The sequence below is a fragment of the Aeromonas sp. 600724 genome (assembly GCF_049175135.1).
In the GTDB taxonomy this organism is placed as follows: domain Bacteria; phylum Pseudomonadota; class Gammaproteobacteria; order Enterobacterales; family Aeromonadaceae; genus Aeromonas; species Aeromonas veronii_A.
Map to the genome: position 1 here is coordinate 114071 of NZ_JAAKUM010000012.1, position 48547 is coordinate 162617.

The following is a 48547-nucleotide window of genomic DNA, read 5'->3' on the forward strand; positions in this document are numbered from 1 at the left end:
GCCAGCCGCTCGGCGACCCGCAGCACCGAGCTGCGCGAACGGGTGTTTTCAGAGACCTCATGATCAGAAGGCTTGAGCGCCTTGCCGACCGACTTCAATTTGCGACCGCCAGCCAGCTGGGCCTCGGTCAAGGGAATGCCGTAGGGCACTTCAGGCCCCTTCTCGTGCTTGCGAATGAAGTGTTTCACCAGCCGGTCTTCCAGCGAGTGGAAGCTGATCACAGACAGACGGCCATGTGGTGCCAGCACGTCCAATGCACCGTTGAGCGCGGTTTCGATCTCGTCCAGCTCGCTGTTGATATAGATGCGGATGGCCTGGAAACTGCGGGTTGCCGCATGCTTGCCCTTCTCCTTGCTCGGATTGACCCGGGCAATCATCTCAGCCAGCTGACGGGTACGCACGTAAGGCTCGGTCACCCGGTCGTGGACGATGGCGCGGGCGATCTTCTTGGCAAAGCGCTCCTCACCGAAGGTCTTCAGCACCCAGGCGATATCATCCACATCGGCCTTGGCAAGCCACTCGGCGGCGCTCTGGCCGGAAGTGGGGTCCATCCGCATATCGAGCGGACCATCTTTCATAAAACTGAATCCGCGCTCGGCATCATCCAGCTGGGGTGAGGAGACCCCCAGATCCAGCAGAAAGCCATCCACCTTGCCAAGCAAACCACGATCGCTCAGATAGCAAGTGATACCGGAGAAGGGGCCATGGACGATCTCGAAGCGGGGATCCTGGATCTTGGCGGCCTCGGCGATCGCCTGGGGATCGCGGTCGATAGCGATCAACCGACCATTGGGGCCAAGATGCTGCAGGATCAGACGAGAATGACCACCACGGCCAAAAGTACCGTCGACATAGACACCGTCCGGCTTGATGGCCAGACCTTCGACGGCTTCGTGCAGCAGCACTGTGATGTGTTCAGCGGCTTGGGTCATTTATAAAGAGAAATCCTGTAGTCGTGGTGAGCTTGCCCAATCGTCCCCGGGCAGACCCAAGATGTCGTCATTGACCTGTTGCTGCCAGCGGGCTTCATCCCACAGCTCGAATTTGTTGAGCTGGCCCACCAACATGATCTTCTTGTCCAGCCCCGCATGGTTACGCAGTGGCTGGCTGAGCAGCAGACGGCCATTGCCATCCAGCTCGCATTCGGTTGCATGACCCAGCAGCAGCCGCTGCAAACGGCGCTCTTGAGGATTCATGCTGGAGAGGGTCTTTAGCTTGCGCTCGACCTCTTCCCACTCGTTCAGGGGATAAAGCAGCAGACAGGGATGGGCAATATCGATGGTGCAGACCAGCTGGCCGTCGCTTTCGTCGCGCAGCCAGTCACGGAATTTGGTCGGAATCGCCAACCGCCCTTTACTGTCCAGGCTGATGGCATGAGCGCCACGCAACAAATTGCTGTCCCTGAAGGTGAATGAGGAGGCTGATTGCCCCTCTAAAAACCACTTTGATCCACTTTTCCCCACCTTGAAGTTTAAGGACGTGCAGGGGGCTTTTCAAGCAAGGAGATGGGGCAGAGGGAACATATTGACGCAGCATTTGCATACCGCAGATTGAGTGGGTTGATTTTCCACAAGTTATTTGGCTTTAGGCTCTGGTGATTAATTGAAATAAGTGAATGAACTGAGAACACACACAATATGCGGGTGCGAACAATCATCCTGGGTTCTATCACCATCTATCGCTGCCATCGTGCCAAATACGAAACTATTCGATTGATTTAAAACATATAATTTCATTCAAAATGACAAGGCCGAAAATATCCTGCCAACGAAGCCATATTTTCTCATGCATAAAAAAGAGCCCCGCGATAAATCGCGGGGCTCTTCGGAATGAGGTCGGAGTCGGCCTGTAAGCCGGGTTCTGTACCGGGTTGCCCCGGGTAGCAATCATTCCTCTAGGCCAGCAATCGCTCGCTGGCTCAAGCAACCTACCCGCCCCCAACGCGGGCCGCGCCAATAGGGGCCTATTTGGTCTTGCTTCGGGTGGAGTTTACCGTGCCACGAACTGTTGCCAGTCGCGCGGTGCGCTCTTACCGCACCCTTTCACCCTTACCTGATCCCTTGCGGGCCATCGGCGGTCTGCTCTCTGTTGCACTGGTCGTAGGCTCGCGCCCCCCAGGCGTTACCTGGCACCCTGCCCTGTGAAGCCCGGACTTTCCTCCCCTCCGCCCGTCTGTCCCGAGGGACACAACGACGAAGCAGCGATTGCCCAGCCAACTCCGAGGCGCGGATTATACCCTTGCGATACGTACGGGGTAAACCGGCAATTCCCGTTTACAGCCATTTATCGCGCTTGGCCCCCGTTTACAGGCTGACTGATTGTCGATACAGGGGATTGCGCAGGTCAAAAAACAGTCTGATGACCTATTGACCGACTCAATAGTGCTCGAGACCGTATTTATAGAGGGCATTCTTCTTCACGCCGTGGATCTCGGCGGTCAGGGCGGCCGCTTTTTTCAGTGGCAGTTCGGTCACCAGCAGACCCAGAGTACGGATCGCCTCGGCGGGCAGATCCTCTTCTTCTTTGGAGGCGCCAGCCACGACCAGCACGATCTCGCCGCGGCAGCGGTTGTCATCCTCACCAAGCCAGGTCAGCATTTCAGAGGCTGGCAGACCGTGGATCGACTCGAAGGTCTTGGTCAGCTCGCGGCACACCACCACCTGACGCTCACCGAGAATGCGAGCAATCGCTTCCACTGTATCCTGCACACGGCGCGGGGATTCGTAGAACACCAGCGAGCGGGTGTCTTCAATAACGGCTTGCAGGCGATCGTCACGCCCCTTGCTCTTGGCGGGCAGGAAGCCCTCAAAGGCAAAGCGATCGGTGGGCAGACCGGCCGCGCTCAGAGCCGTGATGGCAGCACAGGGACCGGGCAGCGGCACCACCTTGACCCCAGCTTCACGACAGCGGGTGACCAAGTGATAACCGGGGTCGCTGATGAGCGGGGTGCCAGCATCGGAGACCAGCGCAACACTCTTGCCCTCTTTGATCCGGCCGATCAGCACATCGGCTTTCTGCTGCTCGTTGTGATCGTGCAGGGCGAAGGTCGGCACCGAGATTTGGTAGTGGCTGAGCAGGATACCGGTATGACGGGTATCTTCGGCTGCCACCAGATCGACACTGCGTAAAATATCCAATGCACGCTGGGTGATGTCCGCCAGATTGCCGATCGGAGTGGGGACTATATACAGGGTTGGGATGTCACTCATGGGATCTCCGAGTGCCCCGACAATTGTGTCGCCATATTGGCCCGTTTACACTATGGGGAACTTCAACACTGGTCGGGGAATGAACTTGAACCGGGTTACAAAGCAGCTAAGTGTATCACGACTCTTCGGCATCATACTCGCGGCAGTACTGCTCGCAGCCTGTGCGTCGGAGCCCAATCAACCGTCAGGGCAGTCAGGCATGCCCTCTGCGTTTTCCAATCTGACCAAGAATGCCCAGTGGTATCTTGAGCAGGTGGACCCCGCCAAGCCGGCCGAAGCCTTTACCTGGCAAATGCTGGCGGCACGCAGCTATCTGGCACTGGGCCAGACCAAACCAGCCTCGGCACTGTTCCAGCAATTGCAGAAGCAGGCCAAGGACCCCGCCCAGAAGGCGCAGTTGCAACTGCTGCAAGCCCATCTGTTGCTGGCGCAAGGCCACGCCAATCAGGCGCTGATCCTGCTGGAAGGCAAACCCGAGGTGCTGCTGGATGCCGATACCCAAAAGGATTGGTATCGCCAGCGCGTAGTGCTGCAACTCGACATCAACAACAAGTTTGGCGCAGCCAAGTCGTTGATTGCACTGGAGCCCTACCTCAATCAGAGCGAGCAGGCGACCAACCATCAGCAAATCTGGTCGTTGCTCAAAAGCATGACCCCCTCCACCCTGCAAGCGCTGGAAGAGGCTCCGGCCCCTGATGTGACCACCGGCTGGTTGCGACTGGCGGCACTGGTCAACGAGTTTGGCGCCCAACCGAACCTGCTGGCCCGCCAGCTGGCAGGCTGGAAGCGCGACTTCCCCAACCATCCAGCCCAGAAGGATATGCCGGCAGGATTGGGCGATCTGGCGGCCACTGCCAGCACCTCGGTGCAACAGATCGCCGTGCTGCTGCCCCTCTCCGGCAATCTGGAGCCGCAGGGCGCCGCCATCCGTAACGGTATGCTGATGTCTTATAAGGAAAATCAGGGGCAATTCACCCTGAACTTCTACGACACCCAGAGCAAGTCGACCGGCGACCTTTATAAGCAGGCGATTCAGGAAGGGGCAGACATGATCATCGGCCCGCTGCTGAAAGACCGGGTCGAGGAGCTGCTAAAGGCAAATCCGACAGTGCCGGTACTGGCGCTCAACGAGCTGGACAAGCCGATCGTCAACGACACCACCTACTACTTCTCCCTCTCTGCCGCCGCAGATGCCGCGCAGGCAGCCCAGTACCTCTACACCCAGGGCTACCGCAAACCGCTGCTGATCGCCGCTCAGGGGCGGATCGGTTACAGCAGTATCAAGGCGTTCGAGCAGAGCTGGGCCACCCTGAGCCAGGATAAGCCGGTGGTTGCCACCTTCGGTGCCCGCAACGAAGTACAGGGGATGGTCAAGAATGCCCTGAGCGGCCGCTCTACCGCCCGTGCTGGCGAAGTAGTGCAACTCTCTGATGCCGCACCGCGCAGCATCGATGCCGTTTATGTGGTGGCCAACAGCCTGGAAACCCGGATGATCAAGCCCTACGTGGATGTCTCGGTCAATCCGATGGGCAGCCTGCCCATCTACACCAGCTCCCGCGGCTACGACAGCGCAGCCACCGAGGTCGCCTCCGAGCTCAACGGCATGCATATCGCCGATATGCCGCTGCTGCTGGGCGGCTACGAGAAACAGCGCGAGCAGATCGCCCTGCTCTGGCCGCAGACCCAGGGTGACCTGCTGCGTCTGTTTGCCATGGGCTACGATGCCGTCAGCCTGGCTGAGAACCTGCAGCAGATGCGCAAGGTGGGTGGCATGCAGCAGGCCGGCATGAGTGGTCAGCTGAGCGTGGATGCCCAGGGCAATATCGTGCGGATGCTGAGCTGGGGTACTTACCAGAACGGCAAACTGGTCGACGAGAACGCCGTTCAGCAACTGGAGGAGCCCTCCAATGAAGGAACTATGGAAACGGATGCGCCAGCAGTTGCCGAGCCTGTTCCCCTCACCAACGAGCAAGGGACAGCACTTTGAACAAGTCGCTGAACGCTGGTTGCAGGCCCAGGGCCTGCAACCGGTAGCTCGCAACTACCGCTGTCGTGGCGGTGAAATAGATCTCATCATGCACCAGGGCCAGACCCTGGTGTTTGTTGAGGTGCGCTACCGGGCCACCGGCAGCCATGGCGGGGCCGCCAGCTCGGTCACCCATAGCAAACAGCGCAAGATCATGCTGGCAGCGCGCCACTATTTGAAGCAACATGCCATCAACGAGGCCAATCAGGCCTGCCGATTCGATGTGATTGCGTTCGAGGGTGACCAGCCAGCCTGGATCCAGAACGCATTTTAAGAGGACCCTATGACTGACCGCATCAAAGAGAACTACACCGAAAGCATCCAGACCAAAATAGCCGCCGCCGAGGCGCTGCCGGATGCCATCCATACTGCAGCCCAGATGATCACCATCTGCCTGCTCAATGGCCACAAGGTGCTGGCATGCGGTAACGGTCCTTCTGCCGCACTGGCGCAACTGTTCATCTCCGAGCTGGTCAACTGCTACGAGACCCAGCGCCCCTCTCTTCCCGGCATGGCTCTGACCCCGGACATGGCGACCATCAGCGCCATCGCCACCGACCATGGTTTTGAAGAGGTCTACGCCAAGCAGATCCGCGCGCTGGGCCAGCCTGGCGACATTCTGGTGGTCATCACCACCACGGGCAACAGCCGAAGCCTGATCAAGGCGGCCGAGGCAGCTCTCTCCCGCGACATGACCATAGTGGTGCTGAGCGGCGGCGACGGTGGCGAAATGGCTGGCTTGCTGGGGCCAAACGATGTGGAGATCCGAGTACCCTCTGCCCGCCGCCCCCGTATTCTTGAGGTCAACCTGTTGACCCTGCACTGTCTGTGTGATCTCATCGACCAGACTCTTTTCCCGCAACAGGAAGATTGAAACCATGAACAAGCAGATACTCATCCTTGGCCTGCTAGCCAGCGCCTTGCTATTGCAGGGCTGTGCTGCCGTGGTGGTTGGCGGAGCAGCTGGTACCGCCAAGGTTTCTGGCGACCGCCGTACCATGAGCGCCCAGTGGGATGACCAGAGCATCGAGCTGAAAGCAGCCAATCTGCTGGCCGACAACAAACCGCTCAGCGCAGCCAGCAAGATCAGCGTCTACAGCAACAATGGCCGCGTGCTGCTGGTCGGTCAGACACCTTCTGACGTTTACAAGCTGGAAGCAGGCAAGATTGTTGGCCGCATCGAGGGGGTCCGCCACGTCTACAACGAGTTACGCCTTGGTCAGCCAGTCAGCCTGACCACACGCAGCAATGACACCTGGCTCACCTCCAAGGTGAAAGCCGACATGTTCGGCACCAAAAACTTCGATAGCGCCAAGGTCAAGGTGGTCACCGAAAACGGCGAAGTATTCCTGATTGGTCTTGTCACCCGTCAGGAGGGAGAGCAGGCGGTCAACATCGCTCGCCACGTTAGCGGTGTGAAGCGAGTCATCAAGGCATTCGAATACGCCCAGAACTGATAATTACGGATATGAAAAACGCAGCCAATTGGCTGCGTTTTTTTATTTGATCACTTTCAGGGTCGGACGACCGCTTGGACGCGGCGGTTCCGGCTCTGGCTCCACCGGTGCTTCGGCCTGCTCCAGCCAGATATCGTAACCAGGCTCGGGGGGGAACAGGGTTCCCACGCCGTTCTCCCTAGCATGGATAGCCAGCACGGCCGCCATCGGGATATAGACCTGTTGGGATACCCCGCCAAAGCGGGCGCTGAAGCTGATTGCCTCATTATCCATGTGAAATTGCATCACGGCACGGGGCGCGATATTCAGCACAATCTGCCCGTCCTGAGCAAACTGCATCGGCACCATCACATGGGGAATGTTGACGTTGACCACCAGATGGGGAGTCAGATCGTTATCCAGCAACCAGTCAAAGAACGCCCGTAACAGGTACGGGCGACTCGGCGTCATTGTCGGTTCCATGCTCATACGCCAGCACGGATCTCGCGTTCGGCTTCGGTCAGGGATGCCTGGAAGGACTCACGCTCGAACAGACGAACCATGTAGGCCTTCAGCTCTTTGGCGCCACGACCGGTCAAGTCGATACCCAGGCTCGGCAGACGCCACAACAACGGAGCCATATAGCAATCTACCAGACCAAACTCTTCGCTCATGAAATAGGGCATTTCACCGAAGATCGGTGCAATGGCGAGCAAGTTGTCACGCAGTTCGTTGCGTGCTGCTTCTGCATCGGTACCGGCCATGATCTTGTCAGCCAGGGAATACCAGTCCAGCTCGATGCGGTGCATCATCAGGCGGCTGTTACCACGCGCAACCGGATAAACAGGCATCAGGGGTGGATGCGGGAAGCGTTCGTCCAGATACTCCATGATGATGCGTGAGGTGTAGAGTGCCAGCTCACGATCAACCAGGGTCGGTACAGAGTTGTACGGGTTCAGCTCGGCCAGCTCATCCGGCAGATTGGCTGGGTCAACCTGACAGATATCCACACTAACACCCTTCTCCGCCAGGACAATACGCACCTGATGGCTGAACATATCGTTGGCACCGGAAAACAGCGTCATTACCGAACGCTTATTGGCAGCTACAGCCATTGAACCCTCCCGTCATAAAAAAGCAGAAACGGCAATGAAGCATCTTGGTCTTCATTGCCGTGCATTATATTACCCGGATCTGGTCGCTTAGTGAACGTCGCGCCAGAATTCCTTCTTCAACAGCACAGTGAAGATGAAGAAGATCACGATGAAACCAAGCACCCAGAAGCCCATGCGTTCACGCTCCTGTTGTACCGGTTCAGCCGAGTAGACCAAGAAGTTTACCAGATCCAGTACCGTCTTATCATACTCTTCGTCATCCATTTCACCGTTGCCGTCAGATTTGATGCTGACAACCTGCTGGGTCTCGACGCCATCGACCATGTGAGTCGCGAACTCGGCACGGGGAGTCCCCTGCAGCGGCTCCAGCACATGGGGCATGCCCACTGACGGGAACACCACGTTATTCACACCAAACGGACGGGTCGGATCCACGTAAAAAGAACGCAGATAAGTGTAAATCCAGTCCGCACCACGTACTCGGGCTACCAGAGTCAGGTCGGGAGGCGGCGCACCAAACCACTTAGCGGCATCCTTCTCGGACATGGCACTCTTCATCAGATCACCCACTTTGGCATCGGTGAAAATGAGGTTCTCCTTCATCAGATCCTCAGGGATCTCCAGATCGGCAGCAACCCGGTTGTAACGTTGGTACTGGGTAGAGTGGCAGCCGGCACAATAATTCATGAAGGTGGCCGCTCCGCGTTGCAGGGATGCCTTGTCACTCAGATCGTAATTGGCCTTGTCCAGTGCAACCGCACCTCCAGCGGCAAACACCAGAGAGGGCAGCAGGGTCAGCACTGCAAATATTATTTTTTTCATTTAAATGTCACCCTCTCCGGCAGCGGCTTGGTGCGTTCGTTTTTGCTGTAGAAGAACAACAGCACGAAGAAACCGAAATAACCCAAGGTACAGATCTGGGCAACCAGCGTCAGAGTCGGCGTCGACGGCAGTACACCCAGCACCCCCAGAATGATGAAGCAGACCACAAACTGGGCGATGTTCAGCTTGTGCAGCTTGCTGCGATAGCGTACTGAACGCACCTTGCAGCGATCCAGCCAGGGCAGCAGGAACAACACCACAATAGAGAGGCCCATCATGATGACGCCAAGCAGCTTGTCAGGTACCGCACGCAGAATCGCGTAGAAGGGGGTGAAGTACCACACAGGCGCGATGTGAGCCGGAGTCTTCAGGCCGTTGGCCACTTCAAAGTTCGGCTTCTCGAGGAAGTAACCCCACATATCCGGCTTGAAGAAGATGATGGCGCAGAAGAAGAACAGGAAGCCGGCCACACCGATCATATCCTTGACGGTGAAGTAAGGGTGGAACGCCACCGCATCCAGCGGCCAGCCGTTCTCGTCCTTGTGCTTCTTGATATCGATGCCATCCGGGTTGTTGGAGCCGACTTCGTGCAGCGCCAGGATATGCATGGCAACCAGCATCACCAAAACCAGCGGCAACGCGATGACGTGCAGCGCGAAGAAGCGGTTCAGGGTCGCACCAGAGATAACGTAGTCACCACGGATCCACAGGGTAAGATCGTCACCGATGACCGGAATGGCACCAAACAGCGAGATGATGACCTGGGCCCCCCAGAATGACATCTGTCCCCAGGGCAGCAAGTAGCCCATAAAGGCTTCCGCCATCAGCACCAGGAAGATCAGCATGCCGAAAATCCACAGCAGCTCGCGCGGCTTCTGGTAAGAGCCGTAAATCATACCTCGGAACATGTGCAGGTAGACCACCACGAAGAAGGCAGAGGCACCGGTAGAGTGCATGTAACGTAGCAGCCAGCCATACTCCACATCCCGCATGATGTACTCGACGGAGGCAAACGCACCTTCCGCAGAGGGGTTGTAGTTCATGGTCAGCCAGATGCCGGTGATGATCTGGTTAACCAGCACCAACATGGCCAGCGAACCGAAGAAATACCAGAAGTTCAGGTTCTTCGGAGCCGGATACTTGGCCATGTGGTCGTTGTACATGGCCGTAAGCGGAAAGCGATCGTCAATCCAGCCCATCAGTTTGCTCAACATGATCAGGCCTCCTTGCCATCGGCACCGACCAGAATGGTGGTGTCGTTAATGAATTGATACGGCGGAATAACCAGGTTCAGTGGTGCAGGCACCCCCTGGAACACACGGCCAGCCATATCGAACTTGGAGCCATGACACGGGCAGAAGAAGCCGGACGCAACCCCCTGCACCTGCTCACCAAAACTGTCAGGCAGATAAGAAGGTGAACACCCGAGATGGGTGCAGATACCGACCGCGACAAAAATTTCGGGCTTGATCGATCTGTACCCGTTATGGGCATAGTCAGGCTGCTGCGGCTCTTCTGATGAGGGATCCCGCAACTTGTCATCATGTGCTGCCAGGGCATCCAGCGTCTGCTTGGTGCGTTTCACCACCCAGACGGGTTTGCCACGCCACTCGACACGGATGAGCTGACCCGGTTCCAACTTACTGATATCGACTTCAACCGGTGCACCGGCTGCTTTGGCCTTGGCACTCGGATTCCATGACTTTATAAACGGCACTGCGGTAAACGCAGCTCCTACCCCACCAACGGCAACCGTTGACCAGGTAAGAAATCTGCGGCGACCGGTATCAACTGGCGCATTGCTCATCCAAAAACTCTCCCATGTGGACTCCGCACATTCTTATAGTGTCCCTGTTCCCCATTTTTCCCGTGACAACAGCGGCGGAAGCTGGATTTACAATTGCCACAGAAAACAGGGGAAATTTTAAAGAAAAGATAACAACTTGACAAGAAAGAGCGGTGAGCAATAAAAACAATAAAGAAACAATTTTTTGTCTTTTGTGACGCGTGGTTAGCATTGATGTCGGTAATATTACTAATAAAAAAAGCCTGGCGGTTGCCAGGCTTTTTTGACACTCGAAAGAGTGAGCACCGAAAGCGAATTAACGCTTGGAGTACTGCGGACGCTTACGAGCTTTGTGCAGACCGACTTTCTTACGCTCAACCTTACGGGCATCGCGAGTAACAAAGCCTGCTTTACGCAGTTCGGAACGCAGGGTTTCATCGTACTGCATCAGAGCACGAGTGATACCGTGGCGGATCGCACCAGCTTGACCGGAGATGCCACCACCGTTAACGGTGATGTACAGATCCAGTTTCTCGGTCATCTCAACCAGTTCCAGCGGCTGACGAACTACCATGCGGGCAGTCGGACGACCGAAGTACTGCTCCAGGGAGCGCTGGTTGATTACGATCTTACCGCTACCCGCTTTGATAAATACGCGAGCAGTGGAGCTTTTGCGACGGCCGGTACCGTAGTATTGATTTTCTGCCATGTTGCCAGTTCCCGATTAGATATCCAGTACTTGAGGTTGCTGAGCAGCGTGAGCGTGCTCGGCGCCTGCGTAAACTTTCAGTTTACGGAACATGGCACGGCCCAGAGGACCTTTCGGCAGCATGCCTTTAACAGCAGCTTCGATTACCATTTCCGGTTTACGCTGAATCAGCTTGTCGAAGCTGATTGACTTGATACCACCCGGGAAACCGGAGTGAGCGTGGTACATTTTGTCGGTAGTTTTCTTACCGGTAACACGTACCTTCTCAGCGTTTACAACGATGATGTAATCACCGGTGTCAACGTGCGGAGTGTATTCAGCTTTGTGCTTACCACGCAGACGAGCAGCGATCTCGGTTGCGATACGACCCAGAGTTTTACCTTCTGCGTCCACAATGTACCAGTCACGTTTTACGGTTTCTGGCTTGGCAACGAAAGTTTTCATTAAGTTAAACCCAATTACCTGTTACAGACCCAATTGTTTATGGGGGCTCTCCCACAAACAACAAACGATGGCCTACCTGTACCCCTTCGAATACAAGTAAAGCTTAAAGTGTTGCTGTCTTATCGACAGCTGTAACGTGGGCCGGGCGATTATAAGTGAAGTTGCCTTAAATATCACCTGCTAATTTCACTGCCATGAAACCAGCAAATGTCGCCCGGCCCTACCTGCCGCAGATGCCCATCCGACTGGCAGGCGCGGTATTGTGACTAAGGAAGGTGCACTCTGGCAAGGTATTCGTGCGATTGCATTTCCTGAAGCCGTGAAAGACAGCGTTTGAATTCGAAATTCAGCAGCCCTTCGCCGTAAAGTTCTGTCATGGGAACCGCCGCCGACATGATGAGTTTGACGTGCCGTTCGTAGAACTCATCGACCATGGCAATGAAGCGGCGAGCCGCGTCATCCGTGCCTGTGCCCATTGGCTGCACATTGGCCAGCAGAACGGTATGGAACAGCCTGGCCAGCTCGATATAGTCGTTCTGGGAGCGGGGAATACAACAAAGTTGCTCAAATTCCATATAGAGCACCCCTTCCCCCATCCCGAGCGACCTCAGCTGACGATGATTGACCTCGAACGTCCCCTCGCAAGCCGTGTGTCCGCCGGTTAATTGCTGAAAATAGTGGTCAAGATTGGCTTTTGCCTGCAAGTCCAGCGGGCAGTGATAAATCTCGGCTTGTTCCAGCGTACGCAGGCGATAGTCGATACCGCCATCCACGTTAAGTACCTCGCAATGGCGCTCGATAAGCTCGATAGCTGGCAGAAAACGGGCTCGCTGCAGCCCGTTGCGATAAAGATCCTGCGGCGGAATATTTGAAGTGGCAACCAGCACGACACCGTGACCAAACAACTCCTGAAACAGCGTGCCCAGCAACATGGCATCGGTGATGTCGGAGACAAAAAATTCGTCGAAACAGATGATGTCTGTCTCACTGGCAAGCTTGCTGGCCACCAGCTTGAGGGGATCGGACTGCCCGTTCAGCCCCTGCAGTTCATCGTGAATGCGGTGCATGAAGCGGTGGAAATGGCTGCGCATCTTGCGCGTCCCAGGCAGGCTGTCGAAAAAAGTATCCATCAGCCAGGTCTTGCCTCGGCCCACTCCGCCCCACATATAGATACCGAGGACGGGCTCCGGCGGCTTGGGCTTTTGCAGCCAACCCAGCAGCCCTCGAGATCTGGTCGGAGTCGGGCGCCGTAGCAAATCCTGATACAGTCGCTCCAGCCTGCTAATGGCCATCCCCTGCGCGGGGTCGGCCACAAAGCCGGGGCGCAGCAGATCCTGCTGGTATTTTTGCTGCGGTGTCATCCTTGAGCGCCTCTCCAAGTCCCTGAATCGAGGACAAAATGGTATCACGGCCTCAGGACGCACGGTATAGTGCCATCAAGGCATGGCGGTTATGACGACCGCATAAACCCACTCTGTTTTAGCTGTAACAAGGAGCATCTATGAGTCTGTTAACTGGGATCCTGCTGGCTGTCGCGGCCTTGATTATCGGTATCGTTCTCGGCCGTTTTTCGGTGCGTAGCCGCGATGCTGGCCGTCTCGAACAGGAACTGAAGAAGGCCCACAAGGAGCTCGAGAGTTATCAGGGCCAGATCAACACCCACTTCGCCGACAGTGCCGCACTGATGGAGCAACTGGCCGAGCAGTATCAGACCCTCTATCGCCACATGGCCGAGCAGAGCAAATTCCTGGCCAAGGCGCAGGAACCGCTGTTCCGCGAGTCATTGGTAGAAGAAGCCCCTGCCAATGTGGCAGAAGAGCCGGGCGTTCCGCCTCGCGACTATGCTGGCGCCTCTTCCGGACTGCTCAAGCAACCAAACTAGTTCCTCGCGGAACTAATTGGCCAGTCCCGTGGTCTGACCTTGACGATTGCAATGCAACTTTTTCTGGGAGCTGTTTTTCATATGCGTAAACCTCTTTCCATGCTCAGTGTGCTAGCCCTCAGTGTCGGTATCGCCATGTCTGCGGCCCCTGCTCAGGCTGCACTGCCTTCCCTGTTAGGTTCAAATCAGGAGATGCCAAGCCTGGCGCCTGTTCTCGAACAGGTCACCCCGGCGGTGGTCAATATCTCGGTTTCTGGCAAAAAAATTACCCGTCAGCGTCTGCCGGAACAGTTCAAGTTCTTCTTCGGCCCCAACATGCCCGATGAACAGGTGAGTGAGCAGCCGTTCCAGGCGCTCGGCTCCGGTGTCATCGTCGATGCCAAGAAGGGTTACGTGATCACCAACGCCCATGTGGTTCACGAGGCGGACGAGATCAAAGTCAATCTGAAGGATGGTCGTGAGTACGCAGCCAAGAAGATCGGTGAAGACAAGCAGTCCGACATCGCCCTGCTGCAAATCAAGGCCGAGGATCTGGTGCAGATCAAGTTCGCCGACTCCGACGAGCTGCGGGTAGGTGACTATGCGCTGGCCATCGGCAACCCGTTTGGTCTGGGCCAGACCGTCACCTCCGGTATTGTCAGTGCGCTGGGTCGCAGCGGCCTCAACATCGAGAATCTGGAGAACTTCATCCAGACCGATGCGGCCATCAACTCCGGTAACTCCGGCGGTGCCCTGCTCAACCTGCGTGGCGAGCTGATCGGTATCAACACCGCGATTCTGGGCCCGAACGGCGGCAACATCGGCATCGGCTTTGCCATCCCTTCCAACATGGTGCGGGACCTGACCGAGCAGATCGTCAAGTACGGTGAAGTGCGTCGCGGCCAGCTGGGTATTACCGGCACCGAGCTTACCTCAGACATAGCCAAAACCTTCGGCTACAACAAGAAGGATGGTGCCTTCGTCAATCAGGTCATGCCTGATTCGGCGGCCGACAAGGCGGGCATCAAGGCCGGCGATATCATCGTCAGCATCGATGGCAAACCGGTTCGCTCCTTCGGTGAGCTGCGCGCCAAGATCGCTACCATGGGCGCTGGCAAGCAGGTCGAACTGGGGCTGATCCGCGATGGCAAGTCGCAAACTGCCAAAGTGACCCTGAAGCAGGCCGATGACAGCGAAGTACGCGCCAGCGCGCTGCATCCGGCACTGGAAGGGGCCAAGCTGAGCACCACTACCGACCCGGTCTCCGGTGTTGCGGTGGCCGACATTGATCCTCGCTCTCCGGCAGCCGCTTCCGGCCTGCAGAAGGGTGACATCATCATCGGGGTCAACCGCCTGCGCATCAACACCCTGGGCGAGCTGACCAAGGCGCTCAAGAACAAGCCTGACGTGCTGGCACTCAACATCCAGCGCGGCGACTCCTCGCTCTATCTGGTGATCCGCTAACACCCGGGTTGTTCGCCACCCCCTCTATCACCCGCGGCCTTCACCGCGGGTGATTTTTATCCATCGATAGTGTTATTCTCTGCGCGCAGCCTGTACGGATGAGAATGACATGAAAATCCCCCCTTTAGTCAGTTACTTGGGCAAGTCTGTCGGTTTCGGATTGACCGTCGCGGCGCTGCTGTTGCTGCTGTTTCCCCATTTTCGCGGTGGTGCCCAACTGCCCGGCATCATCACCAATGCCCGTGAACTGAGTTTCTCCTATGCCGCCCATCGGGCAGGCCCTGCCGTCGTCAACATCTATACCCGCAGCTTTGCCCCCAATCAGGGCAATCAGGGGGAACTGCGCCCGCAAGGGCTGGGTTCTGGCGTCATCATGAATCAGCGCGGCTATGTGCTGACCAACTACCATGTCATCGCCGATGCCGACCAGATCATCGTCGCGTTGCAGGATGGCCGGGTCTTCAGCGCCGAGCTGGTCGGCACCGATCAGCTCACCGACCTCGCCGTGCTCTATATCGAGTCAGACAACCTGCCAGTGATCCCGCAGGATCCGGAGCGACTGCCAGAAGTGGGGGATGTGGTGCTCGCCATCGGCAACCCCTACAACGTCGGTCAGACCATCACCCAGGGCATCATCAGCGCGACCGGCCGTACCGGCCTCTCCAGCATGGGGCCCGACAGCAATGGCCGTCAGGATCTGCTGCAGACCGATGCCGCCATCAACGAGGGCAACTCGGGTGGCGCGCTGGTCAACGGCCGTGGCGATCTGGTGGGTATCAACACTGCCACCTATCACCTCAACGGCAATCAGGAGAGCTACGGCATCAGCTTCGCCATCCCCTACCGGCTGGCCAAACGGATCATGGATGAGCTGATCGCCAACGGCCGGGTGATCCGCGGCTACCTCGGGATCTCCAGCGTCGAGATCAACCCCATAGTCGCGCGGATGATGAACCTCGGCGACCTGCGTGGTCTGGTGGTGGAGAGTCTGGATCCCAACGGCCCGGCGGCCAAAGGTGGTTTGCAGCGAGGGGATGTGCTGCTCAAGATCAACGGAGAGGCCATCAGTGGCGTACGCAGCGCCATGGACAAGATTGTCGAAAGCCGCCCCGGCACCAAGCTGACCATCTCGGTATTCCGCTCCGGCAAGCCGCTGGAAGTGGTGGTCACCATAGAGGAAGATCTGCGCTATCAGCAGAGAACGGCCAGCTCGAGCGCAGCATCGGCCAGCTAGCGTCACTCCTTTTAATGAGAAGGGCGGGAAACCGCCCTTTTCCATATCTGCCCTCTCGGCAACGTCTCTTACCGTGAGATGACTCACAGTTTCCCGCAACGCTTGCCCTGCCCCCGCCCCCCGATTTGTGCGCTACCGATCACAAAAAACCAGCTTCAATAAGCACTCTCCTTACCTTTTTAGTATCCAAACGATCACTTCGGGGCCATTTCCTCAGGAATTTCCGCTTCGAATCGGAAAAACACTGCCTCCTCCACATCGACGCGCAGGCTTAGGGTAACTCCATACCTTCTGCCAGCCTTGGAGAGCAGACATTGCAAACAGAGACTCACGACCAGACCCTGACCCCGAACAGCCCGGAGTTGCTGCGCCAGACCGATCATATCCTCGCGCGCATTTATCCCCTGCTGGCCGAACAGGGCATCATCCCCAACGAGGTGCAACGGCAGATGCTGGCCTCCCATGTCAAAGCCATGGTATGGCGCTCCCACAGTGGCGAGCCCCTGCCGGAGGTTGACCTCAGCCTGTTTGAAGAGATCTCCCCCCTCTCACTGCGTCTCGCCGAACAGGTCGTCAGCTGGCTGGATCAGCTTGCTTATGAGGAGGCACACCTCTTGTCCGTCCATTTTGAAGTCGCCAAAGAAAACGAACTCAGCTCGGTGCAGAACCCGTAACTCAAGGAGAAATCGATATGACAGCCATCAAACTCGTAATCGGAGATCGTCTCGGCAAGGGTCAGAAAGTGGGGGCAGGCGCGGAAGCTGCCGGGGCCAACGTGACCATCATCCCCGGCATGGCCGCTGACATGAAGCTCGGCGACGTGATGAACAAGGAGCAGGCGGATCTCGGCATCTCCTTCTGCGGCAGCGGCGGCGCCGGGGCGATCACCGCCCAGACCAAATACGGCTACAAGTGCCGCTACGGCATGCGCTCTGTTGAAGAGGGCGTCACCGCCATCAACGAAGGGTGCGTGGTGCTAGGCTTCGGTTTCATGGACAAGGAAGAGCTGGGCCAGAAACTGGTCGAAGCCTTCGCCAAGAAACACGGACATGCCTGATGAAAGAGAACTTCACCACCAAGGTCACCGTCAGCGGCAAGGGAACCACCCGTCAGCAGGCATTTGCCTCCGCCCTCAGCCAGGTGCAACCCACACTGCTCAAGGACAATCAGCAGGTACTGCTGCGCATTGAGCCGGTCGATGTACAGGTGCTCAAGGCAGAAGAGTTGGTCCGGGTGGAGAAGTTCCTGTTCTTCTTCCTGCCGCGCCAGCGCCGCGAATACCGCGTCCAGCTGGAGATCAAGGTTCAGGTCACCAGTCTGGATGTAGCCAAGGTGACGTTCACCCAGGTGTGATGCCTGCGCAGGCACAACCCCACAAGAAGGATACGTTGGATGTTTCTAATCATTTTTATCAAGTCACTCATCATTGGCGGCCTGGTTGGCGTCGGGGTGGGGGCCGGCGCGGCGCGGATGTTCCACGCCCCGACCGTACAGGGCATGGGTGCCTTCCGCACCCTGGGCGAACTCAACTCCTGCGAAGGGGATCCCGCTTCTCACTTCTCGTTTGGTCTGGGCTTCTTCTTCAACGCCTGGGCCTCCACCGTGGCGGCAGGCGCCTTCACCCAGGATGTGGATCACCGCATCATCCCGCACTGGGCCACGGCGGCACTGCTGTTCAAAAATCGGGATCTCGCCACCACTCTGCACGACCCGAAAAAGATGGCCATCGCCGGCGGCATCATAGGTGCCATCGTGGTCGCCTTCCTCAACAGTACGGCTGCTGCCGTCCCGGCCGCCCTGCAGGTCACTGCGGTCAAGGTGCTGGTACCGGCTGCCAACCTGCTGGTCAATACCGTCATGCCGGTGATCTTCTGGCTGGCCGCCATTGAGGCGGGCAAGAAGTCCGGTTTCTGGGCCACCATCTTCGGCGGTCTGGCACAGCTCATCATGGGCAACGCGGTACCGGGTCTGGTACTCGGCATCCTGATCGGCAAGGGCGTGGAAGAGAGCGGCTGGAACCACGTCACCAAGGTGATGATGACGGCCATCGTCCTGCTGTTCGTGCTGAGCGGCTTCTTCCGCGGCTTCGATATGAAACTGATTGAATCCTTCCATATGGGTGTCCCCCTGTGGCTGGAAAACGTCCATAACCTGCTGAGCGGCAAATAAGGGGTCACACCATGGATGAGAAACTGAAAAACAACTTCTGGTATGCCGACTGGTCATTCCCCATCTTCGTTGGCCTGCTCTCGGCCGGGGTCTTTGCCGGAACCCACATGTTCTATCTGTACGGGGTCGGTGCCTTCAACGAGGTAGCCTTCGTCGCCATGCTGAAAGCGGGAATGGATACGGGTGCCTACGGCGCGGCAGCCGCGTTCGGTGCCAGCTTCCTGTTCGCCCGCATCATCGAGGGATCCCTGGTGGGGATCCTGGATATCGGCGGCGCCATCCAGACCGGGGTTGGCCTCGGTGTGCCAGCACTTCTGCTGGGGGCCGGCATCGTCTATCCGGTGGAGAACTTCGGCGCCTCGCTGGCAACCGGCATGGGGATTGGTCTGGCCATCGGCTACGTCATCATTCTGGCGCGCAAGTTCACCATCAACCAGAGCAACTCCACCTACGGTGCTGACGTGATGATGGGCGCAGGCAACAGCTCTGGCCGCTTCCTCGGCCCCCTCATCATCCTCTCCGCCATGGGCGCCTCGATCCCCATCGGTATCGGTTCCCTGCTGGGTGCCCTGCTGTTCTACGTGTGGGGCAAGCCCATCACCGGCGGTGCCATCCTGGGAGCCATGCTGCTGGGCACCTTCTTCCCGGTCGCCCTTGTGTAAGTAACAGCCGCCCTGCGGGGCGGCTCGCCAGAGGTTCTCAGCATGTACGACATCATCATCAAAGCGGGGCGCCAGGGAGATGGCCAGCTCGTCGATATCGCCATCAGGGAGGGTAAAATCGCCGCCATCGGCTCCCTGCCGGGGACGGCAACGGCGCGGCAGATCCTGGATCTCGGCGGCCGGGTGCATGTGAGCGCAGGCTGGATCGACGGCCACACCCACTGCTACCCCGCCTCCCCCATCTATCACGATGAGCCGGACAAGGTAGGCGTAGAGTCCGGCGTCACCACCGTCATCGACGCGGGCAGCACCGGAGCCGACAATGTGGATGACTTCCAGCAGATCGCTGCGGGCTGCAAGACCCGGGTGCATGCCCTGCTCAACATCTCCCGCATCGGTCTGCTGCGCCAGAACGAGCTGGCGGATAGCCGGGACCTCGATATGGATCTCGCCTCGGCAGCCATTCGCCGCCACCCCGACTTTATCGTCGGCATCAAGGCGCGGATGAGCGGTAGCGTGGTCGGAGAAAACGGTCTGCAACCGCTGCGCATGGCCAAGGCCCTGCAACAGGCCCACGGCCGGCTACCGCTGATGGTGCACGTGGGTAACACACCGCCGGATCTGGACGAGATCGTTGCCCTGCTGGGGGATGGCGATCTGCTGACCCACTGCTTCAACGGCAAACCGAACCGCATCCTCACTCCGGCTGGCGAGCTGCGGGTCGCGGTGCGCGAGGCGATGAAACGGGGACTGTTGCTCGACATCGGCCACGGCGGCGCTAGCTTCAGCTTCGAGGTGGCGGAGCTGGCTATCCGGCAGGGGATCCTGCCCCGCACCATCAGCTCAGACATCTACTGCAAGAACCGCATCAAGGGGCCGGTCTACAGTCTGGCTCACGTGATGTCGAAGTTTCTCGCCATCGGCATGACGCTGGAGCAGGTGCTCGCCTGCGTTACCCATCAAGCGGCTGATGCCCTGCGCCTTTCCGGCAAGGGGCGGCTCGAGGTGGGCGCCGATGCCGATCTGACCCTGTTCGAGGTCGCCAGCGGCCCGACCCTGTTTATGGATACCGAAGCCCAGTCTCGCCGCGGTGACCAACAACTGCAGCCTATCGCCGTCCTGGTCGGCGGCGAACTGGTTCTGACTCACTATGGGAAATCACACCATGCCTTCTGTTTATGAGAAATATCAGCTCAAACCGGTGATCAACGCCTCCGGGCGCATGACCATTCTCGGCGTCTCCACCCCCGAGCAGGAGGTGGTCGATGCGGTCAATTTGGGCCTGGGCCACTACTTCGAGGTCAAGGATCTGGTCAACAAGACCGGCGCCTATCTGGCTGGTTTATTGGATGTGGAAGATGCGGTGGTGGTCTCCTGTGCCAGCGCCGGCATCGCCCAGTCAGTCGCCGCCATGATAGTACGCGGCGACCCCTACCGCCTCGAGCACCTGCATGCCCATCCACATGAGGTGCCGAGTGAAATCGTGCTGCCCAAGGGGCATAACGTCAACTTCGGCGCCCCGGTCGGCACCATGGTCAATCTGGGTGGCGGCAAAGTAGTGGAAGCCGGTTACGCCAACGAGTGTTCCCCGGCCCAGCTGGCCGCTGCCATCAGTGCCAACACAGCAGCCATCCTCTACATCAAATCCCACCACTGCGTGCAGAAAAGCATTCTGTCGGTGGCAGAGGCCGCCGAGGTCGCCAAGACCCACGGGCTCCCGCTCATCGTCGATGCGGCTGCCGAAGAGGATCTGCGCCTCTACTACAACCAGGGTGCGGATCTGGTCATCTACAGCGGCGCCAAGGCCATCGAAGGGCCCACCAGCGGGCTGGTACTCGGCAAGCGCCAGTACGTGGAGTGGGTCAAGCAGCAGGCCAACGGCATCGGCCGTGCCATGAAGGTGGGCAAGGAGGGGATCCTCGGCCTCACCCATGCCATCGAGCGCTACCTGGCCAAAGAGAAGGAGAGCGGCGCCGCCATGGTCGCCAAGATGACCCCCTTCATCGAACGTCTCAACCAGCTGCCCGGCGTCACCGCCAAAGTGGTGTGGGACAGCGCCGGGCGCGACATCGCCCGCACCGATATCGCCTTCGACCACCAGCAGATCGGCATGACCACAGTGCAGGTCGTCACCCTTCTGCAACAGGGCACGCCTGCCATCTACTGCCGCGGCTACAAGGCCAACGAGGGGCACATCGAGATCGATGTGCGCAGCGTCACCGTGCCCCAGCTCGACCAAATCCACACCGCCATTGCCAACCTCGTTCAGGAGAATCGCTGATGTCCCTTACCCCCAACTACTACCGTGATCGGGTCTGTCTCAACGTATTGGCTGGATCCAAGGAGAATGCCGTCGAGGTGTACGACGCAGCCGAAGGCCACGTGCTGGTCGGTGTGCTCTCCAAAAACTACCCGGATATTCCCTCCGCAGTTGCCGATATGAAGGAGTACGCCAAGCTTATCGACAACGCCCTCTCCATCGGGCTGGGCGCCGGCGATCCGCGCCAATCCGCCATGGTTGCCGAACTGGCCTGCCAGCTGCAGCCCCAGCACGTCAACCAGGTGTTCACTGGTGTTGGCGCCAGCCGGGCGCTGCTCGGCCAATCACAAACGCTGGTGAATGGGCTGATCTCCCCTACCGGCATGCCGGGCATGGTGAAGATCTCCACCGGTCCACTCAGCGCCGGGCAGCCGGATGGCATAGTGCCCATCGATACCGCCATCGCCCTGCTCAAGGACATGGGCGGCAGCTCGGTCAAGTTCTTCCCCATGGGTGGGCTGGCCTGCCGCGACGAGTATCAGGCAGTGGCCGAGGCTTGTGCCCGCCACGGCTTCTGGCTGGAGCCCACCGGCGGCATCGATCTGGAGAACTTCGAGGAGATAGTGCGGATTGCGCTGGACGCCGGAGTCGAGAAGGTGATCCCGCACGTCTACAGCTCCATCATCGACAGCGCGAGCGGGCACACTCGCCCCGAGGATGTGCGGACTCTGCTGGCCATAGTGAAACGACTGTTGGCCTGATGGCAGTCACGGGCGCCGGTTCAATCACTGACCGGTGCCTGGCTTGTTGATGACCCACTTGTTAACATCGACCCTTTATCTCGCAACAGGAGTCTTGCATACCCCCTATGATCAAGCTGCCACACCCCAGGCTCCATCAACTGCTGATCCAGCTCCATGCCGAACCACTGCCACAGGAGGAGCTGGCTCGTCGCCTTAATGTCTCCACCCGCACGGTGCGCACCGATGTGGCGACCCTCAACGAACTGATTGCCACGCACGGCGCTCACCTGATCCACCAGCGTGGCAGTGGCTACCAGCTGAAGATCTACAATCAGACGCTGTTTGAGGCATTGCTGGCAGCGCAGGGACAGGAGAGTACCTTGCCGCGTACCAGTCGCGAGCGGGTGCTGCACCTGCAGATCCTGCTATTGACGGCAGAGCAGGGGATCAAGCTCGATGAGCTGGCTGATACATGGTATCTGAGCCGGGCGGCACTGCAGGGGGATATGGCGGAAGTCCGTGAGCAACTCAGCCACTTCAGGCTCAGCGTCGAGAGCAAACCCCGCCTGGGGATGCGCATTCAGGGGGAGGAGACGGCGATCCGGGCCTGTCTGACCCAGCTGCTCTATCAGGAGTTGCTGCACAACAACCAGTTGCAAACCTTGCTGCCCAACCTCTGCCCCAGCAAGACGATGGAGGTAGTGGGCAATCACATCCATGCCCAGCTTGCCCGACATCAGCTGCGTCTCGCTGACGAGAGCTTGCAGCAGCTCGCCATCTACTGCGCCGTTGCCCTGCTGCGTCAGGCATCCGGTCACGAGTTGCGCCACTTCGCCAGCGAGGATCTGACTCTGCCGCTGCTGGCAGTATCTCGCGATATATATGCGGTATTGCCCACCCTGACGCCCCCCGTAGAGGACGAGATCGCCGGTCTCGCCATCCAGATCCAGGCGCGCCTGATTGCCGATACTCCCCAGCTCAGCCCGGCGATGGCCGCCGAGAGCGAACAGCTGGTGGAGCATCTGCTGACCTACATTCATCAACACTACCCTTACGACCTGCGAGGCGACCAACAGCTGCGGGCCGACCTGCAAACCCATATCAGCACCATGCTGCTACGGGTCAAATACCAGATAGGCAACCACAACCCGCTGGCCGATCACATCAAGCAGTACTACCCCCTCGCCTACGACATCACGCTGGCGGCCATTTCGGAGTGGATCAAGCAGACCCCCTACCGATTGACCCACCACGAGATCGGCTATCTGGTGATCCACATCGGGGTCGGGTTGGAGCGCCATTACGACATCGGCTATACCCGCCGCCCGCAGGCGCTATTGCTTTGCGATGCAGGCAACGCCACCTTCCGGGTGCTGGAAGCACGTATCAAGCGGGAGTATCCCCAGTTACAGCTGACCACGCTGGAGTCGGTGCGGGATTACGAAGGGCTGGCGCAGATCGCGCAGGACTTTGTCATCAGTACCGTCAAGGTGAACGAAAAAAACGCTCCCGTGGTACTCGTTGCCCCCTTCCCGACCCAATACCAGCTGGAGCAGCTTGGCAAGCTGGTGCTGATCGACCGCACCCGCCCCTACATGCTCGACAAATATTTCGATGCCGACCACTTCATGGTGGTCAAAGAGCCTCTCACCCAGGCCGAACTGTTTGCCCGTATCTGTGATCAGCTGGAGGCGGAAGATCTGGTGGAGAGCGGCTTCAGAGCCTCACTACAAGAGCGGGAGCGGATCGTCTCCACCATGCTGGGGGAAGGGATCGCCCTGCCCCACTCTCTCGGGCTGCTGGCGCGCCGCACTCTGGTGTACACCGTACTGGCACCGCAGGGGATTGACTGGGGGAATGGTGAAATCGCGACGCTCATCTTCGTGCTGGCCATCAGCAAGGCCGATTACGAGGAGGCGATGGGTCTCTACGACCTGTTTCTGGCACTGATGAACGAAAAAGCCAGCAGGAACCTGCTGGCTTGTCGCGATTTTGCCAGCTTCAAAGCGCTGGCGCGCACCGGTTCATAACATAAAACGAGGAGTGACTACTCCTCGTTAAAGCCGGAGGTGAACAGCTCCACCACGGCGGCCAGGGCCTCGACCTCTTCGGGGCCCTCAACCTGTACTTCCACCTGCCGCCCTTGCGCGGAATCCAGCATCAGCAGGCCGATGATACTGTCAGCATCGGCCTCCACACCATCTTCATTGCGCAGCAGCACGTGGGCATCGAAACCCTGCACCAGCTCGAACAGCATCATGGCTGGTCTGGCATGAATACCCAGCTTGTTTTTCACTTCAACCGAGGCGGAAACAGTCATCGGGTCGTCCTATTGGTCCGTCAGGATTGGGAGGCACTCTTGTCGAGAGTGCGGTGGCGGATCTGCACGTTCTTGCCAAGCAAACGGAATGCACTGGCCAGCCGCTCTGCAATAAAGACCGAGCGGTGCTGACCACCGGTGCAACCGATGCCGACCGTGAGGTAGCTGCGATTGTTGCGCTCCAGATGGGGCAACCAGGTCACCAGCATGTTCTCGATCTGCTGGGTAAACAGCATCACGTCAGCCTGCGCCGAGAGGTAGTTGGCGACCGGCTCATCCTTGCCGGTAAACGGCTTGAGCTCGGGGATCCAGTGCGGATTGGGCAGGAAGCGGGCATCGAACACGAAGTCGGCATCCTTGGGAATGCCGTACTTGAAGCCGAACGACTCGAACACCAGCACCAGCTCGTTCTCTTTCTTGCCGAGTACCCGGGTCTTGATGAGCTCGCTCAGGTCATGAATGCTGAGGGTGGTGGTGTCGATGCGCAGGTCAGCGGTCGAGGAGATGGGCGCCAGCAGGTGGGTCTCCTCCCGAATCGCCTCATCCAGCGACAGCTTGTTGCGTGAGAGGGGGTGCAAACGGCGGCTCTCGCCATAGCGCTTGAGCAGGGTGCCATTGTCGGCGTCGAAGAAAAAGCTGGAGAACTCTACCCGCCCCTCATTGCGCACCTGTGCCAGCAGATTTTCCAGTTTCTCCGGATCGCTCGGCAGGTTGCGCACGTCGATGCTGACCGCCAGCTTGTCATACTGGCTCTCCACCGAGACAATCAGCTGGGGCAGCAGATTGACCGGCAGGTTGTCCACACAGTAGTAACCCAGATCTTCCAGCACTCGCAGGGCTACCGTTTTACCGGAGCCCGAACGTCCACTTACCACGATTAACTGCATCTTGTTCCCTCACGCCAAAACGGGTGTCTCATCCTTGGCCTGCTGTCAGGCCGAGGTCATGATCTGATAGAGCTCTTCGTCGCTGGTTGCCTGACGCAACTGGCGGCAAACCGCCTTGTCACCCAGCTTGGAAGCCATCAGAGAAAGGGTCTTGAGATGCTGCTTGCACTCGCTTTCCGGCACCAGCAAGGCAAACAGCAGGTCAACCGGTTGATTGTCGATGGAGTCGAAAGGAATAGGGTCGGCAAAGGTCATCAGGATCGCGGTTGGCGGGAACTCATCGTCAATGCGACCGTGGGGGATCGCAATACCGGCACCGATCCCGGTACTACCCATTTTTTCGCGGGCCAGCAAGCATTCAAACAGCGCCTGACGGGAGGTGCCGAGGCGTTCGGCGGCCAGCTCGCTGATGATTTCGAGGGCGCGTTTCTTGCTGGTACAAGGGACTGCACTCTTGGTGCAGTCCCGACTCAGTATGTGTTCAAGTTGCATGGTTATTTTTTATTTAACTTATCTTTGTGCTTGATGATCTGCCTGTCCAGCTTGTCGAGCAAGGTGTCTATCGCAGCATACATATCGGCATGTTCAGAGTTGGCAAACACTTCGCCACCGCTGACGTGCAATTTGGCTTCCGCTATCTGGTTCAGTTTTTCCACGCTAAGCACCACATGAACATTGTTGATGTGGTCGAAGTGACGCTCGAGTTTGGCAAATTTGTTATTCACATAATCACGCAGAGCTTCGGTGATCTCGACATGGTGTCCGGTCAGGTTAATTTGCATAACATCATCCTTTTGTTTGCCTAAACCAGGCGTTTGCGCTGATTGGAAGGTGGGATAAACAAGGATTCGCGATACTTAGCGATCGTGCGTCTCGCCACCATAATACCCTGTTCGGCCAGCAAATCCGCGATCTTGCTATCACTTAACGGCTTGGCAGGATTCTCTGCCGTGACCAGCTTCTTGATGAGCGCGCGAATTGCGGTCGATGAGCACTCTCCTCCTCCTTCGGTGTTCACATGGCTGGAGAAAAAAAACTTCAATTCGAAGATACCACGGGGGGTATGCATGTACTTCTGGGTCGTCACCCGGGAGATGGTCGACTCATGCATCTCTACCGCTTCGGCGATGTCATTGAGCACCATCGGCTTCATCGCCTCTTCACCATACTCGAAAAAGCCCTGTTGCTGCTCGACAATGCAACTGGCCACTTTCAGCAGGGTGTCATTGCGACTTTCCAGGCTCTTGATGAACCACTTGGCTTCCTGCAAATGGGAGCGGATAAACTGGGTGTCGGTGCTGCTGCGGGCGTTGCGGGCCATGGCGGCATAGGTCTCGTTGACCCGGATGCGGGGGGCAGAGTCGGGATTGAGCTCGACCACCCACTTGCTGCCCTTCTTGACCACGGAGACGTCGGGGATCACGTACTGGGAGTCGCTCTGGATGATGCCATTGCCGGGGCGCGGCTCCAGCAGCTGGATCAAATCCAGCACCTCCTTGAGGTCGCTCTCCTTGAGTTTTGTCTTGCGGGCGAGGGTGCGGTAATCCCGGTTGCCGAGCAGCTCCATGTGCTCGAGGATCACCTCCTTGGCCTCGTTGAGCCAGGGGGTCTGCGGGTCATACTGATCCAGCTGGATCAGCAAACACTCCTGCACAGAACGGGCAGCAATACCGACCGGATCGAAGTGCTGCACCCGCTTGAGTACCGCCTCGACCTCATCGAGCTCCACCTCTACGTCATCGCTGGTGACGGCAGCCTGGATATCCTCCAGCGCAACGGTCAGATAACCTGATTCGTCGATGGCATCGATGATGGCGAGCGCGATGGCGGCATCCACATCGCTAAACGGTGTGAGTCGCATCTGCCACAGCAGATAATCCTGCAGGTTTTCGGTGGTTTCACCCTGATAGACGCTATCTTCCCCATCGTGGATGGGGCCCGCGCTCTGGGCGGTGCCGGCAGAGTAAACCTCGTCCCAGGTGGTATCCACCGGCAACTCATCCGGCATCTGCTCTTGGGCCATGGCATCGCTGGAATCCAGCTGGCTGGCATCGACCGGCGCTTCCGGACTGGTCTCTTGCGCCTCGCTCTCTTCCTGCTCCAGCAGAGGGTTGTTTTCGAGCGCTTGCTGAATTTCCTGCTGAAGTTCCAGAGTGGAGAGCTGGAGCAGACGAATCGCTTGTTGTAATTGCGGCGTCATGGTCAGGGACTGACCGAGACGCAACTGTAATGTCGGCTTCATCTACGTCGGGATATCCTTATGTTCAGCGAGGCACTCGTCAAAGGAAATGAAGGCATGCCCCCTTACTATAGACTGAATTGATCGCCCAAATAGACGCGCTTGACCTGCTCATCGGCAAGGATGTCAGCCGGTGCACCTTCGGCAATCATCTTGCCGTGGCTGACGATATAGGCCTTCTCACATACGTCCAGAGTCTCTCTGACGTTGTGGTCGGTAATCAAGACGCCAAGGCCTCTATCTTTCAGATGCTGAATGATCTTCTTGATGTCTATCACAGAAATCGGGTCAACCCCTGCAAAGGGTTCATCCAGCAGAATAAAACGCGGCTCGGCCGCCAGTGCACGGGCAATTTCGACCCGACGGCGTTCACCGCCGGAGAGGCTCTGACCCAGGTTGTCGCGAATGTGGGTGATGTTGAACTCTTCCAGCAGTTGCTGAACCTTGTCCTCACGCTCCTCGCGACTCAACCCCTTGCGGGTCTGCATCACTCCCATCAGGTTGTCGAACACCGACAGGCGACGGAAGATGGAGGCCTCCTGCGGCAGGTAACCGATGCCGTTACGCGCCCGCACATGCATGGGCTGCAGGCTGATGTCCTGATCGTCGATGGTGATGAGACCGGCATCGCGCTGTACCAGCCCCACGATCATGTAGAAGGAGGTGGTCTTGCCCGCCCCGTTGGGGCCGAGCAGGCCGACAATCTGGCCGGTGCCCACTTCAAGGCTGACGTCACTCACCACCATGCGGCGCTTGTAGCTCTTCTGCAGACCCACTGCTTTCAACACTGCCATGGCTTATTTTCCCTGCTTCTTCTGGTCGGCGGGCTTGTCGAAATTCTCTACCTGATCAGGCAGGAACACGGTTTTGACCCGCTGGCTCGGGCTCTTGCTCTCGGCAATCATCTTCTGTTTGACGATGTCGTAGCGGATCAGATCGCCATTGACCTGGCTATCTTCCTGCTTGAGCTGACCGTTGCCGGTGATGGTCACCAGCCGGTTCTTCAGCTCGTAGCGGATGGTATTGCCGTGGGCATTGACCGGCTTGCCGTTATCCAGGATCTGGAAGAAGGTGGCGGGCTTACCGTAGGCAGTCATCACCTCGGCTCCTTTCTCGCCGGAACGGGTCACTACCACCTTGTCAGCCTTGATCCGGATGGTGCCCTGATTGATGGTCACGTCCTCTTCGAAGGTGATGCGGTTGTCCTGCATCTCGGCCACCTGTTTGACGGCATCGACGTAGACCTTCTCGGCAAAGTCGGACTCTTTGGCGGTCACCGCACCACACAGCAACAGGGCTGCGAGGGCCAGATTAGCGTTTTTCATTGAAATAGATGGCATGGCCTTGATCCAGTAACTCAAAATATTTGCGGTCCAGATGGCCCTTGAGGCCAACCCCTTGGGTCTGGAAATCCCGACCCAGAATGTTCACTTCCCGGTTGCTGCGCACATCCTGTGTCACCAGATCCAGCTCCAGATAGGATGTATCCAGTGTGGAGATGAAAGAGGAAGGTAGCAGACCATCCAGATGCACCTTGTCCCGCAGGATGACGTTGTCGCCGGTGTTGAGCACGCCGGTTTCGGCGGTCACCTTCCACTCGGCGGCACCCTGATCGTCATACATGTAGACCACCGGCTTGTCGAAGGTGGCCTGCTCGAGGATTTGATAATACTCGGCGTAGGTCGACTCCAGCCGCTCGGTGCGCTTGCCGTTGATATCAAAACGGGTGGTCACCAGATCTTTGGCGACAAAATCCGGCTGATAGTTTTCGATTTTGACGGCGCTCTCAGGCACCAGCTCAACCTTGCCCAACTGCCAGGCAACCAGCGCGACCAGAAACAGCAGGGCAAACAACAGGGTTTGTCTGCTCATACCGAGGCCTCGGGCTGATAATCGTCGTGGCCCTGCGCCTGCAAAATGAGGTCACACACCTCACGCACCGCGCCCATGCCACCGCCAAGCCGGGTCACCATATCGGCACGACTCAGCACCAGCGGATGGGCATCGGCCACCGCGATACCCAGGCCGCAGGCGGCCATCACCGGCAGATCGATGGTGTCATCGCCCATATAGGCGGCCTGTTCCGGGGTCAGCCCCAGCTTAGCCAGCAGCGCTTCGAAGTGAGGCAGCTTTTTATCAGCCCCCTGCACCACATGGGCCACACCCAGACTTTTCATCCGATCACTGACGATTCGGGAGTTGCGCCCGGTGATGATGGCGATCTCGATCCCGGCATTGAGCAGTGCTCGCATGCCCGCACCATCACGGGTGCAGAAGGTTTTCAGCTCTTCGCCGTTGTTTCCCATGTAGATGAGGCCGTTGGAGAGCACCCCGTCCACATCGCACACCAGCAGGCGGATTTGCGCCGCCTTGTCGAACTGGCTGCGCGTCACCGGACCATAGAGGGTCGGTACGTTTTGCATCAAATGACTCCGGCTTTCAGCAGGTCGTGCATGTTGAAGGCGCCGAGCGGGCGTTTCTCTTCATCCACGACCAGTAATCCGTTGATTTTTCTCGTTTCCATCAGCTTGACGGCTTCTGCAGCCATCATCTCTGGACCTACGGTAACACAGTTGGCCGTCATCACACGGCTGATGGGGGTGTGATGGATATCGATCTGCTGGTCAAGAATGCGGCGCAGGTCGCCATCGGTAAAGAGCCCGGCCAGCAGGCCATTGCCATCGACCACAGCCGTCATACCGAGCCCCTTGCGGCTCACTTCCAGCAGCGCCTGGCTGATGGTGGCATCTATCCCCACCCGGGGCAACAGATCGCCACTGTGCATCAGGTCGCCGACCCGCAGCAACAGACGCTTGCCAAGGGAACCGCCCGGGTGAGAGAGGGCGAAGTCATCGGCGGTAAAACCGCGCGCTTCCAGCAGGGCGACCGCCAGGGCATCGCCCATCACCAGGGTTGCCGTGGTGCTGGAAGTGGGTGCCAGACCCAGCGGGCAGGCCTCTTTCTCCACCTTGATGCACAGATGCACGTTGGCCTCTTTGGCCATGGTGGAGGCGGGATTACCGGTCATGCAGATGAGCGGAATGCCGCGGCGCTTGAGTACCGGCAGCAGGGCCAGGATTTCGTCACTCTCGCCGGAGTTGGAAATGGCGATGATAAGGTCGCCACTGGAGATCATCCCCAGATCGCCGTGACTCGCTTCTCCCGGGTGAAGGAAGAAGGCCGGGGTGCCGGTGCTGGCGAGGGTGGCGGCGATCTTGCTGCCGATATGGCCCGATTTGCCCATGCCGGTGACCACTATCTTGCCACCGCAGCGCAGCACCATTTCGCACGCCTTGTCGAAGGCGTCGTTCAGATACTGATAGAGTCCATCAATGGCTTGCTTTTCTGTGTCCAGCACCGCGCGGGCACTGCGACGAAAATCGAACAGTTCAGACACTTTCTCAGGCTTTACAGACATAAAGACACAGCTCCGGGCCGAAATTAGCTGCGGGATTATAAAAAAGTCTGCCCGGATAAGCGAATCGGATGGCAAGTCCCGCTCTCAATGACGCACTTTGTTACAGAAAACTGTCGTGCAAATGGGCTTGCAGCCTGTTCAATAGTTGTTCCTTGCTGTTGCTTAGACCTAGACTACCCCATAAAATTCGCACCTCATTTACACCGGATGGACAATTGTTTGAACAATGACCTGATCACCATCTCCGACCTGACCTTCAGTCACGGAGATCGGCTGTTGTATGACGGGATCAACCTGACCATTCCTCGTGGCAAGGTGACCGCCGTCATGGGCCCGAGCGGCATCGGTAAAACCACCCTGCTGCGGCTGATCGGTGGCCAGCTCAAGCCGGAGTCCGGTCACATTCTGTTTGACGGGGAAGATATCCCCACCCTATCCCGTTCGCGCCTCTATGAAGTGCGCAAACGGATGAGCATGCTGTTCCAGAGCGGCGCCCTGTTTACCGGCATGACGGTCTACGACAACGTGGCCTTCCCGCTACGGGAACACTCCGGCCTGCCGGAGGAGCTGATCCACACCATCGTCATGATGAAGCTGCAGGCGGTGGGCTTGCGCGGAGCGGCGAAACTGATGCCCTCCGAGCTCTCCGGCGGCATGGCGCGCCGGGCGGCCCTGGCACGGGCAATTGCGCTCGATCCTGACCTCATCATGTATGACGAGCCGTTCGTCGGGCAGGACCCCATCACCATGGCGGTGCTGGTCAAGCTGATCAAGGAGCTGAACGATGCCCTCGGCATCACCTCCGTCATCGTCACCCACGACGTGAAAGAGGTGCTGAGCATCGCCGATTACGCCTACATCATTGCCAATCGCAAGGTGGTGGCACACGGCACGCCGGACCAACTGCGCGAGGAGCACAATCCCGAAGTCGAGCAATTCCTCAAAGGATTGCCCGATGGTCCTGTTCCGTTTCATTTTCCGGCAGGCGATCTGCTACAGGATCTCTGATGTTGATAAGTCAAATAAGCAAGCTGGGGCGGGTCGGAGTGCGGTTTATCAGCTCCGTCGGTCGCGCCACCATCATGTTGTTCCATGCGCTGGCGGGCAAACCCGAGCCGCGCAAGCACTTCCCGCTGCTTGTCCAGCAGTTGTATGTGGTGGGCGTACAGTCGGTAGCCATCATTCTGGTCTCCGGCCTGTTCATCGGCATGGTGCTCTCGCTGCAGGGTTACAACGTATTGAAGGATTTCGGCGCCGAGCAGAGCCTGGGGCCGCTGGTCTCCCTCTCCCTGCTGCGGGAGCTGGGTCCTGTGGTCACTGCGCTGCTGTTTGCCGGCCGTGCCGGTTCGGCCCTGACCGCTGAAATCGGCCTGATGAAGGCCACCGAGCAACTTTCAAGCCTAGAGATGATGGCGGTCGACCCACTGCGCCGGGTGGTTGCCCCCCGCTTCTGGGCTGGCGTCATCAGCATGCCGCTGCTGGCCTTCATGTTCAGCCTGATCGGTATCTTCGGCGGCAAGCTGGTCGGTGTGGACTGGCTCGGCGTGGACGAAGGGGGCTTCTGGTCTGCCATGCAGGCCTCCGTCGACTGGCATGAAGACATCATGCAGGGCGCCATCAAGAGCCTGATTTTCGCCCTAGTGGTCACCTGGATTGCGCTCTTTAACGGCTATGATGCCAAGCCGACCTCGGCAGGGATCAGTCAGGCCACGACCCGAACCGTGGTCCACTCATCCCTCGCCGTGCTCGGCCTGGATTTTATACTCACTGCAGTCATGTTTGGATAAGGTAAAGATGAAGTTCAGCAAAGTAGAATTCCTGGTCGGCACCTTCATGCTGGCTGGCATCGGTGCCATTCTGGCACTGGCCCTGCAAGTGGCCGGTTTGAGCTTCAAACCGGAAGGAGAAACCTATACCCTGCGCGCGCATTTCGATAATATCGGCGGCCTGAAAGTCCGGTCGCCGGTCAAGGTCGGCGGCGTGGTGGTCGGTCGGGTCAGCGACATCGTACTGGACCCGAAAACCCAGGTGCCCGAAGTCACCCTGATGATGCAAAAGAGCGCTGGCGAGTTTGCCGATACCAGCTCCCTCTCCATCCTCACCTCCGGTCTGCTCGGCGAGCAGTACATCGGTCTGGCCCCCGGCTTCAGCGATGAGGAGATGGGCACCGAGATGCTCAAGGATGGCGACCTGATTGAAGACACCAAATCCGCCATCGTGCTGGAAGATCTGATTGGCAAGTTCCTCTACAGCCAATCCTCCGACAGCAAATCAGACAGCAAGAAGGAGTAATCATGTTCAAGAAAATCGCCCTGCTGCTGGGCCTGATGACCAGCATGCTCTTTTCCCTGTCTGCCCAGGCCGCTGTCGATGCCACCGACCCCAATGCGCTGGTGGATCAGGCTGCCAAGCAGACCTTTGCCCGCCTGAAAGCCGATCAGGCCCAGGTGAAAAGCAATCCGGATCACCTGCGGGTGATCATCCGCGAAGAGCTGCTGCCCTATGTGGACAACCGCTTCGCCGCCTACAAGGTGCTTGGCAACCAGATTAAAGAGACCACCGAAGCGCAGCGCAATGCCTTCGTCGAGGTGTTCACCGAGTACATGGTGAGCTCCTACGCCGATGCGCTGGCCCATTTTGACAAGCAGACCGTCAAGGTCGAGCCGGGCAAGGCTCCCAGCGGCAATATCACCGCCGTCAACGTCAGCGTGAAAGAGGCCGGCAAGCCGGACATCTTCCTCGAGTTCAAGCTGCGCAAGAACAACAAGACCGGCGAGTGGAAAGCCTTCGACATGGTGGCAGAGGGGATCAGCCTGCTCTCCGCCAAGCAGAGCGAGCTGGGCGGTTTGATCCGCCAGAACGGCATCGATGCGGTGATCGCCCAGTTGCGCGAGCACAACGCCAAGCCGCTGGTACTCAAACCATGACTCTCAGCGGTGAGCTGCAGGCGCCACAGGTCAATGACCTGTGGCAACGCCGCGCCGAATGGTGGCAGGACGACCAGCTCGAGCTCGGCGGCGTCACCACCCTCGACTCTGCCGGACTGGCCCTGCTGGTCAAATGGGCCAAAGCCGTATTAGCGCGAGGCGCCACACCGCAACTGGTGGGCGCCTCCAGTGATTTCTATACCCTGGCCAACCTCTACGGGGTGGCCGGGCTGTTTCAGTCAACCCCGCTCACAACTGAGGACGCATAATGCAAGTCTCTGAAATTGAAGCGATACTCCTTGAGGCTCTGCCATTGTCCGAAGTCCATGTCAAAGGGGACGGTAGTCACTACCAAGTGATCGCCGTCGGTGACATGTTTGACGGCATGAGCCGGGTCAAGAAGCAACAGGCCATCTATGCCCCGCTGATGGACAAGATCGCCAGCAACGCCATTCACGCCCTCTCCATCAAAGCGTTCACCGACGCCGAGTGGAAACGCGAACGTAAATTCCTATTGCCCTCCTGATTTGGTAACGAAGTAAAAATGGACAAATTCAAAATCGATGGTCGTTGTACTCTCAACGGCGAAGTGACCATCTCCGGCGCCAAAAACGCCGCGCTGCCGATCCTGTTCGCGACCCTGCTCTGTGATGAAGAGGTACACCTCTCCAACGTGCCGCGCCTGAAAGATGTGGGCACCACCATCAAGCTGCTGGAGATGCTGGGCGCGACCACCAAGGTCAACGGCAACGTCACCGTGCTGACCGGTGCGGTGAACAACCACGTCGCCCCCTACGAGCTGGTGAAGACCATGCGCGCCTCCATTCTGGCGCTGGGCCCGCTGGCTGCCCGTTTCGGCGCTGCCGACGTCTCCCTGCCCGGCGGTTGCGCCATCGGTGCCCGTCCGGTCAACCTGCACGTCCACGGCCTGGAGCTGATGGGTGCCAAGATCACCATCGAAGATGGTTACATCAAGGCCCGTGTCGATGGCCGCCTGAAAGGCGCCCACATCCTGATGGATATGGTCTCCGTGACCGGTACCGAAAACCTGATGATGGCTGCGACCCTGGCTGATGGTCGCACCGTGATCGAAAACGCCGCACGTGAGCCGGAAGTGGTCGATCTGGCCAACTTCCTCAATACCCTGGGCGCCAAGATCCAGGGGGCGGGCACCGACACCCTGACCATCGACGGTGTCGAGCGTCTGCACGGCGGCAACTACAGCGTGCAGCCTGATCGCATCGAAACCGGTACCTTCCTGGTGGGTGCAGCGGTCACCGGCGGCAAGATCACCTGCCGCAAGACCGACCCGACTCTGCTGGAAGCGGTACTGGTCAAGCTGGAAGAGGCTGGCGCCCTGATTGAGAAGGGTGAAGACTGGATCACCCTCGACATGACTGGCCGCACCCTCAAGCCGGTCACCATCAAGACTGCCCCCTACCCGGCCTTCCCGACCGACATGCAGGCACAGTTCACTGTGCTGAACGCCGTCGCCAAAGGCACCGGCATGGTCACCGAGACCATCTTCGAGAACCGCTTCATGCACGTTCCCGAACTGGTACGGATGGGTGCAGACATCGAACTGCAGGGCAATGTGGCGATCTGCCGTGACACCGAGCAGCTCAAGGGTGCCCAGGTGATGGCGACCGATCTGCGCGCCTCCGCCAGTCTGGTGCTGGCCGGCTTCGTGGCCGAAGGCTCCACCATCGTCGACCGTATCTATCACATCGACCGTGGCTACGAAGACATCGAGCAGAAGCTGCAGGGTCTGGGCGGCCGCATCGAGCGCATCAAGGGCTGATAGCCCACTGATCGCAGGCCGATAAAAAGGCCCCCTCGCTAATGCAAGGGGGCCTTTTTACATTCATCTGGGCTGCCGAGATTCAATGCGGTCGAGAGTGGTCCATATCGTGTCAGGCTATTTACCAGCCCCCTGGCGGCCAACGTTCATTGGCTCGAGACTCGCCAAAGAACCAAAAAAGTGGGGTGACATGTCCATGTCACCCCCTCGCAAATAGCATGTTCCATATTGGAGTCCGGCCACGCCAGGTCTCTGTTTCACTTTCCGATAGTTCGCGACCCATCTTAAGTGCGCGCCAATTGCAGCAATGCAACCGGCCAGCTACCCGTTACAACCTTCGTCCACACGGCAGACAAGCCGCCGTGTTTGTCCTTGCAACTGAAATATTACGCATAAAAACAAAATAAAAAACGTTTTTATGCTAATTCCATTCACATCAGAGTACAAAAAACAGCCTCATCATCACCACTAAATTGTTATAAAACAGCAAGATAGATTCATGCATGGTTATTCACCCGCAAAGGGCATCAGCAATGGCTTACAAGGCTTTGCGAGATCTCGCACAAAAAATGGCTGCCTTACAGCCAACGGCGCAGGGGCAACCAGTCACTCAGACGGGCTATCAGTCGCCTTGGCCACCCCTCGGGTTTGCGCGGCAATCCACCGGCCTGCTCCTGCCAGCGAGCCAGCCACGTTCGCAGCGCCTCGCAGATCGGCGGGCAGTGCAGATGCAGCATCAGTTCGGTATTGAGAAACAGTGAGCGAGGATCGAGGTTGAGGCTGCCGAACAGCGCCCGCTCCTCCCCCAGCAGGATCAACTTGGCGTGCAGGCTGCCGTGGCCATGGTCAAACTCGGCGACCCGGATCCCTTGGCGCAGCAACCAGCCGAGATAACGCTGATAGGCACCATAGACCAGTGGCACATCGGTGCTGGCCAGCGAGTTGGTGAGAATGTCGATGGCGATCCCCTGTTGGCGCAGCCGCGCCAGACGGTGCCGGAACCCGCGGGTCAGGATGAGGTAAGGGGTCACCAACCCCAGCGAGCCGGGATTGTCAGCCAGCTGGCGCCAGAGCTGACGGGCAGTGGTGGGACGGGAGATAAGCCCCTTGCCGGGACGGTCGAACCACACCTCGGCCCGCCCCTCATGCCATTGCAGCGGCACATCGCGCTCGTCAAACAGCGCCGCGGGCAGATCGTAGACCGTCGCTACCGCCGGATCCGTCATGGTGAACAGGAAGTCGTTGACCACCTCTATTTCGGCGGGCAGCAGCTCGCGGCGCAACAGATGGCGGATGGGGTGACTCCAGCGGCTGTGCCAGAACTGCTCGAACCCCTGCACCATCTGCTGGCACAGTCCCCCCTGACAGGCGAGATCGAGATCCACGAAGGGGGCTTGCGGATCCAGACCGAAGTAGCGATCACCGATGTTGCGCCCGCCGATCAGCGCCAGCTTGCCATCCACCAGCAGCAGTTTGTTATGCATCCGGTGGTTGATGCGGCGAAAGCTGAGCAGTCCCTCCAGCAGCAGTGCCAGCGGGCGCCAGCCCCGCAGCCAGAAGGGGTTGAACAGCCGTACCTCGATCCCCGGGTAGTGAGCCACCATCTCCAGAAAGCGGTTGTCACCGGCATAGAGATCATCCACCAGCAGCTGTACCTTGACGCCACGCCGGGCGGCGTGAAGCAGCTCGCTCAGCAGCAGCTTGCCGCTGCTGTCCTCCTCCCAGCTGTAGTACTGCGCCTGGATCCGCTCGCGGGCATGGCGGATCCAGTGACAACGCACCTTGAGCGCCAGCTGGGGATCGTCGATCAGGACAAAGGATCCGGGGATCATGGTGTCATCCTGCTGTCATGGCCGGGTGTCATAACGCTGGCGAGCCTCTTCACATATTCAAAAGGAGTTGCTGATGGAACTGCATGATACCCCAATGTTGCGCTATCTGGGCCAGCTCAGCCAGCCAGATCTCATCCCGGCCACCGGCCCTGCTCACTGGTTTTTGCAACACAGGGACGGTGGCTGGCAATTGCCGACCGTGCAGGCGACCCTGCCGGTCAACCGGCTCAGGGCTGAGCCGCTTCGATAGCGGCAGCCTTGCCCTCGATCTGGGGCAGGCTGAAACGATAGGCCACGTAGTACTTGTAGATGGTGCCGACATAGTTGATCGGCCCCTGTCCGACTTCGTTGGCCACCAGCTGATCCACGTTACCGAACCAGACGTTGGGATCGAGTCCCAGTTTCTCCGCCTTGCCTCGCAGCGCCTGCACCCGGTTCGGCCCAGCGTTGTAGGCGGCGAGGGCAAACAGGTGGCGGTTGAGCCGATCCAGCTTGGGATCATTGAAGTAGGTATCGAGGATCAACCGCATGTAGCGGCAGGCGGCCTCCACATTTCCCTCCAGCGTGGTGAGTCTGGCGCCGTTGATGCCGACTTCCCGCCCCGTACTGGGCAGCAACTGCATGAGGCCCACGGCCCCCTTGGGCGAGCGCGCCTTGGGATTGAGGCCGGACTCCTTGTAGCCAAGCGCCGCCAGCATCAGCCAGTCGAGATCGTATTGATTGGCGTACTTCTCCAGCACCTTGCGAATGGTCGCGAGGCGCCCCATAGGATCCGGCGCCAGGATATTGCTCATCTGATCGCTGCGAACCAGCAAGCGGCGCAGGGTCATGTCGCTGTAGAGGCTGTTGCGGCTGACGCTCGCCAGATAGCCATTGACCGCTTTCAGCAGCTCGGGGCTGTTCTTGCGCAGCGCCCAGCCACTGGTGCCGTTGCTGCGCAGGGGGATCAACTTGTGAGCCTTGAGACCGGAGATCATGCCACTCAGCCAGATCCGCCCCTTGTAGCTGTCGGTCACCGTCAGGGGAATAATGCCGGCGGCCACCATCTCCAGCAGATCGCCATCCTGTAGATATTCGGGCACCGTCTCGATATAGACGGGGGGCAGCCCCAACTCGCGAAACAACCAGTTGAGCTGGCGCAAGCTCTCGTAGTAGCTGGAGCTGGCCCGCACCCAGACCCGCCTGCCGGAGAGCTGGGTAATGCGGCTGAAGGCGGGCAGGCTGTTCTGGCTAACCACCCACTCCTCGATGGAAGAGATGAGCGGCCGGGAGAAGGCCACCTGTTCACGCCGGGTCGGGGTCACCGTCATGGTCGCCGCCACCAGATCACCACGCCCCTCGGTCAGATAGTCCAGCAGCTTGTCCTGCCGCACCGGGATGTAGACCACCTTGAGTTTGACCTTCTCTTTAGCGAGATAGGTGTTGTTCAGCCAGCGCTCGAATCCTTGCAGCTGATTGACCAGAATGCCGTACTGGGTGCCGCGATCGAGAAAATAGAAACCGCGCTCATAGACCACCAGAGCCCTGAGTTCGCGCTTTTGCAGAATGCTTTCGAGGTCCCCGGGTTGGGGCAAACGCACCGGCTTGAGCTCAGCCGCCAGCAGGGAAAAACAGCAGAGGGCCAGCAGAGCCCAAATCCAGCGTCGCATCACGATGGCTGCCCCTGTGCTGAGGTCACGCCTGCTGCCTGTTGGCAGCACGGATCACGATAGAGGGTGGGATTGGGGGCAGAGATCCATCGCTGCGTCATGATATTTACGCCTTCTGTTGGCCGACTCGCGCCGGGCAAAACGTCTGTGGGATAGAGTAACTATAGAACGCCGACCCACAGCAGAAGGGTCAACACGGCAGGCAAACCTGCCGCGTTATCAGACAACTCAGATAGAGCGGGCCCGCATTTCGAAAATCAGTTTTTCGGCGGTGCAGGTGAATTGCAGGCGGGCTTTCAGGATCACGCCGTTGGCGCCCTGGGTCAGTTCGCTGCTCACTTGAGCTTCGGCGGTGACCTGTTTGGCCAGTACTTCATAGGCAGCCAGCTTGGCGCGGGCATCCGCCTCGGCCGCGGCTTCAATAACCAGCTCCATCACATCGTCGCCTTCGCCGATGATGGTGCCGATCTCGGCAAAACAGCCGCAGCTGTCACAGGTTTCGTTCAGTTCAACTTTCTCGTCTACAGACATTTTCTACTCCTACTGCTTATTTCGGATGATTTGCGTCGTCACGCATCGCCTTGCGAAAATCTTTGATGGCGGTCCCCAGATCCTCACCTGCACTGGCAAGACGCTTGCTGCCGAAGACCAGCACAACGACCAGCAAGAGGATCAGCATATGCCAGATATGAATTCCACCGAGTCCCATAGGGATACTCCCTCACAAAGAGATATCTGTTACTTGTATCAAAATAGAGCGCAGGGATTGTTGGGCAAAATCAAGGCAGGTGCAAGTGAGCAAATAAATCATAGCCAAAAAATAGGGCGACCCTGAGGTCGCCATATTGATTGTGCTACATGTCCCCTCAACCGCTACATCCTGTACCAGTGGTTCATGCGAACCTGAGACCATTCGAGGATAAGATCGCCAAGATATGAAAACAAATGGTATAAATTCATCTTAGAATTGAAGAGGATTCATATCATGCTGCTGGAACAACTGGGTCGCATCGACCTCAATTTGCTGATTATCCTGCAGGTATTGCTGGAAGAGCGCAACGGCAGCAAGGCGGCACGCCGCCTTCATCTGAGCCAGTCCGCGGTCAGTAAAGCCCTCGGCCGTCTGCGCGATACCTTCAATGATCCCCTCTTCATCCGATCTGCCTACGGGCTGGAACCCACCGGCCGTGCCCTTGCACTGCAGCAGCAGTTGCAACCCATCCTGCTGTCGCTGGATAACCTGATCCAGCCGCCCGAGTTTGACCCCGCCAGCTCGGAGCGGGAATTCGTCATCGCCAGCATGGACAGCGCCTTTACCCTGTTTGCCCCGCTCTACCTGAGCGAGCTGAAGCGGCAGGCACCAAGGATCCGCTTGCGTTACGAGGAGTGGACCGAGAACAGTCTGACCGAGATGAGTCAGGGACAGGTGGACATCGCCTTCGCGGTGCGAGAGAACTGCATCAGCTCCGATTATCGGCTCGATACCCTGCCCGACAGCATCTGTCAGCGAGTGCTGGCGGTCGATGATCTCACCTGTCTGGTGCAGCAGCACCACCCCGCGCTGCGGGAGCCCAACTGGAATCTGGAGCACTACCTCAGCTATCCCCATGTACAGACTTACTGCGAGGGGCGGGACCGCTGGATGCTGGATCACAAGCTGGCAGAGCAGGATCTCTACCGGCGTATCGAGGCAACCGTGCCCTCCTTCGAGGCGGCGCTGCGGATGGGGATGCACTCCGACATGATAGTAACGCTCTCCCGGCTCTACGCCCGCCACGCCACCCAGGTCTATCCGCTGTTACAGCTGCCGCTGCCCATCGGGTTGGACAGCATCTCCCATCTGCTGATCTGGCATCAGCGTCACAGCGAGGATCCGGGCCACCGCTGGCTGCGGGAGCTGCTGCTGTCCCTCATCATGAGCAAACTGGAACCTGCAGCGACCACTCACGGATGACGGCACGCCTTCTCGGCGGCACAAAAAACGGGGCTCTGCGTAGCCCCGTTTCATTCACTTCAAGATGTAAACCACTCAGCCCTGGCCGGTCACCGCCAGATAGTGATGTACCCCGTCCAGCAGCATCTGGACCGAGATCATCACCAACAGCATACCCATCAACCGTTCCACCGCAGTGAGTCCCCGCTCACCCAGCAGCTTGTTGAATACCTCGTAGAACATCAGGATCACCGCGCTGGCGGCCCAGGCCATAAAGAGCGCCAGCGACCAGTCCACCATCCGGGTCGGCTCCTGATTGGCCAGCAGCATCAAAGAGGCGAGGATCGAGGGGCCGGCAATCATCGGGATCGCCATCGGCACCAGGAAGGGCTCCTCGCCCGCCGCCAGCCCGGTCACGCCCCCCTCACTCGGAAAGATCATCTTGATGGCGATCAGGAACAGGATGATCCCCCCCGCAATGCTGACCGCCTCCTGCCGCAGGTTGAGGAAGCCGAGGATCTGCTGACCGACGAACAGGAACAGCATCATGATGGCCAGCGAGAAGAGCAGCTCGCGCACCATCACCTTGCGACGTCGCTTGGGATCAATATGACGCAGGATAGAGAGGAAGACCGGCAGGTTACCCAGCGGGTCCATGATCAGAAACAGCATGACTGCGGCAGAGAAAGTATCCATACAACGCCCGGGCTACGCCCTGAATAGGGAAAAGAGAGGGGGCGAAATATAGCAAAGGGCGAAGAATTGAGCGAGCGCCATGATGCGCTCGCAGCGGGATTAACCGTGGTTACAGATCTTGTCTGCGCGGGTCTGGAAACCCTCAGCCGAGTCGATGAATTTGCCACGAGCGGCCAGGAAATCGATCAGCGCTTCCGCATCCATCTCGCTGGCACTGCAGGTATGAAAACGGGCCTCGGCACCGAACCGTTCGGCCATCGCCTGTTTCAGGCTGGCACGGGTAAATTGCCCCCCTTGTGCCAACATCATCTCCATCACTTCGTGACCATGAACCGATTGCGACATCTCTCACCTCAATAATGAACATATTTAATGCCAATTAAATATCTCCCCGCCCGGAGGGATCTTGATATAGGCCAATAAATTGCGCATTACCTGGTCAGGGGAGTGGTCACCGCCACCGCTTTGTCGATAATGTGGCAACCCGCGTCAGGGATCGCTACACTGGCGCCCCTTTTTGGCCATCGCAGACAATGTATAAGGATATTGGCGTCATGCTGTTCCATGGAGAGGCTCTCAAGCCCTGGCAGATCTGGACCCGCCGACCACTCTGGCTCAAGACCCTGATCGGCATGCTGACAGGGGTGGGTCTGGGCGTCAGCTTTGAAGAGCAAGCCCTGTTGCTCAAGCCCCTTGGCGTCTTGTTCGTCAACACCATCCAGATGCTGATGGTGCCTCTCATTTTCTGTTCGGTCATCGCCGGTCTCACCTCGCTGCTCAAGGGCAAGGCCCTCGATCGCATCGGCAGCAAGGCGATCTGCCTCTACTTCTGCTCCACCGCCATCGCCATCTGCATCGGCCTGATGATGGGCTGGCTGCTGGAACCCGGCATGGGTGCCGACATGGGCCCCTATGAGCGGGTCGGTATGTCGGAACCACCCACCCTGGCCAGCGTGCTGAGCCATCTGGTGCCGAGTAACCCGGTACAGGCGATGGTGGATGGCAAGATCCTGCAAGTGATCGTCTTTGCGGTGGCGCTGGCGGTCGCCCTCAATGCCAGCGGTCGCCGTGGCCGCCCCGCCATCCTCTTCTTCACCTCGCTGGCCGAGGGGATGTTCAAGCTGACCCAGATGGTGATGGCGCTCGCGCCTTACGGTGTCTGCGCTCTGATGGCCTGGATGACCGGCAAGTACGGTCTCGACCTGCTGCTGCCGCTGCTCAAGGTGATCGGCGCCGTCTACCTCGGCTGCCTGCTGCACGTGCTCGGGGTCTACAGCACCCTGCTGCTCCTGCTGGCACGGCTCAATCCGCTGCACTACTTCAAGAGCATCGTTGATGCCCAGGCGGTTGCGTTTACCAGCAGTTCCAGCAACTCCACCCTGCCCATCAGTCTGGCCTGCGCCGAGAAGCGGCTGGGAGTCTCTCCCGCCATCACCGCCAAGGTGCTGCCCATCGGCGCCACCATCAACATGGATGGCACCGCCCTCTATCAGGGAGTGACAGCGCTGTTCGTAGCTCAGGCATTCGGGGTGGATCTGCACATGGTCGATTATCTGACCATCATCAGCATCGCCACCCTGGCCAGTATCGGTACGGCAGGTACCCCTGGCACCGGGTTGATGCTGCTGACCCTGACCCTGACAGCGGTGGGCTTGCCGCTGGAAGGGGTGGCACTGATTGCAGGCATTGACCGGATCCTCGACATGGCGCGCACCACGGTCAACGTATCGGGGGATATTCTGGTGTCGGTGCTGATCGCCCGCAGCGAAAACGAGCTGGATCTGGCGACCTATCACGATGCCAGCGCAGGGGAAGATATCGAGTTCCCGCCGCGCTAGCGGAAGAGAGATCAGCTGTCGTGGGGATCGTGATGACAGCGCCAGCAGACGTCGAAGTTGGCGCCGTTCTCCTCCCCGCACTGGCCGCACAGCCAGCCGTTACCCTGACGCTGCTGGTAACGCTCGATGACCCGTCCTGCCTTGCTGCGATCCTCGGCCCGCACCATCAGGGTCACCTGCAACATGTCGACCGGCAGTTCGCCAAGGGCGCCAGACAGCCCCTCGCCATTGAGGCGCACCAGCACCCCTTCCGCCTCCAGCGCCCCTTTCAACGCGTGCGCCTCCAGGGTGTGTGAGGCGCGATAGAGATTGATCCAGTTATCCATAGCTCCCCCTTACAACAACTTGTCGATGCCAAACTCAGCGCCGTTCTCAATCATGAAATCGATGAATGCCCGCAACTTGCGCGGCATCAGTTGCCGCTCCGGAAACAGCAAATAAATTGGCACCCTGGGTTGCTGCCACTCTGGCAGCAGGATCACCAATTCGCCGCTGGCCAGCTCATCCTGACAGAGCATAGCGGGTAACGAAGCCAACCCCAGCCCCGCCTTCGCTGCCTCCCGGGCACAGGTAATATTATTGACCCGAAAACGGGATGGGGGGTCAACCAGCACCTCTCTGCCATCCAGCTCGAAACACCAGTGAGAGGCGAGAAACCCGCTGCTCACCGTCACCCGCTCGTGGTTGGCCAGATCCTCCGGCCGCTCGATGACCGGGCTGCGGGCCAGATAGTCCGGGCTGGCACAGAGCAGCCTTCCGGTGCTCCAGAGTCGGCGCGCCGCCAGATTGGAGTCGCTCATGTCGCCAATCCGCACCACCGCATCCAGCCCTTCACTGATGGGGTCCACCACCCGGTTGGTCAGCTCCAGCTCCACCTGCAGGGCGGGATAGGCCTGCAAAAACTTGGCGACCAAGCGCCCAACCACCAGTTGCCCCGTTTCGATGGGCACCGCCAGTTTGAGGGTGCCGGTTACCTCCTGCTGGCTGGCGCTCAGCATCAGCTCGGCTTCGGTCAGGGCATCGACCGCCTTGCTGCAGTGCAGGTAGTACTTCTCCCCTTCCTCGGTCAAAGTGAGCTGACGAGTGGAGCGATAGAGCAGACGCACACCGAGCCGCTGTTCCAGCTCGGCGATCCGGCGGCTGACCATCGCCTTGGTCATCCCCAGCTCGCGGGCGGCCGCCGTAAACGAGCCCTTGTCGACGATACGCACCAGAATTAACGCGGCATTGAGATCCATTGTTGCACCAGTGAAACTGTATATCTCGTGAACCAATACTAATCGAAACAGTTGACCAGTGTTAGCCTGCGCCCCTTAAGTTCAGGAATCACAAAAATGAGTCAACACAAAAAAATTCCCCTGCTGGCAGCCATGATATTGGCGCTGCTCGGTCTGCTGTTCGCCGGTTACTGGTATCTTCACGGCCGCTATTTTGAAAGCACCGACAACGCCTATCTGCAAAGTGAAGTGACCGGGATCAGCTCCAAGCTGCCCGGCTATATCCGCGAAGTGCTGGTCACCGACAACCAGCCGGTCAAAGCGGGCCAACTGATCGCTCGTCTCGATGATCGCGAATACAAAACCAGGGTCGCGGAGGCCGAAGCCGACCTGCGCCTCAATCAGGCGACGGCCGAAAATTTGGCCGCCACCCGCACCCAACAACTGAGCCTGATCCAGCAGGCCGAGGCCAAGGTCGCCTCCGCCAATGCTGAACAGCTGCGCGCCAGCCAGCAGGTCAACCGGATCAGTCAGCTCAACCAGCGCCACTACAGCTCGCAAGACAGTCTGGACGAGGTGCGAGCAGGCCTGCAGGTCAATCAGGCGCAAGCCCGGGAGGCCCAAGCCGCCCTGCAAGCGGCCCGTGAGCGACTGCTGGTACTGGATGCCGAACGCAAACAGAATCTGGCCAAGCTGGCATTGAGCGAAGCGCAACTGGAGCAGGCCAAGCTGGAGCTCGGCTACACCGAGCTGCGGGCGCCTGCTGACGGCATCATTGGCAAGCGCAGCCTGCGGGAAGGGCTCTACGTCCAGTCCGGCATGCAGGTCGCCAGCCTGGTACCGCTGCAGCAGGTGTGGGTCGAAGCCAACTTCAAGGAGACCCAGCTCGCCCATATGCAGCCGGGCCAGAAGGTCGAAGTGGTGCTCGATGCCTACCCGGATCAACCGGTCGAGGGGATCATCGACAGCCTGGCCCCGGCGACCGGCGCCAAGTTCGCCCTGCTGCCGCCGGAGAATGCCACTGGTAACTTCACCAAAATCGTGCAGCGGGTGCCGGTAAAGATCCGCATCCCCGAGCCAGGTCCGCTGGCAGGCAAGCTGCTGCCGGGTCTCTCCACCGAAGTGATCGTGGATACCCGCACTCCTGAGCCCGTGGTGGCTGCCAACTGATGGAACCCATTCCACGTCGCAACTGGATCGCGGTCATGGGGGGCCTTATCGGCGCCTTCATGGCCATCCTCGATATCCAGATCACCAATGCCTCCCTGAAGGATATTCAGGGGGCCCTGTCGGCCACCCTGAGCGAGAGCTCCTGGATCTCCACCTCCTATCTGGTGGCGGAGATGATCGCCATCCCCCTGAGCGGCTGGTTGAGCCGGGGGTTGAGTGTGCGCCGTTACCTGCTCTGGACCACCGGTGCGTTTATCGCCGCCTCCGTGCTCTGCTCGTTCAGCTGGAACCTCACCAGCATGATCGTCTTCCGGGCGCTGCAGGGCTTCACTGGCGGGGCGCTGATCCCGATGGCCTTCTCCCTCATCGTCACCCTGTTGCCGTTACAGAAGCGGGCCACCGGCATGGCGCTGTTTGGCCTCTGCGCCACCTTCGCCCCCGCCATCGGCCCAACCCTCGGTGGCTGGCTCACCGAGCAGATGTCGTGGCACTACATCTTCTATCTCAACGTGCCGCCGGGACTGCTGGTGATGGCCATGCTGGCCCACGGGCTTGATAAAAAACCGGTGGACTGGGCCGTGATCAAGCGGGTAGACCTCATCGGCATCGTCACCATGGCGCTTGGCCTCGGCCTGCTGGAGGTGGTACTGGAAGAGGGCAACCGGGAAGACTGGTTCGGCTCAAGCTTCATCGTGCGACTGGCAGTCATTTCGGCGGTGGCGCTGGTGTTCTTCGTCATCAGCCAGCTGATCCGCCGTCACCCGCTGGTCAATCTGCGGCTGCTGCACAACCCGCGCTTCGCGCTGGCCTGCTTCGCCTATCTGATCCTCGGCATGGCGCTGATGGGATCTATCTATGTGCTGCCGCTCTACATGACCCAGATCCACAACTACAACGCGCTGGAAATCGGCGAAGTCCTGATGTGGATGGGACTACCGCAACTGCTGGTGCTACCGCTGGTACCCAGGCTGACCCACAAGATAGACCCGCGCTATCTGGTGAGCTTCGGCTTCCTGATCTTCGCCGTCAGCTGCTTTATGAACGTCAACATGAGTGCCGACTACGCCGGGCCGCAGCTGATCCAGTCCCTCATCGTGCGGGCGCTGGGGCAGCCCTTCATCATGGTGCCGCTCTCCCTGGTCGCCACCGCCAGCCTGAGCCACGACGAGATCCCCTCCTCCTCGACCCTGCTCAACGTGCTGCGCAACCTCGGTGGTGCGTTCGGTATCGCCATCATCGCGACCCTGCTCGACAACGATACCCGCACCCATGTGCTGCAGATTGGCAGCACTCTGGCCGCCAGCAGTATCGAGGGGCAGAGCTATCTGCTGCAACTGGCCCAGAGCATGATGGCGCAGGGTTCAGGCCCCGAGATTGCCCAGCAGCAAGCCCACGCCATGCTGGCCAATACCATCAACCGGGAAGCGGCCATCATGGCCTACAACCAGGTGTTCTACATCATGGGGATCTTCCTGCTGATCGCCAGCGCACTGATGCTGTTGCTCAAATCCCCCGCCCCACGGGCTGCGGATGCCGAACCGCTAGAGGCGTGAAAAACGCCGGGCATAAAACGAAAAACGGGCCAATGCCCGTTTTTCGTTATCTGTTACCTGCACTCAACCAGAAGGCGTTATCCCGCCAGCGACCCCGCGATCAGGAATTGCGCTGCGAAGTAGCTACTCATCACCCAGGCGCGGGCGTGGGGAAAGGGGTGGCGGAAGCGATCGAGCGCCAGCATGCTGTCGGAGAAGAGGAACATCAGCGCCCCCACCAGAGCGGCGGCCGAACCGGCAGTGAGAGAGGCGTGCCAGGCACCGGCGGCCACCCAGGCCATGCCGATGATCACCAGCATGTAGCAGAAGACCGGGATCCGCATCTCCCCCAGCTTGCCCCACAGCAGGCCGAATACCATGCCGGCGATCAGCAACAGCAGCAAACCATCCACCAGATTGAGCAGCAATGGCCCCTGGGCAAAACCGACGATATAGCAGAGATGCGCGACAAGAAATGCCGCCAACCCCTGAATGAAGCGATCGCTTGGCAACATCAGCAGCACATCGCCCGCCAGCGAGAGACAAAGGCCGAGCAGGATCCAAGCGTGTGAACCATCGTGGTCATAACTCTGGTAGCCGAACGCCAACGCGATGATAAGCAGCATGGTAAGCGGCTTGCTGATATAGAACTGGCGGCAGTCTGAACCGTAGGCAGCACGGATGTGCCACCAACCTGAAGCGATGATCAAGAAACTCAATAACATGCCCTGCTCCTCACCTGTTGCTCGCAGTCATACGGCAACCGTTTTTATCATGGTGCAGGGTAACAAATTCCCTACCCCAGTGGCAGGGGTGCTGATCAAATGGACAAACTAAGCCTAAAGTCTAATTGCCGCACCGAGTGGTTCAGGGCATAAGTGACGGGTCTGGAGGATCACCATGGAAGAAGCTATGAAAAACTATCTGCCCGCCATCGATATCATGATGTGCCATCTGGGGATCAGCTTTGAGCAGGCCTGCGAACAACTGGGTCTCAGCCAGCAGGAGCAACAGGCACTGGATCAATTGCAGCAACAGCAGAGCCAAGCCAACTAAGCCCTCCCGTTATTGGATATCATGATGTGCCATCTGGGGATCAGCTTTGAGCAGGCCTGCGAACAACTGGGTCTCAGCCAGCAGGAGCAACA

Annotated in this window: 59 protein-coding genes and 1 other RNA gene (1 of these 60 only partly in view); 29 read left to right on the forward strand and 31 right to left on the reverse strand. The window is 58.8% G+C overall.

Annotation, left to right across the window (positions count from 1 at the left end; genetic code table 11):
* The 4 genes from rsmH to rsmI all read right to left on the reverse strand — a co-directional run.
* Positions 1–932, reverse strand: the 5' portion of a protein-coding gene (rsmH, locus tag G5168_RS12745) for a 16S rRNA (cytosine(1402)-N(4))-methyltransferase RsmH (RefSeq protein WP_421252301.1). The gene continues 7 nt to the left of window position 1, outside the view; the window shows 932 of its 939 coding nt (coding positions 1–932); its start codon is at positions 930–932; its stop codon lies beyond the left edge, outside the window.
* The gene (gene mraZ, locus G5168_RS12750) at positions 933–1391 is read right to left on the reverse strand and encodes a division/cell wall cluster transcriptional repressor MraZ (protein ID WP_013723406.1); all 459 of its coding nucleotides are present in this window, start codon (positions 1389–1391) and stop codon (positions 933–935) included.
* Between the two features lie 442 nt (positions 1392–1833).
* Positions 1834–2220: RNase P RNA component class A (gene rnpB / locus G5168_RS12755), an RNA gene on the reverse strand.
* Between the two features lie 155 nt (positions 2221–2375).
* A complete protein-coding gene (gene rsmI, locus G5168_RS12760; protein ID WP_047438714.1) occupies positions 2376–3209 on the reverse strand; it encodes a 16S rRNA (cytidine(1402)-2'-O)-methyltransferase in 834 nt (277 codons plus the stop codon).
* Positions 3210–3408: 199 nt separating this feature from the next.
* On the opposite strand from rsmI, the gene G5168_RS12765 reads away from it, so the two are divergent.
* From G5168_RS12765 to dolP, 4 genes are read left to right on the forward strand one after another with little or no spacing between them, the layout of a single operon-like run.
* Positions 3409–5196, forward strand: coding sequence for a penicillin-binding protein activator (locus G5168_RS12765; protein WP_421231508.1), 1788 nt, complete (start codon positions 3409–3411; stop codon positions 5194–5196).
* On the forward strand, positions 5138–5509 hold the full coding sequence (locus G5168_RS12770) for a YraN family protein (protein WP_322112865.1): 372 nt from the start codon (positions 5138–5140) through the stop codon (positions 5507–5509). The genes G5168_RS12765 and G5168_RS12770 overlap by 59 nt, the downstream gene beginning before the upstream one ends.
* A gap of 9 nt (positions 5510–5518) precedes the next feature.
* On the forward strand, positions 5519–6109 hold the full coding sequence (locus G5168_RS12775; RefSeq protein WP_005341724.1) for a D-sedoheptulose-7-phosphate isomerase: 591 nt from the start codon (positions 5519–5521) through the stop codon (positions 6107–6109).
* Positions 6110–6113: 4 nt separating this feature from the next.
* Positions 6114–6692 carry a division/outer membrane stress-associated lipid-binding lipoprotein gene (dolP, locus tag G5168_RS12780; RefSeq protein ID WP_227341815.1) on the forward strand — a complete coding sequence of 193 codons (579 nt, stop codon included), beginning with the start codon at positions 6114–6116 and terminating at the stop codon, positions 6690–6692.
* 42 nt (positions 6693–6734) lie between these two features.
* Here the strand turns inward: dolP and G5168_RS12785 are convergent, their stop codons facing one another.
* The 8 genes from G5168_RS12785 to zapE form a co-directional block, all read right to left on the reverse strand.
* Entirely contained in the window at positions 6735–7160 is a 426-nt protein-coding gene (locus G5168_RS12785; RefSeq protein WP_041234002.1) for a ClpXP protease specificity-enhancing factor, read from the reverse strand.
* On the reverse strand, positions 7157–7786 hold the full coding sequence (gene sspA / locus G5168_RS12790; protein ID WP_005336279.1) for a stringent starvation protein SspA: 630 nt from the start codon (positions 7784–7786) through the stop codon (positions 7157–7159). Before sspA ends, G5168_RS12785 begins: the two co-directional genes overlap by 4 nt.
* Positions 7787–7873: 87 nt before the next feature.
* Positions 7874–8608, reverse strand: coding sequence for a cytochrome c1 (locus G5168_RS12795; protein ID WP_201938939.1), 735 nt, complete (start codon positions 8606–8608; stop codon positions 7874–7876).
* Positions 8605–9822 (reverse strand): cytochrome b, encoded by a 1218-nt coding sequence (locus tag G5168_RS12800; protein WP_005341735.1) that lies wholly within the window; start codon positions 9820–9822, stop codon positions 8605–8607. Before G5168_RS12800 ends, G5168_RS12795 begins: the two co-directional genes overlap by 4 nt.
* Before the next feature lie 2 nt (positions 9823–9824).
* A complete protein-coding gene (gene petA, locus G5168_RS12805; RefSeq protein ID WP_216952217.1) occupies positions 9825–10415 on the reverse strand; it encodes a ubiquinol-cytochrome c reductase iron-sulfur subunit in 591 nt (196 codons plus the stop codon).
* Between the two features lie 295 nt (positions 10416–10710).
* Positions 10711–11103, reverse strand: coding sequence for a 30S ribosomal protein S9 (rpsI, locus tag G5168_RS12810; protein WP_005336286.1), 393 nt, complete (start codon positions 11101–11103; stop codon positions 10711–10713).
* A 15-nt stretch (positions 11104–11118) separates the two neighbouring features.
* Positions 11119–11547 (reverse strand): 50S ribosomal protein L13, encoded by a 429-nt coding sequence (rplM, locus tag G5168_RS12815; protein WP_005341737.1) that lies wholly within the window; start codon positions 11545–11547, stop codon positions 11119–11121.
* A 266-nt stretch (positions 11548–11813) separates the two neighbouring features.
* Complete coding sequence (gene zapE, locus G5168_RS12820; protein ID WP_421252302.1) at positions 11814–12908, reverse strand: cell division protein ZapE; 1095 nt, start codon at positions 12906–12908, stop codon at positions 11814–11816.
* 140 nt (positions 12909–13048) lie between these two features.
* Here zapE and G5168_RS12825 point away from each other — a divergent pair, with 140 nt between their 5' ends.
* The 12 genes from G5168_RS12825 (at position 13049) to G5168_RS12880 (ending at position 23970) form a co-directional block, all read left to right on the forward strand.
* Positions 13049–13429 (forward strand): YhcB family protein, encoded by a 381-nt coding sequence (locus G5168_RS12825; RefSeq protein WP_005356646.1) that lies wholly within the window; start codon positions 13049–13051, stop codon positions 13427–13429.
* A gap of 81 nt (positions 13430–13510) precedes the next feature.
* Positions 13511–14872: a Do family serine endopeptidase gene (locus G5168_RS12830; protein ID WP_005336295.1), complete on the forward strand. Its 1362-nt coding sequence runs from the start codon at positions 13511–13513 to the stop codon at positions 14870–14872.
* Positions 14873–14981: 109 nt separating this feature from the next.
* Positions 14982–16106, forward strand: coding sequence for an outer membrane-stress sensor serine endopeptidase DegS (gene degS / locus G5168_RS12835; RefSeq protein WP_005336297.1), 1125 nt, complete (start codon positions 14982–14984; stop codon positions 16104–16106).
* 314 nt (positions 16107–16420) lie between these two features.
* On the forward strand, positions 16421–16780 hold the full coding sequence (locus tag G5168_RS12840) for a transcriptional regulator (RefSeq protein WP_005355140.1): 360 nt from the start codon (positions 16421–16423) through the stop codon (positions 16778–16780).
* 17 nt (positions 16781–16797) lie between these two features.
* Entirely contained in the window at positions 16798–17163 is a 366-nt protein-coding gene (locus G5168_RS12845) for an SFCGS family glycine-rich protein (protein WP_040068835.1), read from the forward strand.
* Complete coding sequence (locus G5168_RS12850; RefSeq protein ID WP_421252303.1) at positions 17163–17459, forward strand: DUF4312 family protein; 297 nt, start codon at positions 17163–17165, stop codon at positions 17457–17459. The genes G5168_RS12845 and G5168_RS12850 overlap by 1 nt, the downstream gene beginning before the upstream one ends.
* 39 nt (positions 17460–17498) lie before the next feature.
* Positions 17499–18275: a DUF4311 domain-containing protein gene (locus G5168_RS12855; RefSeq protein ID WP_100646903.1), complete on the forward strand. Its 777-nt coding sequence runs from the start codon at positions 17499–17501 to the stop codon at positions 18273–18275.
* Between the two features lie 11 nt (positions 18276–18286).
* Positions 18287–18937 carry a DUF4310 family protein gene (locus G5168_RS12860; protein WP_421252304.1) on the forward strand — a complete coding sequence of 217 codons (651 nt, stop codon included), beginning with the start codon at positions 18287–18289 and terminating at the stop codon, positions 18935–18937.
* A gap of 42 nt (positions 18938–18979) precedes the next feature.
* Positions 18980–20119 (forward strand): amidohydrolase/deacetylase family metallohydrolase, encoded by a 1140-nt coding sequence (locus G5168_RS12865; protein ID WP_421252305.1) that lies wholly within the window; start codon positions 18980–18982, stop codon positions 20117–20119.
* Complete coding sequence (locus tag G5168_RS12870; protein ID WP_421252306.1) at positions 20103–21218, forward strand: DgaE family pyridoxal phosphate-dependent ammonia lyase; 1116 nt, start codon at positions 20103–20105, stop codon at positions 21216–21218. The genes G5168_RS12865 and G5168_RS12870 overlap by 17 nt, the downstream gene beginning before the upstream one ends.
* Positions 21218–21958: a 2-dehydro-3-deoxy-phosphogluconate aldolase gene (gene dagF / locus G5168_RS12875; RefSeq protein ID WP_181269563.1), complete on the forward strand. Its 741-nt coding sequence runs from the start codon at positions 21218–21220 to the stop codon at positions 21956–21958. Before G5168_RS12870 ends, dagF begins: the two co-directional genes overlap by 1 nt.
* Before the next feature lie 107 nt (positions 21959–22065).
* The gene (locus G5168_RS12880) at positions 22066–23970 is read left to right on the forward strand and encodes a BglG family transcription antiterminator (protein ID WP_421252307.1); all 1905 of its coding nucleotides are present in this window, start codon (positions 22066–22068) and stop codon (positions 23968–23970) included.
* A 17-nt stretch (positions 23971–23987) separates the two neighbouring features.
* Here G5168_RS12880 and npr read toward each other — a convergent pair whose 3' ends face one another.
* From npr to G5168_RS12930, 10 genes are all read right to left on the reverse strand, one after another.
* Positions 23988–24260: a PTS phosphocarrier protein NPr gene (gene npr, locus G5168_RS12885; protein WP_005336318.1), complete on the reverse strand. Its 273-nt coding sequence runs from the start codon at positions 24258–24260 to the stop codon at positions 23988–23990.
* A gap of 20 nt (positions 24261–24280) precedes the next feature.
* A complete protein-coding gene (gene rapZ, locus G5168_RS12890) occupies positions 24281–25147 on the reverse strand; it encodes an RNase adapter RapZ (protein WP_263085239.1) in 867 nt (288 codons plus the stop codon).
* A gap of 45 nt (positions 25148–25192) precedes the next feature.
* Entirely contained in the window at positions 25193–25639 is a 447-nt protein-coding gene (ptsN, locus tag G5168_RS12895) for a PTS IIA-like nitrogen regulatory protein PtsN (RefSeq protein ID WP_005336322.1), read from the reverse strand.
* A gap of 2 nt (positions 25640–25641) precedes the next feature.
* Entirely contained in the window at positions 25642–25929 is a 288-nt protein-coding gene (gene hpf, locus G5168_RS12900; RefSeq protein ID WP_005336323.1) for a ribosome hibernation promoting factor, read from the reverse strand.
* Positions 25930–25949: 20 nt separating this feature from the next.
* A complete protein-coding gene (locus G5168_RS12905) occupies positions 25950–27389 on the reverse strand; it encodes an RNA polymerase factor sigma-54 (protein WP_005336331.1) in 1440 nt (479 codons plus the stop codon).
* A 65-nt stretch (positions 27390–27454) separates the two neighbouring features.
* Positions 27455–28180 carry an LPS export ABC transporter ATP-binding protein gene (lptB, locus tag G5168_RS12910; protein ID WP_005336333.1) on the reverse strand — a complete coding sequence of 242 codons (726 nt, stop codon included), beginning with the start codon at positions 28178–28180 and terminating at the stop codon, positions 27455–27457.
* A gap of 3 nt (positions 28181–28183) precedes the next feature.
* Positions 28184–28711, reverse strand: a complete 528-nt coding sequence (gene lptA / locus G5168_RS12915) for a lipopolysaccharide transport periplasmic protein LptA (RefSeq protein ID WP_040068817.1) — start codon at positions 28709–28711, stop codon at positions 28184–28186.
* Complete coding sequence (gene lptC / locus G5168_RS12920) at positions 28698–29258, reverse strand: LPS export ABC transporter periplasmic protein LptC (protein WP_227341813.1); 561 nt, start codon at positions 29256–29258, stop codon at positions 28698–28700. Before lptC ends, lptA begins: the two co-directional genes overlap by 14 nt.
* Entirely contained in the window at positions 29255–29809 is a 555-nt protein-coding gene (kdsC, locus tag G5168_RS12925; protein ID WP_088868289.1) for a 3-deoxy-manno-octulosonate-8-phosphatase KdsC, read from the reverse strand. The genes lptC and kdsC overlap by 4 nt, the downstream gene beginning before the upstream one ends.
* Complete coding sequence (locus G5168_RS12930) at positions 29809–30804, reverse strand: KpsF/GutQ family sugar-phosphate isomerase (RefSeq protein ID WP_005336342.1); 996 nt, start codon at positions 30802–30804, stop codon at positions 29809–29811. The genes kdsC and G5168_RS12930 overlap by 1 nt, the downstream gene beginning before the upstream one ends.
* A gap of 207 nt (positions 30805–31011) precedes the next feature.
* Here G5168_RS12930 and mlaF point away from each other — a divergent pair, with 207 nt between their 5' ends.
* Genes mlaF through murA form a run of 7 tightly spaced genes read left to right on the forward strand, consistent with a single transcriptional unit; the run spans position 31012 to position 35532 of the window.
* Complete coding sequence (mlaF, locus tag G5168_RS12935; RefSeq protein ID WP_005336343.1) at positions 31012–31812, forward strand: phospholipid ABC transporter ATP-binding protein MlaF; 801 nt, start codon at positions 31012–31014, stop codon at positions 31810–31812.
* Positions 31812–32591: a lipid asymmetry maintenance ABC transporter permease subunit MlaE gene (mlaE, locus tag G5168_RS12940; protein ID WP_005336345.1), complete on the forward strand. Its 780-nt coding sequence runs from the start codon at positions 31812–31814 to the stop codon at positions 32589–32591. Before mlaF ends, mlaE begins: the two co-directional genes overlap by 1 nt.
* 7 nt (positions 32592–32598) lie before the next feature.
* Positions 32599–33096, forward strand: coding sequence for an outer membrane lipid asymmetry maintenance protein MlaD (gene mlaD, locus G5168_RS12945; RefSeq protein ID WP_005336348.1), 498 nt, complete (start codon positions 32599–32601; stop codon positions 33094–33096).
* 2 nt (positions 33097–33098) lie between these two features.
* Positions 33099–33731 carry an MlaC/ttg2D family ABC transporter substrate-binding protein gene (locus tag G5168_RS12950; RefSeq protein ID WP_005336350.1) on the forward strand — a complete coding sequence of 211 codons (633 nt, stop codon included), beginning with the start codon at positions 33099–33101 and terminating at the stop codon, positions 33729–33731.
* Positions 33728–34000: an STAS domain-containing protein gene (locus tag G5168_RS12955; RefSeq protein WP_005336352.1), complete on the forward strand. Its 273-nt coding sequence runs from the start codon at positions 33728–33730 to the stop codon at positions 33998–34000. Before G5168_RS12950 ends, G5168_RS12955 begins: the two co-directional genes overlap by 4 nt.
* Positions 34000–34257: a BolA family iron metabolism protein IbaG gene (ibaG, locus tag G5168_RS12960; protein ID WP_005306001.1), complete on the forward strand. Its 258-nt coding sequence runs from the start codon at positions 34000–34002 to the stop codon at positions 34255–34257. Before G5168_RS12955 ends, ibaG begins: the two co-directional genes overlap by 1 nt.
* A gap of 18 nt (positions 34258–34275) precedes the next feature.
* Positions 34276–35532, forward strand: coding sequence for a UDP-N-acetylglucosamine 1-carboxyvinyltransferase (murA, locus tag G5168_RS12965; RefSeq protein WP_005336355.1), 1257 nt, complete (start codon positions 34276–34278; stop codon positions 35530–35532).
* A 578-nt stretch (positions 35533–36110) separates the two neighbouring features.
* On the opposite strand, the gene G5168_RS12970 is transcribed toward murA, so the two are convergent.
* Positions 36111–37364: a phospholipase D-like domain-containing protein gene (locus G5168_RS12970; RefSeq protein ID WP_421252308.1), complete on the reverse strand. Its 1254-nt coding sequence runs from the start codon at positions 37362–37364 to the stop codon at positions 36111–36113.
* Positions 37365–37437: 73 nt separating this feature from the next.
* On the opposite strand from G5168_RS12970, the gene G5168_RS12975 reads away from it, so the two are divergent.
* Positions 37438–37614, forward strand: coding sequence for a hypothetical protein (locus G5168_RS12975; RefSeq protein ID WP_005339947.1), 177 nt, complete (start codon positions 37438–37440; stop codon positions 37612–37614).
* Here G5168_RS12975 and G5168_RS12980 read toward each other — a convergent pair.
* The 3 genes from G5168_RS12980 to tatA all read right to left on the reverse strand — a co-directional run bounded on the left by G5168_RS12980 (position 37592) and on the right by tatA (position 39722).
* Positions 37592–39013 (reverse strand): transglycosylase SLT domain-containing protein, encoded by a 1422-nt coding sequence (locus tag G5168_RS12980; RefSeq protein ID WP_227341810.1) that lies wholly within the window; start codon positions 39011–39013, stop codon positions 37592–37594. The genes G5168_RS12975 and G5168_RS12980 overlap by 23 nt on opposite strands.
* Before the next feature lie 228 nt (positions 39014–39241).
* On the reverse strand, positions 39242–39544 hold the full coding sequence (locus G5168_RS12985) for a YfcZ/YiiS family protein (RefSeq protein WP_227341809.1): 303 nt from the start codon (positions 39542–39544) through the stop codon (positions 39242–39244).
* Positions 39545–39560: 16 nt separating this feature from the next.
* The gene (tatA, locus tag G5168_RS12990; protein ID WP_005339944.1) at positions 39561–39722 is read right to left on the reverse strand and encodes a twin-arginine translocase TatA/TatE family subunit; all 162 of its coding nucleotides are present in this window, start codon (positions 39720–39722) and stop codon (positions 39561–39563) included.
* A 276-nt stretch (positions 39723–39998) separates the two neighbouring features.
* Here tatA and G5168_RS12995 point away from each other — a divergent pair, with 276 nt between their 5' ends.
* Positions 39999–40967 carry a LysR family transcriptional regulator gene (locus tag G5168_RS12995; RefSeq protein ID WP_005357635.1) on the forward strand — a complete coding sequence of 323 codons (969 nt, stop codon included), beginning with the start codon at positions 39999–40001 and terminating at the stop codon, positions 40965–40967.
* A gap of 75 nt (positions 40968–41042) precedes the next feature.
* Here the strand turns inward: G5168_RS12995 and G5168_RS13000 are convergent, their stop codons facing one another.
* Positions 41043–41642 (reverse strand): YhgN family NAAT transporter, encoded by a 600-nt coding sequence (locus tag G5168_RS13000; RefSeq protein ID WP_041234986.1) that lies wholly within the window; start codon positions 41640–41642, stop codon positions 41043–41045.
* A gap of 99 nt (positions 41643–41741) precedes the next feature.
* Entirely contained in the window at positions 41742–41987 is a 246-nt protein-coding gene (locus G5168_RS13005; protein WP_005357633.1) for a YecH family metal-binding protein, read from the reverse strand.
* A 209-nt stretch (positions 41988–42196) separates the two neighbouring features.
* Between G5168_RS13005 and G5168_RS13010 the strand changes: the two genes are divergently transcribed.
* Positions 42197–43480: a dicarboxylate/amino acid:cation symporter gene (locus G5168_RS13010; protein ID WP_203119382.1), complete on the forward strand. Its 1284-nt coding sequence runs from the start codon at positions 42197–42199 to the stop codon at positions 43478–43480.
* A gap of 11 nt (positions 43481–43491) precedes the next feature.
* Here G5168_RS13010 and G5168_RS13015 read toward each other — a convergent pair whose 3' ends face one another.
* Complete coding sequence (locus G5168_RS13015) at positions 43492–43806, reverse strand: DUF2007 domain-containing protein (RefSeq protein WP_005339933.1); 315 nt, start codon at positions 43804–43806, stop codon at positions 43492–43494.
* A 9-nt stretch (positions 43807–43815) separates the two neighbouring features.
* Positions 43816–44718 (reverse strand): LysR family transcriptional regulator, encoded by a 903-nt coding sequence (locus tag G5168_RS13020; RefSeq protein ID WP_139433146.1) that lies wholly within the window; start codon positions 44716–44718, stop codon positions 43816–43818.
* Positions 44719–44814: 96 nt separating this feature from the next.
* Between G5168_RS13020 and G5168_RS13025 the strand changes: the two genes are divergently transcribed.
* Together G5168_RS13025 and G5168_RS13030 are read left to right on the forward strand one after the other, a co-directional pair.
* The gene (locus tag G5168_RS13025) at positions 44815–45867 is read left to right on the forward strand and encodes an HlyD family secretion protein (RefSeq protein ID WP_021231553.1); all 1053 of its coding nucleotides are present in this window, start codon (positions 44815–44817) and stop codon (positions 45865–45867) included.
* Positions 45867–47420: a DHA2 family efflux MFS transporter permease subunit gene (locus G5168_RS13030; RefSeq protein WP_227341808.1), complete on the forward strand. Its 1554-nt coding sequence runs from the start codon at positions 45867–45869 to the stop codon at positions 47418–47420. The genes G5168_RS13025 and G5168_RS13030 overlap by 1 nt, the downstream gene beginning before the upstream one ends.
* Positions 47421–47497: 77 nt before the next feature.
* On the opposite strand, the gene G5168_RS13035 is transcribed toward G5168_RS13030, so the two are convergent.
* Complete coding sequence (locus G5168_RS13035) at positions 47498–48124, reverse strand: lysoplasmalogenase (RefSeq protein WP_113740353.1); 627 nt, start codon at positions 48122–48124, stop codon at positions 47498–47500.
* Between the two features lie 187 nt (positions 48125–48311).
* On the opposite strand from G5168_RS13035, the gene G5168_RS13040 reads away from it, so the two are divergent.
* Entirely contained in the window at positions 48312–48455 is a 144-nt protein-coding gene (locus G5168_RS13040) for a hypothetical protein (RefSeq protein WP_162182404.1), read from the forward strand.
* The last annotated feature ends 92 nt before the right edge of the window (positions 48456–48547 follow it).

Excerpts from the sequence above, each read along its gene's own strand:
- rsmI (WP_047438714.1), bottom strand. The coding sequence starts at position 3,209 with ATGAGTGACATCCCAACCCTGTATATAGTCCCCACTCCGATCGGCAAT.
- G5168_RS12765 (WP_421231508.1), top strand. The coding sequence starts at position 3,409 with ATGCCCTCTGCGTTTTCCAATCTGACCAAGAATGCCCAGTGGTATCTT.
- G5168_RS12770 (WP_322112865.1), top strand. The coding sequence starts at position 5,138 with ATGCGCCAGCAGTTGCCGAGCCTGTTCCCCTCACCAACGAGCAAGGGA.
- G5168_RS12775 (WP_005341724.1), top strand. The coding sequence starts at position 5,519 with ATGACTGACCGCATCAAAGAGAACTACACCGAAAGCATCCAGACCAAA.
- dolP (WP_227341815.1), top strand. The coding sequence starts at position 6,114 with ATGAACAAGCAGATACTCATCCTTGGCCTGCTAGCCAGCGCCTTGCTA.
- G5168_RS12785 (WP_041234002.1), bottom strand. The coding sequence starts at position 7,160 with ATGAGCATGGAACCGACAATGACGCCGAGTCGCCCGTACCTGTTACGG.
- sspA (WP_005336279.1), bottom strand. The coding sequence starts at position 7,786 with ATGGCTGTAGCTGCCAATAAGCGTTCGGTAATGACGCTGTTTTCCGGT.
- G5168_RS12795 (WP_201938939.1), bottom strand. The coding sequence starts at position 8,608 with ATGAAAAAAATAATATTTGCAGTGCTGACCCTGCTGCCCTCTCTGGTG.
- G5168_RS12800 (WP_005341735.1), bottom strand. The coding sequence starts at position 9,822 with ATGTTGAGCAAACTGATGGGCTGGATTGACGATCGCTTTCCGCTTACG.
- petA (WP_216952217.1), bottom strand. The coding sequence starts at position 10,415 with ATGAGCAATGCGCCAGTTGATACCGGTCGCCGCAGATTTCTTACCTGG.
- rpsI (WP_005336286.1), bottom strand. The coding sequence starts at position 11,103 with ATGGCAGAAAATCAATACTACGGTACCGGCCGTCGCAAAAGCTCCACT.
- rplM (WP_005341737.1), bottom strand. The coding sequence starts at position 11,547 with ATGAAAACTTTCGTTGCCAAGCCAGAAACCGTAAAACGTGACTGGTAC.
- zapE (WP_421252302.1), bottom strand. The coding sequence starts at position 12,908 with ATGACACCGCAGCAAAAATACCAGCAGGATCTGCTGCGCCCCGGCTTT.
- G5168_RS12825 (WP_005356646.1), top strand. The coding sequence starts at position 13,049 with ATGAGTCTGTTAACTGGGATCCTGCTGGCTGTCGCGGCCTTGATTATC.
- G5168_RS12830 (WP_005336295.1), top strand. The coding sequence starts at position 13,511 with ATGCGTAAACCTCTTTCCATGCTCAGTGTGCTAGCCCTCAGTGTCGGT.
- degS (WP_005336297.1), top strand. The coding sequence starts at position 14,982 with ATGAAAATCCCCCCTTTAGTCAGTTACTTGGGCAAGTCTGTCGGTTTC.
- G5168_RS12845 (WP_040068835.1), top strand. The coding sequence starts at position 16,798 with ATGACAGCCATCAAACTCGTAATCGGAGATCGTCTCGGCAAGGGTCAG.
- G5168_RS12850 (WP_421252303.1), top strand. The coding sequence starts at position 17,163 with ATGAAAGAGAACTTCACCACCAAGGTCACCGTCAGCGGCAAGGGAACC.
- G5168_RS12855 (WP_100646903.1), top strand. The coding sequence starts at position 17,499 with ATGTTTCTAATCATTTTTATCAAGTCACTCATCATTGGCGGCCTGGTT.
- G5168_RS12860 (WP_421252304.1), top strand. The coding sequence starts at position 18,287 with ATGGATGAGAAACTGAAAAACAACTTCTGGTATGCCGACTGGTCATTC.
- G5168_RS12865 (WP_421252305.1), top strand. The coding sequence starts at position 18,980 with ATGTACGACATCATCATCAAAGCGGGGCGCCAGGGAGATGGCCAGCTC.
- G5168_RS12870 (WP_421252306.1), top strand. The coding sequence starts at position 20,103 with ATGCCTTCTGTTTATGAGAAATATCAGCTCAAACCGGTGATCAACGCC.
- dagF (WP_181269563.1), top strand. The coding sequence starts at position 21,218 with ATGTCCCTTACCCCCAACTACTACCGTGATCGGGTCTGTCTCAACGTA.
- G5168_RS12880 (WP_421252307.1), top strand. The coding sequence starts at position 22,066 with ATGATCAAGCTGCCACACCCCAGGCTCCATCAACTGCTGATCCAGCTC.
- npr (WP_005336318.1), bottom strand. The coding sequence starts at position 24,260 with ATGACTGTTTCCGCCTCGGTTGAAGTGAAAAACAAGCTGGGTATTCAT.
- rapZ (WP_263085239.1), bottom strand. The coding sequence starts at position 25,147 with ATGCAGTTAATCGTGGTAAGTGGACGTTCGGGCTCCGGTAAAACGGTA.
- ptsN (WP_005336322.1), bottom strand. The coding sequence starts at position 25,639 with ATGCAACTTGAACACATACTGAGTCGGGACTGCACCAAGAGTGCAGTC.
- hpf (WP_005336323.1), bottom strand. The coding sequence starts at position 25,929 with ATGCAAATTAACCTGACCGGACACCATGTCGAGATCACCGAAGCTCTG.
- G5168_RS12905 (WP_005336331.1), bottom strand. The coding sequence starts at position 27,389 with ATGAAGCCGACATTACAGTTGCGTCTCGGTCAGTCCCTGACCATGACG.
- lptB (WP_005336333.1), bottom strand. The coding sequence starts at position 28,180 with ATGGCAGTGTTGAAAGCAGTGGGTCTGCAGAAGAGCTACAAGCGCCGC.
- lptA (WP_040068817.1), bottom strand. The coding sequence starts at position 28,711 with ATGAAAAACGCTAATCTGGCCCTCGCAGCCCTGTTGCTGTGTGGTGCG.
- lptC (WP_227341813.1), bottom strand. The coding sequence starts at position 29,258 with ATGAGCAGACAAACCCTGTTGTTTGCCCTGCTGTTTCTGGTCGCGCTG.
- kdsC (WP_088868289.1), bottom strand. The coding sequence starts at position 29,809 with ATGCAAAACGTACCGACCCTCTATGGTCCGGTGACGCGCAGCCAGTTC.
- G5168_RS12930 (WP_005336342.1), bottom strand. The coding sequence starts at position 30,804 with ATGTCTGTAAAGCCTGAGAAAGTGTCTGAACTGTTCGATTTTCGTCGC.
- mlaF (WP_005336343.1), top strand. The coding sequence starts at position 31,012 with ATGGACAATTGTTTGAACAATGACCTGATCACCATCTCCGACCTGACC.
- mlaE (WP_005336345.1), top strand. The coding sequence starts at position 31,812 with ATGTTGATAAGTCAAATAAGCAAGCTGGGGCGGGTCGGAGTGCGGTTT.
- mlaD (WP_005336348.1), top strand. The coding sequence starts at position 32,599 with ATGAAGTTCAGCAAAGTAGAATTCCTGGTCGGCACCTTCATGCTGGCT.
- G5168_RS12950 (WP_005336350.1), top strand. The coding sequence starts at position 33,099 with ATGTTCAAGAAAATCGCCCTGCTGCTGGGCCTGATGACCAGCATGCTC.
- G5168_RS12955 (WP_005336352.1), top strand. The coding sequence starts at position 33,728 with ATGACTCTCAGCGGTGAGCTGCAGGCGCCACAGGTCAATGACCTGTGG.
- ibaG (WP_005306001.1), top strand. The coding sequence starts at position 34,000 with ATGCAAGTCTCTGAAATTGAAGCGATACTCCTTGAGGCTCTGCCATTG.
- murA (WP_005336355.1), top strand. The coding sequence starts at position 34,276 with ATGGACAAATTCAAAATCGATGGTCGTTGTACTCTCAACGGCGAAGTG.
- G5168_RS12970 (WP_421252308.1), bottom strand. The coding sequence starts at position 37,364 with ATGATCCCCGGATCCTTTGTCCTGATCGACGATCCCCAGCTGGCGCTC.
- G5168_RS12975 (WP_005339947.1), top strand. The coding sequence starts at position 37,438 with ATGGAACTGCATGATACCCCAATGTTGCGCTATCTGGGCCAGCTCAGC.
- G5168_RS12980 (WP_227341810.1), bottom strand. The coding sequence starts at position 39,013 with ATGCGACGCTGGATTTGGGCTCTGCTGGCCCTCTGCTGTTTTTCCCTG.
- G5168_RS12985 (WP_227341809.1), bottom strand. The coding sequence starts at position 39,544 with ATGTCTGTAGACGAGAAAGTTGAACTGAACGAAACCTGTGACAGCTGC.
- tatA (WP_005339944.1), bottom strand. The coding sequence starts at position 39,722 with ATGGGACTCGGTGGAATTCATATCTGGCATATGCTGATCCTCTTGCTG.
- G5168_RS12995 (WP_005357635.1), top strand. The coding sequence starts at position 39,999 with ATGCTGCTGGAACAACTGGGTCGCATCGACCTCAATTTGCTGATTATC.
- G5168_RS13000 (WP_041234986.1), bottom strand. The coding sequence starts at position 41,642 with ATGGATACTTTCTCTGCCGCAGTCATGCTGTTTCTGATCATGGACCCG.
- G5168_RS13005 (WP_005357633.1), bottom strand. The coding sequence starts at position 41,987 with ATGTCGCAATCGGTTCATGGTCACGAAGTGATGGAGATGATGTTGGCA.
- G5168_RS13010 (WP_203119382.1), top strand. The coding sequence starts at position 42,197 with ATGCTGTTCCATGGAGAGGCTCTCAAGCCCTGGCAGATCTGGACCCGC.
- G5168_RS13015 (WP_005339933.1), bottom strand. The coding sequence starts at position 43,806 with ATGGATAACTGGATCAATCTCTATCGCGCCTCACACACCCTGGAGGCG.
- G5168_RS13020 (WP_139433146.1), bottom strand. The coding sequence starts at position 44,718 with ATGGATCTCAATGCCGCGTTAATTCTGGTGCGTATCGTCGACAAGGGC.
- G5168_RS13025 (WP_021231553.1), top strand. The coding sequence starts at position 44,815 with ATGAGTCAACACAAAAAAATTCCCCTGCTGGCAGCCATGATATTGGCG.
- G5168_RS13030 (WP_227341808.1), top strand. The coding sequence starts at position 45,867 with ATGGAACCCATTCCACGTCGCAACTGGATCGCGGTCATGGGGGGCCTT.
- G5168_RS13035 (WP_113740353.1), bottom strand. The coding sequence starts at position 48,124 with ATGTTATTGAGTTTCTTGATCATCGCTTCAGGTTGGTGGCACATCCGT.
- G5168_RS13040 (WP_162182404.1), top strand. The coding sequence starts at position 48,312 with ATGAAAAACTATCTGCCCGCCATCGATATCATGATGTGCCATCTGGGG.